At 71.5% G+C, this 55,871-nt stretch carries 55 protein-coding genes and 3 tRNA genes (1 of these 58 running past the window's edge); 37 read left to right on the top strand and 21 right to left on the bottom strand.

The genetic code is table 11. The annotated features are described in order from the left end of the window. The 12 genes from ACXJKB_RS16600 to ACXJKB_RS16545 form a co-directional block, all read left to right on the top strand. Nucleotides 1-205, top strand: the end of a protein-coding gene (locus ACXJKB_RS16600; RefSeq protein WP_457190265.1) for a DinB family protein. 335 nt of this gene lie to the left of the window's left edge; 205 of the gene's 540 nt are visible here — the last part of the coding sequence; the start codon falls outside the window, past its left edge; the stop codon is at nucleotides 203-205. Next, complete coding sequence (locus ACXJKB_RS16595) at nucleotides 202-822, top strand: class I SAM-dependent methyltransferase (RefSeq protein ID WP_457190263.1); 621 nt, start codon at nucleotides 202-204, stop codon at nucleotides 820-822. Before ACXJKB_RS16600 ends, ACXJKB_RS16595 begins: the two co-directional genes overlap by 4 nt. After that, nucleotides 819-1,013 (top strand): DUF3046 domain-containing protein, encoded by a 195-nt coding sequence (locus ACXJKB_RS16590; protein ID WP_300052749.1) that lies wholly within the window; start codon nucleotides 819-821, stop codon nucleotides 1,011-1,013. Before ACXJKB_RS16595 ends, ACXJKB_RS16590 begins: the two co-directional genes overlap by 4 nt. A gap of 2 nt (nucleotides 1,014-1,015) precedes the next feature. Next, nucleotides 1,016-2,266 carry an MFS transporter gene (locus ACXJKB_RS16585; protein WP_457190260.1) on the top strand — a complete coding sequence of 417 codons (1,251 nt, stop codon included), beginning with the start codon at nucleotides 1,016-1,018 and terminating at the stop codon, nucleotides 2,264-2,266. A 210-nt stretch (nucleotides 2,267-2,476) separates the two neighbouring features. Then, nucleotides 2,477-3,529, top strand: a complete 1,053-nt coding sequence (recA, locus tag ACXJKB_RS16580; protein ID WP_457190258.1) for a recombinase RecA — start codon at nucleotides 2,477-2,479, stop codon at nucleotides 3,527-3,529. 105 nt (nucleotides 3,530-3,634) lie between these two features. Continuing rightward, nucleotides 3,635-4,387 (top strand): regulatory protein RecX, encoded by a 753-nt coding sequence (locus ACXJKB_RS16575; protein WP_457190256.1) that lies wholly within the window; start codon nucleotides 3,635-3,637, stop codon nucleotides 4,385-4,387. A 147-nt stretch (nucleotides 4,388-4,534) separates the two neighbouring features. Continuing rightward, nucleotides 4,535-5,026: a phosphoribosyltransferase gene (locus tag ACXJKB_RS16570; RefSeq protein WP_457190254.1), complete on the top strand. Its 492-nt coding sequence runs from the start codon at nucleotides 4,535-4,537 to the stop codon at nucleotides 5,024-5,026. Between the two features lies 1 nt (nucleotide 5,027). Further along, a complete protein-coding gene (locus ACXJKB_RS16565) occupies nucleotides 5,028-5,777 on the top strand; it encodes a GNAT family N-acetyltransferase (protein ID WP_457190252.1) in 750 nt (249 codons plus the stop codon). Nucleotides 5,778-5,784: 7 nt separating this feature from the next. Then, on the top strand, nucleotides 5,785-6,636 hold the full coding sequence (locus ACXJKB_RS16560) for a PPK2 family polyphosphate kinase (protein ID WP_457190250.1): 852 nt from the start codon (nucleotides 5,785-5,787) through the stop codon (nucleotides 6,634-6,636). Further along, entirely contained in the window at nucleotides 6,633-7,409 is a 777-nt protein-coding gene (locus tag ACXJKB_RS16555; RefSeq protein WP_457190248.1) for a HipA family kinase, read from the top strand. The genes ACXJKB_RS16560 and ACXJKB_RS16555 overlap by 4 nt, the downstream gene beginning before the upstream one ends. After that, a complete protein-coding gene (locus ACXJKB_RS16550; RefSeq protein ID WP_457190246.1) occupies nucleotides 7,406-7,792 on the top strand; it encodes a DUF3037 domain-containing protein in 387 nt (128 codons plus the stop codon). Before ACXJKB_RS16555 ends, ACXJKB_RS16550 begins: the two co-directional genes overlap by 4 nt. Before the next feature lie 4 nt (nucleotides 7,793-7,796). Next, nucleotides 7,797-8,339, top strand: a complete 543-nt coding sequence (locus ACXJKB_RS16545; RefSeq protein ID WP_457190244.1) for a DNA alkylation repair protein — start codon at nucleotides 7,797-7,799, stop codon at nucleotides 8,337-8,339. A 12-nt stretch (nucleotides 8,340-8,351) separates the two neighbouring features. On the opposite strand, the gene ACXJKB_RS16540 is transcribed toward ACXJKB_RS16545, so the two are convergent. The 5 genes from ACXJKB_RS16540 to ACXJKB_RS16520 all read right to left on the bottom strand — a co-directional run bounded on the left by ACXJKB_RS16540 (nucleotide 8,352) and on the right by ACXJKB_RS16520 (nucleotide 12,744). Next, on the bottom strand, nucleotides 8,352-9,095 hold the full coding sequence (locus tag ACXJKB_RS16540) for a sirohydrochlorin chelatase (protein ID WP_191195829.1): 744 nt from the start codon (nucleotides 9,093-9,095) through the stop codon (nucleotides 8,352-8,354). Nucleotides 9,096-9,194: 99 nt separating this feature from the next. Further along, complete coding sequence (locus tag ACXJKB_RS16535) at nucleotides 9,195-9,938, bottom strand: phosphoadenylyl-sulfate reductase (RefSeq protein WP_457190242.1); 744 nt, start codon at nucleotides 9,936-9,938, stop codon at nucleotides 9,195-9,197. Continuing rightward, nucleotides 9,935-10,111, bottom strand: a complete 177-nt coding sequence (locus ACXJKB_RS16530; protein WP_457190240.1) for a hypothetical protein — start codon at nucleotides 10,109-10,111, stop codon at nucleotides 9,935-9,937. Before ACXJKB_RS16530 ends, ACXJKB_RS16535 begins: the two co-directional genes overlap by 4 nt. Nucleotides 10,112-10,126: 15 nt before the next feature. Then, entirely contained in the window at nucleotides 10,127-11,839 is a 1,713-nt protein-coding gene (locus ACXJKB_RS16525) for a nitrite/sulfite reductase (RefSeq protein ID WP_457190238.1), read from the bottom strand. Between the two features lie 299 nt (nucleotides 11,840-12,138). Next, nucleotides 12,139-12,744, bottom strand: a complete 606-nt coding sequence (locus ACXJKB_RS16520) for a DUF5701 family protein (RefSeq protein WP_457190236.1) — start codon at nucleotides 12,742-12,744, stop codon at nucleotides 12,139-12,141. A 102-nt stretch (nucleotides 12,745-12,846) separates the two neighbouring features. On the opposite strand from ACXJKB_RS16520, the gene ACXJKB_RS16515 reads away from it, so the two are divergent. After that, a complete protein-coding gene (locus ACXJKB_RS16515) occupies nucleotides 12,847-14,283 on the top strand; it encodes a glycine hydroxymethyltransferase (protein ID WP_457190234.1) in 1,437 nt (478 codons plus the stop codon). Here ACXJKB_RS16515 and ACXJKB_RS16510 read toward each other — a convergent pair. The 3 genes from ACXJKB_RS16510 to glgA form a co-directional block, all read right to left on the bottom strand. Next, nucleotides 14,276-14,497, bottom strand: coding sequence for a hypothetical protein (locus ACXJKB_RS16510; protein ID WP_457190232.1), 222 nt, complete (start codon nucleotides 14,495-14,497; stop codon nucleotides 14,276-14,278). The two genes, ACXJKB_RS16515 and ACXJKB_RS16510, sit on opposite strands and share 8 nt — an antisense overlap. Beyond that, nucleotides 14,494-15,381, bottom strand: a complete 888-nt coding sequence (locus ACXJKB_RS16505; RefSeq protein ID WP_457190230.1) for a DUF559 domain-containing protein — start codon at nucleotides 15,379-15,381, stop codon at nucleotides 14,494-14,496. Before ACXJKB_RS16505 ends, ACXJKB_RS16510 begins: the two co-directional genes overlap by 4 nt. A 132-nt stretch (nucleotides 15,382-15,513) precedes the next feature. Beyond that, the gene (gene glgA / locus ACXJKB_RS16500) at nucleotides 15,514-16,710 is read right to left on the bottom strand and encodes a glycogen synthase (RefSeq protein ID WP_457190228.1); all 1,197 of its coding nucleotides are present in this window, start codon (nucleotides 16,708-16,710) and stop codon (nucleotides 15,514-15,516) included. Between the two features lie 79 nt (nucleotides 16,711-16,789). Here glgA and glgC point away from each other — a divergent pair, with 79 nt between their 5' ends. Continuing rightward, entirely contained in the window at nucleotides 16,790-18,037 is a 1,248-nt protein-coding gene (gene glgC / locus ACXJKB_RS16495) for a glucose-1-phosphate adenylyltransferase (protein ID WP_457190371.1), read from the top strand. A 5-nt stretch (nucleotides 18,038-18,042) separates the two neighbouring features. Here glgC and ACXJKB_RS16490 read toward each other — a convergent pair whose 3' ends face one another. From ACXJKB_RS16490 to ACXJKB_RS16480, 3 genes are read right to left on the bottom strand one after another with little or no spacing between them, the layout of a single operon-like run. Then, nucleotides 18,043-19,290 carry an RNA polymerase sigma factor gene (locus ACXJKB_RS16490; RefSeq protein WP_457190226.1) on the bottom strand — a complete coding sequence of 416 codons (1,248 nt, stop codon included), beginning with the start codon at nucleotides 19,288-19,290 and terminating at the stop codon, nucleotides 18,043-18,045. Between the two features lie 8 nt (nucleotides 19,291-19,298). After that, nucleotides 19,299-19,655, bottom strand: coding sequence for a YciI family protein (locus tag ACXJKB_RS16485; RefSeq protein ID WP_457190224.1), 357 nt, complete (start codon nucleotides 19,653-19,655; stop codon nucleotides 19,299-19,301). Between the two features lie 42 nt (nucleotides 19,656-19,697). Continuing rightward, nucleotides 19,698-20,048, bottom strand: a complete 351-nt coding sequence (locus ACXJKB_RS16480) for a YciI family protein (RefSeq protein ID WP_457190222.1) — start codon at nucleotides 20,046-20,048, stop codon at nucleotides 19,698-19,700. Nucleotides 20,049-20,226: 178 nt separating this feature from the next. Here ACXJKB_RS16480 and pgm point away from each other — a divergent pair, with 178 nt between their 5' ends. Beyond that, a complete protein-coding gene (pgm, locus tag ACXJKB_RS16475; protein ID WP_457190220.1) occupies nucleotides 20,227-21,870 on the top strand; it encodes a phosphoglucomutase (alpha-D-glucose-1,6-bisphosphate-dependent) in 1,644 nt (547 codons plus the stop codon). On the opposite strand, the gene ACXJKB_RS16470 is transcribed toward pgm, so the two are convergent. From ACXJKB_RS16470 to ACXJKB_RS16460, 3 genes are all read right to left on the bottom strand, one after another. Next, nucleotides 21,851-22,210 (bottom strand): hypothetical protein, encoded by a 360-nt coding sequence (locus ACXJKB_RS16470; protein ID WP_457190218.1) that lies wholly within the window; start codon nucleotides 22,208-22,210, stop codon nucleotides 21,851-21,853. The two genes, pgm and ACXJKB_RS16470, sit on opposite strands and share 20 nt — an antisense overlap. 166 nt (nucleotides 22,211-22,376) lie before the next feature. Then, nucleotides 22,377-22,688 (bottom strand): hypothetical protein, encoded by a 312-nt coding sequence (locus tag ACXJKB_RS16465; protein ID WP_300052814.1) that lies wholly within the window; start codon nucleotides 22,686-22,688, stop codon nucleotides 22,377-22,379. A gap of 94 nt (nucleotides 22,689-22,782) precedes the next feature. Next, nucleotides 22,783-24,435, bottom strand: a complete 1,653-nt coding sequence (locus ACXJKB_RS16460) for an acyl-CoA dehydrogenase family protein (protein ID WP_457190216.1) — start codon at nucleotides 24,433-24,435, stop codon at nucleotides 22,783-22,785. 109 nt (nucleotides 24,436-24,544) lie between these two features. Between ACXJKB_RS16460 and ACXJKB_RS16455 the strand changes: the two genes are divergently transcribed. From ACXJKB_RS16455 to ACXJKB_RS16445, 3 genes are read left to right on the top strand one after another with little or no spacing between them, the layout of a single operon-like run. Next, nucleotides 24,545-25,510 (top strand): YihY/virulence factor BrkB family protein, encoded by a 966-nt coding sequence (locus ACXJKB_RS16455; protein ID WP_457190214.1) that lies wholly within the window; start codon nucleotides 24,545-24,547, stop codon nucleotides 25,508-25,510. A 2-nt stretch (nucleotides 25,511-25,512) separates the two neighbouring features. After that, nucleotides 25,513-26,610 (top strand): potassium channel family protein, encoded by a 1,098-nt coding sequence (locus tag ACXJKB_RS16450; protein WP_457190212.1) that lies wholly within the window; start codon nucleotides 25,513-25,515, stop codon nucleotides 26,608-26,610. A gap of 4 nt (nucleotides 26,611-26,614) precedes the next feature. Further along, on the top strand, nucleotides 26,615-27,238 hold the full coding sequence (locus ACXJKB_RS16445) for a hypothetical protein (protein ID WP_457190210.1): 624 nt from the start codon (nucleotides 26,615-26,617) through the stop codon (nucleotides 27,236-27,238). A 17-nt stretch (nucleotides 27,239-27,255) separates the two neighbouring features. Here the strand turns inward: ACXJKB_RS16445 and ACXJKB_RS16440 are convergent, their stop codons facing one another. Further along, nucleotides 27,256-28,047, bottom strand: a complete 792-nt coding sequence (locus tag ACXJKB_RS16440; RefSeq protein ID WP_457190208.1) for an IclR family transcriptional regulator — start codon at nucleotides 28,045-28,047, stop codon at nucleotides 27,256-27,258. 136 nt (nucleotides 28,048-28,183) lie between these two features. Here ACXJKB_RS16440 and ACXJKB_RS16435 point away from each other — a divergent pair, with 136 nt between their 5' ends. From ACXJKB_RS16435 to ACXJKB_RS16425, 3 genes are all read left to right on the top strand, one after another. Next, complete coding sequence (locus tag ACXJKB_RS16435; protein WP_457190206.1) at nucleotides 28,184-29,563, top strand: MFS transporter; 1,380 nt, start codon at nucleotides 28,184-28,186, stop codon at nucleotides 29,561-29,563. Then, complete coding sequence (locus tag ACXJKB_RS16430; RefSeq protein ID WP_457190204.1) at nucleotides 29,560-31,179, top strand: arylsulfatase; 1,620 nt, start codon at nucleotides 29,560-29,562, stop codon at nucleotides 31,177-31,179. The genes ACXJKB_RS16435 and ACXJKB_RS16430 overlap by 4 nt, the downstream gene beginning before the upstream one ends. Before the next feature lie 316 nt (nucleotides 31,180-31,495). Next, on the top strand, nucleotides 31,496-33,175 hold the full coding sequence (locus tag ACXJKB_RS16425) for a CHAP domain-containing protein (RefSeq protein ID WP_457190202.1): 1,680 nt from the start codon (nucleotides 31,496-31,498) through the stop codon (nucleotides 33,173-33,175). Nucleotides 33,176-33,195: 20 nt separating this feature from the next. Here the strand turns inward: ACXJKB_RS16425 and ACXJKB_RS16420 are convergent, their stop codons facing one another. The 3 genes from ACXJKB_RS16420 to ACXJKB_RS16410 form a co-directional block, all read right to left on the bottom strand. Continuing rightward, nucleotides 33,196-34,317, bottom strand: a complete 1,122-nt coding sequence (locus ACXJKB_RS16420; RefSeq protein ID WP_457190200.1) for an AI-2E family transporter — start codon at nucleotides 34,315-34,317, stop codon at nucleotides 33,196-33,198. Nucleotides 34,318-34,394: 77 nt separating this feature from the next. Then, nucleotides 34,395-36,539, bottom strand: a complete 2,145-nt coding sequence (locus ACXJKB_RS16415) for a phage holin family protein (RefSeq protein ID WP_457190198.1) — start codon at nucleotides 36,537-36,539, stop codon at nucleotides 34,395-34,397. 90 nt (nucleotides 36,540-36,629) lie between these two features. Then, a complete protein-coding gene (locus ACXJKB_RS16410) occupies nucleotides 36,630-37,310 on the bottom strand; it encodes a GAP family protein (RefSeq protein ID WP_457190196.1) in 681 nt (226 codons plus the stop codon). A 372-nt stretch (nucleotides 37,311-37,682) separates the two neighbouring features. Between ACXJKB_RS16410 and ACXJKB_RS16405 the strand changes: the two genes are divergently transcribed. The 4 genes from ACXJKB_RS16405 to ACXJKB_RS16390 all read left to right on the top strand — a co-directional run bounded on the left by ACXJKB_RS16405 (nucleotide 37,683) and on the right by ACXJKB_RS16390 (nucleotide 40,479). Continuing rightward, nucleotides 37,683-37,901, top strand: coding sequence for a hypothetical protein (locus ACXJKB_RS16405; RefSeq protein ID WP_457190194.1), 219 nt, complete (start codon nucleotides 37,683-37,685; stop codon nucleotides 37,899-37,901). 57 nt (nucleotides 37,902-37,958) lie between these two features. Then, nucleotides 37,959-38,621, top strand: coding sequence for a PAS and ANTAR domain-containing protein (locus tag ACXJKB_RS16400; protein ID WP_457190192.1), 663 nt, complete (start codon nucleotides 37,959-37,961; stop codon nucleotides 38,619-38,621). Nucleotides 38,622-38,707: 86 nt separating this feature from the next. Then, nucleotides 38,708-39,106, top strand: a complete 399-nt coding sequence (locus tag ACXJKB_RS16395) for a hypothetical protein (protein ID WP_457190190.1) — start codon at nucleotides 38,708-38,710, stop codon at nucleotides 39,104-39,106. A 377-nt stretch (nucleotides 39,107-39,483) separates the two neighbouring features. Further along, complete coding sequence (locus tag ACXJKB_RS16390; protein WP_457190188.1) at nucleotides 39,484-40,479, top strand: hypothetical protein; 996 nt, start codon at nucleotides 39,484-39,486, stop codon at nucleotides 40,477-40,479. A gap of 134 nt (nucleotides 40,480-40,613) precedes the next feature. On the opposite strand, the gene ACXJKB_RS16385 is transcribed toward ACXJKB_RS16390, so the two are convergent. The 3 genes from ACXJKB_RS16385 to ACXJKB_RS16375 all read right to left on the bottom strand — a co-directional run bounded on the left by ACXJKB_RS16385 (nucleotide 40,614) and on the right by ACXJKB_RS16375 (nucleotide 40,889). Then, nucleotides 40,614-40,688, bottom strand: a tRNA-Val gene (locus tag ACXJKB_RS16385). Between the two features lie 21 nt (nucleotides 40,689-40,709). Beyond that, nucleotides 40,710-40,780: transfer RNA gene (locus ACXJKB_RS16380), tRNA-Cys, on the bottom strand. A 36-nt stretch (nucleotides 40,781-40,816) separates the two neighbouring features. Continuing rightward, nucleotides 40,817-40,889, bottom strand: a tRNA-Gly gene (locus tag ACXJKB_RS16375). Between the two features lie 138 nt (nucleotides 40,890-41,027). On the opposite strand from ACXJKB_RS16375, the gene ACXJKB_RS16370 reads away from it, so the two are divergent. The 12 genes from ACXJKB_RS16370 to pyk all read left to right on the top strand — a co-directional run bounded on the left by ACXJKB_RS16370 (nucleotide 41,028) and on the right by pyk (nucleotide 55,537). Further along, nucleotides 41,028-41,855 carry an aminotransferase class IV gene (locus ACXJKB_RS16370; protein WP_457190186.1) on the top strand — a complete coding sequence of 276 codons (828 nt, stop codon included), beginning with the start codon at nucleotides 41,028-41,030 and terminating at the stop codon, nucleotides 41,853-41,855. Continuing rightward, nucleotides 41,852-42,214 carry a phosphoribosyl-AMP cyclohydrolase gene (gene hisI / locus ACXJKB_RS16365; RefSeq protein ID WP_457190184.1) on the top strand — a complete coding sequence of 121 codons (363 nt, stop codon included), beginning with the start codon at nucleotides 41,852-41,854 and terminating at the stop codon, nucleotides 42,212-42,214. The genes ACXJKB_RS16370 and hisI overlap by 4 nt, the downstream gene beginning before the upstream one ends. Further along, nucleotides 42,207-42,851, top strand: coding sequence for a Trp biosynthesis-associated membrane protein (locus ACXJKB_RS16360; protein ID WP_457190182.1), 645 nt, complete (start codon nucleotides 42,207-42,209; stop codon nucleotides 42,849-42,851). Before hisI ends, ACXJKB_RS16360 begins: the two co-directional genes overlap by 8 nt. 42 nt (nucleotides 42,852-42,893) lie before the next feature. Beyond that, the gene (locus tag ACXJKB_RS16355; RefSeq protein WP_191195797.1) at nucleotides 42,894-43,094 is read left to right on the top strand and encodes an HGxxPAAW family protein; all 201 of its coding nucleotides are present in this window, start codon (nucleotides 42,894-42,896) and stop codon (nucleotides 43,092-43,094) included. A 79-nt stretch (nucleotides 43,095-43,173) separates the two neighbouring features. Further along, the gene (gene trpC / locus ACXJKB_RS16350) at nucleotides 43,174-43,971 is read left to right on the top strand and encodes an indole-3-glycerol phosphate synthase TrpC (protein WP_457190180.1); all 798 of its coding nucleotides are present in this window, start codon (nucleotides 43,174-43,176) and stop codon (nucleotides 43,969-43,971) included. Nucleotides 43,972-43,997: 26 nt separating this feature from the next. After that, nucleotides 43,998-45,299 (top strand): tryptophan synthase subunit beta, encoded by a 1,302-nt coding sequence (gene trpB, locus ACXJKB_RS16345; protein ID WP_457190369.1) that lies wholly within the window; start codon nucleotides 43,998-44,000, stop codon nucleotides 45,297-45,299. Beyond that, nucleotides 45,296-46,099 (top strand): tryptophan synthase subunit alpha, encoded by an 804-nt coding sequence (gene trpA, locus ACXJKB_RS16340; protein ID WP_457190178.1) that lies wholly within the window; start codon nucleotides 45,296-45,298, stop codon nucleotides 46,097-46,099. The genes trpB and trpA overlap by 4 nt, the downstream gene beginning before the upstream one ends. Next, on the top strand, nucleotides 46,089-46,685 hold the full coding sequence (locus ACXJKB_RS16335) for an SCO family protein (RefSeq protein ID WP_457190176.1): 597 nt from the start codon (nucleotides 46,089-46,091) through the stop codon (nucleotides 46,683-46,685). Before trpA ends, ACXJKB_RS16335 begins: the two co-directional genes overlap by 11 nt. 44 nt (nucleotides 46,686-46,729) lie before the next feature. Next, complete coding sequence (lgt, locus tag ACXJKB_RS16330; protein WP_457190367.1) at nucleotides 46,730-47,737, top strand: prolipoprotein diacylglyceryl transferase; 1,008 nt, start codon at nucleotides 46,730-46,732, stop codon at nucleotides 47,735-47,737. 152 nt (nucleotides 47,738-47,889) lie between these two features. Continuing rightward, a complete protein-coding gene (gene gltB / locus ACXJKB_RS16325; protein ID WP_457190174.1) occupies nucleotides 47,890-52,431 on the top strand; it encodes a glutamate synthase large subunit in 4,542 nt (1,513 codons plus the stop codon). Between the two features lie 59 nt (nucleotides 52,432-52,490). Beyond that, complete coding sequence (locus ACXJKB_RS16320) at nucleotides 52,491-53,975, top strand: glutamate synthase subunit beta (RefSeq protein WP_457190172.1); 1,485 nt, start codon at nucleotides 52,491-52,493, stop codon at nucleotides 53,973-53,975. Nucleotides 53,976-54,088: 113 nt separating this feature from the next. Then, complete coding sequence (pyk, locus tag ACXJKB_RS16315; RefSeq protein WP_457190170.1) at nucleotides 54,089-55,537, top strand: pyruvate kinase; 1,449 nt, start codon at nucleotides 54,089-54,091, stop codon at nucleotides 55,535-55,537. The last annotated feature ends 334 nt before the right edge of the window (nucleotides 55,538-55,871 follow it).

The raw sequence follows: 55,871 nt of genomic DNA, 5'->3' as shown, positions 1-55,871 counted from the left end.
CGGCAACCAGGACCCCGCGGCTGTCGCGGCCGAGCTGGTCGAGGCCGCTCGCAGCGTGGCGATGCTCTACGCCTCCGTCACCGATGCCACGCGCGGTCGCCGGGGGCTGCGGTCCAACGGTGACGAGTTCACCGTCGAGACCCTGGGCCGCTACCACCTGCACGACGTCGTCCACCACCTCCACGACGTGGCGGCGCCGGCGTGACCAGCGAGACCGTCCGGTCCTACGACCGCGACGCAGCGGCGTACGTCGCCCGCACCGCGACCGTGCCGGACTCGGTCCGCGCCGCCCTGGAGCACCTCGCCGAACGCGTCGGCCCGGGCGCGCGCGTGCTCGAGATCGGCTCGGGCGGCGGTCGTGACGCGCTGCTGATGGAGGAGCTCGGCCTCGCCGTGCGGCGCACCGACGTCACGCCCGCCTTCGTCGAGCTGCTGCGCGAGCAGGGCCACGCGTGCGACCACCTCGACCCCCTCGTGGACGACCTGACCTCACCCGACGGGCCGTACGACGCCGTGTGGGCCAACGCGTCGCTGCTGCACGTGGCGCGGGACGACCTGCCCACCGTGCTGGGGCGCCTGGCCGCGGTCACCCGTCCCGGAGGCCTGCTGTCCATGTCGCTCAAGGAGGGCGCCGGCGAGGGCTGGTCCATCCACGGGACGATCAGCGGCCCGCGGCACTTCACCTACTGGCGGGCCGCGGACGTCGAGGCCGTCGTCCGCGGCGCTGGCTGGGGCGACGTCGTCGTCCGGCACGGACTCGGGGGCGACCGGGGGGAGACCTGGCTCGAGCTGTCGGCGGTCCGTGATGGGGTGTCGCCATGAGGCACACGGAGTTCTGGGCGCGGCTCGACGAGACCCTCGGGCGGGCCTACTCCCGCACCTGGGCCGAGCTCACCGTCGTGCGCGACCTCGACGGCCGCACGACCCAGGAGGCGCTCGACGCCGGTGTCCCGCCCAAGCAGGTGTGGGCCGCCGTGCACCGTCAGCTCGAGCTCCCGGACACCGAGCGGTGACCATGCGGCTGGCCGGAGGCCTCACCGTCGCCGACGTCCAGCGTCGTACGGTCCGCACCCTCGTCGTCTCCCAGGCGGTCGGCGCGGTCGGTGTCACCATCGGCGTCGCGACCGCCTCGCTCCTGGCCCGCGACATCTCCGGCAGCGAGACGATGGCCGGCCTCGCACAGACCTTCCAGGTCCTCGGCACGGCCGCGGCCGCCTACGGGCTCGCGCGCGTGATGCGCCGCCGCGGGCGACGTGTCGGGCTGGTCGCGGGCTACCTCATCGGGGCGACCGGAGCGGTCCTGGCCGTCGTCGCCGGCGTCGTCGACTCCATGGTCGTGCTGCTCCTCGGCGCGCTCATGCTGGGAGCCACCACGGCGGTCAACAACGGGTCGCGCTACGCCGCCACCGACCTGGCCACCGAGGAGCACCGCGCCCGCGCCCTGTCGGTCGTCGTGTGGGCGACCACGGTCGGGGCCGTCGCCGGCCCCAACCTCACCGGCGTCGGAGCGGCCGTCGCCCGCTCCATGGGCGTGCCCGAGCTGACCGGGGGCTTCGCCATCGGCGCGGTCGTCCTGGTCGTCGCAGCCGGGTGGGTGTGGTGGCGGCTGCGACCCGACCCGCTGCTCCTCGCCCAGGAGACCGCCGGGGTCGTGCCCAGCGCGGGTCCCGAGCCGCGCGGCCGGTCGTGGGGCCGCTTCGTCGCGGTCGTGCGTGACGTGCCGGCGGTCGGGGCGGCTGTGGTCGCGATGGCCTGCGCCCATGCGGCGATGGTGACCGTGATGATCATGACGCCGCTGCACATGGAGCACGGCGGCGCTCACCTCGAGGTCATCGGGTTCGTCATCTCGATCCACGTGCTCGGCATGTTCGCCTTCTCGCCGCTCGTCGGCTGGGCCGCCGACCGCTTCGGCAGGTCGGCCGTCCTGGTCACCGGGGGAGTGGTCCTGCTGGTGTCGCTCGTGCTGTGCGGCCTGTCCCCGCAGGGCACGTCGTGGCAGATCTTCGCGGGGTTGTTCCTCCTCGGCCTCGGCTGGTCCTGCGCGACGGTCGCCGCGTCCACGGTCATCGCCGACCGCACGCCCATCGACGCGCGCACCGACGTGCAGGGCACCTCCGACATGGCGATGGCGCTCACCGCCGCGGGGGGAGGTGCCCTCGCCGGGGTCATCGTCGGCGAGCTGGGCTACCCCGCGCTGGCGACGTTCGCTGCCCTGCTGGCGGGGGCGGTCGTGGTCGCCGGAGCGGTCACCCGCCGGCACTCCTGAGCTGCTCCTCGCACCCGGGGAGGTTCGGGCCTCGACACGCCGGTGCCGGAGCGCGCGTCGAACACCTGTTCGGGCTACTGTGCATCCACAGGTACGACGAGGGGCGAGGTTGTCCACAGCGTTCGACCGTCCTGATCAGGGACTGTCGGTGGCTCGCCCTAGCGTCGCAGACGTACCCCTCACGACACGACGACAAGACAGGACACTGCAATGGCTGGTGCAGACCGCGAGAAGGCCCTGGACGCCGCGCTCGCACAGGTGGAGAAGCAGTTCGGCAAGGGCTCGGTCATGCGACTGGGCGACGAGACGCGTGCGCCGCTCGAGGTGATCCCCACGGGGTCGATCGCCCTTGACGTGGCCCTCGGGCTGGGCGGCCTGCCGCGTGGTCGTGTCGTCGAGATCTATGGTCCGGAGTCCTCCGGCAAGACGACGGTCGCCCTCCACGCGGTGGCCAGCGCCCAGGCGGCCGGCGGCATCGTCGCCTTCATCGACGCCGAGCACGCGCTCGACCCCGACTACGCGAAGAACCTCGGCGTCGACACCGACGCCCTCCTGGTCTCCCAGCCCGACTCCGGTGAGCAGGCGCTCGAGATCGCCGACATGCTGATCCGCTCCGGCGCCCTGTCGCTGATCGTCATCGACTCCGTGGCGGCCCTGGTGCCCCGCGCCGAGATCGAGGGCGAGATGGGCGACAGCCACGTCGGCCTCCAGGCCCGACTGATGAGCCAGGCGCTGCGCAAGATGACCGGTGCCCTCAACAACTCCGGCACGACCGCGATCTTCATCAACCAGCTGCGCGAGAAGATCGGCGTGATGTTCGGCTCGCCCGAGACCACGACCGGTGGTCGCGCGCTGAAGTTCTACTCCTCGGTGCGCCTCGACGTGCGTCGCATCGAGACGCTCAAGGACGGCACCGACATGGTCGGCAACCGCACCCGCGTCAAGGTCGTGAAGAACAAGGTGGCCCCGCCGTTCAAGCAGGCCGAGTTCGACATCATGTACGGCAAGGGCATCAGCCGCGAGGGTGGCCTGATCGACGTCGGCGTCGAGGCGGGCATCATCCGCAAGGCCGGCGCCTGGTACACCTACGAGGGCGACCAGCTCGGCCAGGGCAAGGAGAACTCGCGCAACTTCCTCAAGGACAACCCCGACCTCGCCAACGAGATCGAGAAGCTGATCCTGGAGAAGCTGGGCGTCATTCCCGCCGTCGACAAGCCCGCCGACGACCTGACCGACGAGCCCATCGGGGTCAATGACTTCTGACCGCACAGCCACCCTCGAGGAACGAGAGGGCGGCGTGGGTGCGGGCAGGTCGAGCAAGCGATCGAGTGAGCCTGCGAGGTCGATGATGCGTGTCGAGACCCGCCGATGAGCGACGAGAACCGTCCCGCGCCCGACTGGGTCGGCGACGTCGGGCTCGGAGTCAAGGCGTGGATGCCGACCCCATCCACGCCGGTCGAACCTCGTCCGGCCCGCCCCCGCGACGGGCGCGGCGGCGACGGTCGCCGCGAGGGCGGCAAGGGGGGCCGCAAGGGTGGCCGCAAGGGTGGCCGCAAGGCGACCCGCACCTGGGAGGAGCGCGAGGCAGCCAGGCTCGCCCGGGAGGAGGCTGCGGCCGCTGAGCTCGAGGCCGATCCCGAGGCCGTCGCCCGCAAGATCCTGCTCGACACCCTCACCGGGCAGGCACGCTCGCGCAAGGAGCTGGCCGACAAGCTGGCCAAGCGCGGCGTGCCCGACGAGCTCGCCGGCGAGCTGCTCGACCGCTTCACCGAGGTCGGCCTGATCGACGACGCCGCCTACGCCCGGCAGTGGGTCGAGAGCCGGCACCGCAGCCGGGGGCTGGCCCCCCGGGCGCTGGCGCAGGAGCTGCGTCGCAAGGGCATCGACGACGAGGACTCCAAGACCGCGCTGGAGCAGATCGACGAGTCCGACCAGCGCGCCGCAGCCCGCGCGCTCGTCGACAAGAAGCTGCGCTCCATGCGCGGCCTCGACCACCAGGTCGCCACCCGCCGCCTCGCTGGGCTGCTGGCCCGCAAGGGCTACGCCGCCGGCCTCGCGTTCTCGGTCGTCCGCGAGGCGCTCGGCGAGGCGGAGGACGACGAGCCGCACCCCGACTTCTGAGTTCCGTCTCGTGAGGGGCCGATCGTTCGCCGCCCGCTGCGTCATACGGACTCGCACCCATCGGTTCCGGTCCGCATGACGCTCCGGGCGGGATCGTCAGACCGGCCCGGTCTTCCGGCGAGCTCCGGGCTCTGGTGGGATGGTCCCGTGAGCAGCGAGCGCGAGGTCCTCACGTACGACCTCTTCGGCACGGCCACCCGCGAGCTGGCGCAGGAGGTGGCCGACTCCGGTTTCCGCCCCGACATCATCCTGGCGATCGCCCGAGGCGGGCTCGCCCTCGGCATGGGGCTGGGCTACGCCCTCGCGGTGAAGAACATCTCGGTGGTCAACGTCGAGTTCTACACCGGCGTCGACCAGCGCCTCGACGTCCCGATCATGCTTCCGCCGACGCCGGCGGCCATCGACCTGTCCGGCCTCAAGGTGCTCGTCGCCGACGACGTCGCCGACACCGGTCGCACCCTCGAGCTCGTCCACGCGTTCTGCGAGGGCCACGTCGCCGAGGCCCGCACGGTGGTGATCTACGAGAAGCCCCAGTCGGTCATCAAGCCCGACTACTCCTGGCGGAGCACCGAGCAGTGGATCGACTTCCCGTGGTCGGTGCTCCCGCCCGTCGTCGACCCGGACGCCCTCGCGCACTGACGTGCCCGGGAGCGGCGCGACGGTCGCCCGCCCCGTCGTCGTACGCCACAAAGACCGGGAGCTGACCGGCACCCTGCTGCCCGGGGAGCCGTGGGCAGCGGCCGCGGCCCGCATCGCCGCGCCGGTCGACGCCGAACCGGTCGCCCACGACCTCTCGGGCGAGACCCTGCGTTTCGACGTCGGGCCCGACCGGGCTGTCTACCTGCGGGCGATGACCCACAGCGACCTCCCGGCACTGACCCGCTGGTTGCAGGCGCCGCACGTCCAGCGGTGGTGGCACAACGACGGTGACCCCACCACGGACCGCGTGACGGCGACGTACGGCCCCCGCGTCGACGGCAGCACCCCGACGCGCATGTGGGTGGTGGAGGTCAACGGCCGGTCGGTCGGGTTCGTCCAGGACTACCGGATCCGCGACTACCCCGGGTTCGCACTCCTCACGCCCGACCCGGACGCCGTCGGCCTCGACTACGCCATCGGGGAGCCCGGGTGGGCGGGACGCGGTCTGGGTGTCCGCCTGCTGTGGGCGTGGATGCAGGACGCGCACCGCCGCTTCCCCGACGCCACGTCCTACTTCGCCGCGCCCCACCACGCCAACGCGGCGTCGCTGCGGATCCTGGACAAGGCCGGGTTCACCCGGGGGACCTGGTTCGACGAGCCGCAGCGGGACGGCACGACCGCGACGGTCGTCGGCTGCACCCTCGACGTGCGCCGCGTCCTCGGCCCGGCAGCACCACGCCGTGCGCCATGATGTGCCCATGACGGACGACATCGCCGCCCACCTGCGCCTGCCCGCGGGACCGGTCGACCTGACCGCGATCGAGACCGACGCCGCCCCCGGCTTCGACGGCGAGAAGAGCGACGGCAAGGCGGCGCTCGCCGGGATGGGTGCCGAGCTCGCCGACCTGCAGGAGCGGCTCTGGGCCGAGCGCACCGTCGGGTCCGAGCGCCGCGTCCTGCTGGTGCTGCAGGGCATGGACACGAGCGGGAAGGGCGGCGTGCTCCGCCACACGATCGGCCTCGTGGACCCCCAGGGCGTGAGGATCACCAGCTTCAAGGCGCCCACCGAGGAGGAGAAGAAGCACGACTTCCTCTGGCGCATCGAGAAGGGCCTGCCGCAGGCCGGCTACATCGGGGTGTTCGACCGCTCGCACTACGAGGACGTCCTGATCGCCCGGGTCCGGAACTTCGCCGACGCCGACGAGCTCGAGCGGCGCTACGACGCGATCAACGACTTCGAGGCCCGGCTCGCCGACGAGGGGTTCTCGATCATCAAGTGCATGCTCCACATCAGCGCCGACGAGCAGAAGGCCCGGCTCGCCGAGCGGCTGGCCAACCCCGAGAAGCACTGGAAGTACAACCCCGGTGACCTCGACGAGCGCGCGCTGTGGCCCGCTTACCGCGACGCCTACGAGATCGCCCTCGAGCGCACCAGCACGGACGCCGCGCCGTGGCACGTGGTCCCGTCCGACAAGAAGTGGTTCCGCAACCTCGCCGTCGGCCAGCTCCTGCTCGACACCCTCCGGGGCCTCGACCTGCAGTGGCCGGCCGCCGACTTCGACGTGGCCGCCGAGACGGAGCGCCTGGCCGCGGAGACGCCGGTCCAGTGAGCCCCACCGGTCTTCCCAGCGTCACCGTCACCCGCTACGTCACCCCCCTCCGCGAGGGCGGCAGCCTGCCCGGCGTGGTCGAGGGCGACGACCTCGGCACCTACGTCTGCAAGTTCCGCGGCGCCGGTCAGGGCGCCAAGGTCCTCGTCGCCGAGGTGGTCGTGAGCGCCCTCGCCACCCGCCTCGGCCTGCGCACCCCGCGCCTCGTCGTCCTCGACCTCGACCCGGAGCTCGCGCGCTACGAGGCCGACGAGGAGGTGCAGGACCTGCTCAACGCGAGCGTGGGTCCCAACCTCGGCATCGACTTCCTCCCCGGCTCGTTCGGCGTCGACGGGCAGGTGAGCGCGGCCGACGACGAGGGTGCGCGCGTGCTGTGGCTCGACGCGTTCACCGCCAACGTCGACCGGTCCTGGCGCAACCCCAACCTGTTGCTCTGGCACGGCGACCTCTGGGTCATCGACCACGGCGCGTCGCTCTACTTCCACCACGGCTGGCGAACCGGCGTCACGGCCCCGGAGAAGTTCGCTGCACAGGCGTGGGACGTCGGCGGCCACGTCTTCGAGGAGTGCGCGCACCGCGCACGAGAGCTCGACGAGGAGATCGCGGCCAGGTTGAACCGCGACGTCTTCGTGGCGGTGCTCGCCCAGGTCCCCGACGTCTGGCTCGAGCCGGTGCCCGGCGCGGAGACGCCCGACGCGCTGCGCACGGCGTACGTCGACTTCCTCGACGCCCGCCTCGGCACCCGCCAGTGGCTCCCGGAGGGGTCGCGATGACCGCCGCCCGGCTGGCCTACCAGTACGTCGTGCTCCGCTGCGTGCCGCGGCCCGAGCGCGAGGAGTTCGTCAACGTCGGCGTGGTGCTGCACTGCCAGGCCGCCGACTTCCTCGACGCGACGTGGTCGGTCGACGCCGAGCGCCTCCGCGCGCTCCATCCCGACGTCGACGTCGACCAGGTGTGCGACGCCCTCACCTTCACCGACTGGGTGTGCCGCGGCGACGAGCGCGGGGGCGAGGCGGCACGGCAGTCGCTCGGACAGCGGTTCGGCTTCCTCAAGGCCCCGCGCAGCACCGTGCTCCAGCCCGGCCCTGTGCACGGCGGGCTGACCGGCGACCCGGCGCGGCAGCTGGAGCACCTCCGCGAGCGGCTCGTGGGCTGAGCCGATGACGTACGTCGGCGCCGTGCGGGCCGCCCTCGCCGGGACCGGCGACCCCGAGCGCGCGGCGCAGCAGCAGGCCTACATGAAGTCCGACCTGCCCTACGTCGGCCTCGGCTCCCCGGCGCTCAAGGCGCTGCTGCGGCCCCTGCTGGTCGAGCACCGCTTCGTCGACCAGGCCCAGTGGGAGGCGGCCGTGCTCGAGCTGTGGGAGGACGCCGAGCATCGCGAGGAGTGGTACGCCGCGATCGCCCTGCTGCGGCACCGGTCCTACCGGGCATGGCTCGACCCCGACCTGCTGCCGTTGCTCGAGCAGCTCGTGCGCACCGGCGCCTGGTGGGACGTCGTGGACGAGGTCGCGGCCCACCCCGTGGGGCAGGTCCTCCTCGACCACCGGTCGCCCGCCACGCCGGTCATCGACCGGTGGTCGGTGGACCCCGACAGCCTGTGGGTCCGGCGTACGGCCATGCTGGCGCAGCTGCGTCACCGCGAGCAGACCGACACCGACCAGGACCCACGCCGATCGACTCAGTGGGCTCTCACGTCGTGAGGCCCTCAAGCATCAGACCGGGACGAGCTCGACCGCGCCCACGGCGTAGCGGGCCAGGATCGCGCGGGCGACCGCGGGGTGCGCCCCGAGCGGGTCGGAGACCGCCACCGCACCAGCCTCGACGGCCAGCTCGGTGGCCCGGTCGGGCAGCCGGCCGGGCGCGAGGAAGAACGACGCCACGGCGATGTGGCGCTTGCCCTCCGCGCGGAAGGCGCGCACGGCCTCGCCGGCGGCCGGGGGAGCGGCCGACGCGAAGGCCGCCGTGACGGGCAGCCGGTGCCGTGCGCCCCACGTGCGGGCGATGCGGGCGACCGCCTGGTTGGCGAGCGGGTCGGACGACCCGGCGGCAGCGAGCACCAGCGCGTCGAGCTCACGCACCCTGGCCGCCTTGAGCGCCTCGCGCAGGCGGACGTCGAGCACCTCGAGGAAGGCGGCCTCCATGCCGAGGATCCGGCTGGCCTGGATGCGGACGCCCTCGTGGCGGGCCATGGCGGCGGCGATCGCCTCCGGCACGTCGACCTTCGCGTGGTAGGCCTCCGTGAGCAGCAGCGGGACGACGACGATCTCCTCGTGACCTGCCTTCACCAGGCGGTCGACGACCGTGTCGAAGCTCGGCTTGGAGAGGTCGAGGAAGGCCGTCTCGATCTTGAGGTCGGGGCGCATCGCCTTGACCTCGGCGACGAGCGCCTTGATCGTCGCGGCCGAACGCGGGTCCCGGCTTCCGTGGGCCAGGGCAACCAGAGCAGGAGCAGCCATCAGGGGTGCCTCCGATCGTGTGTGGTGCGGTGGTGGTTCAGGTGGGGGTGCTGCGGGGCGACGGCGCTGTCGCTCCGGTGAAACGAAGTCGTGGGGGGCTTAGGCATGGATGCCGCACTCGGTCTTCGAGGTGCCGGCCCAGCGCCCGCTGCGCGGGTCGTCACCGGGGGCGACGCGGCGCGTGCAGGGCCAGCAGCCGATGCTGGGGTAGCCGTCGTGGACGAGGGGGTTCACCAGCACGCCGTTGTCGAGGATGTACTGGTCGACCTGCTCGTCGCTCCACCGGGCGAGCGGCGAGACCTTGACCTTGCCCTTGCGGGCGTCCCAGCCGACGACCGGCGCGATGACCCGGTTGTGGGTCTCGGCGCGGCGCAGGCCGGTGGCCCAGGCGTCGTACTCCGCCAGCGTGTCGGCGAGCGGCTTGACCTTGCGCAGGGCGCAGCAGAGGTCGGGGTCGGTCTTGTAGAGGTCCTTGCCGTACTGCTCGTCCTGCTCGGCGACGGTGAGCGGCGTGCTCACCGTGCGCAGGTTGACCGGCAGGGTCGCCTCGACGGCGTCGCGGGTCCCGATGGTCTCGATGAAGTGGTAGCCGGTGTCGAGGAACACGACGTCGATGCCGGGGGCGACCTTCGAGGCGAGGTGGGCGAGCACGGCGTCGCCCATCGAGGACGTGATCGCGAACCGGTCGCCGAACGTCGCGACGGCCCACTCGATGATCACCTCGGCGGGGGCCAGCTCGAGCTCGGCGCCCACGTGGGAGACGAGCTCGCGGAGCTCCTCGGGTGTACGTCCCTCGGTGTGGGTGCCCTTGAAGTCGCGGGCGGCGCGGGTGGAGAGGCTCATGGTGCGCCTCCCTGGACGGCGGGGTCCGTGCCGGGGTGGGGGATCATCCCGGTCATCTGCACGGTGAAGCTGCGCAGGCACGAGCGGCACTCCCAGGCACCCGCACCCTCGCGGGGGAACAGGTTCTCGTCCCCGCAGTAGGGGCAGTGGAAGGGCTGTGCTCTCTCAGACATGGGCTCGCTCGGACATCAGACCGCCACCGGCTCCCCGCGCAGCAGGACCTCGTCGGCACGGGCCACCCAGGCGGCGAACCGCTCGCCCTCGGTCCGGTCCTGGAGGTACGCGCTCACGACGGCCGAGACGTAGTCGTCGAGGCCGGCACTGGTGACCTTGTGGGCGCGGAGCTTGCGGCCCATGGCGGGGTTCAGGCCGAGTGCGCCGCCGAGGTGCACCTGGAAGCCCTCGACCTGGCGGCCGTCGGCGTCCATGACGAGCTGGCCCTTGAGGCCGATGTCGGCGACCTGGGTGCGCGCGCAGGCGTTGGGGCAGCCGTTGACGTTGACCGAGATGTCGGTGTCGAGGTCGGGGAAGCGCTTCTCGAGCTCGGTGACGAGCCGGCGGGAGCGCTCCTTGGTGTCGACGATCGCGAGCTTGCAGAACTCGATGCCGGTGCAGGCCATCGTGGAGCGGCGCCAGTTGCTCGGGCGGGCGGTGAGGCCGATCTTCTCGAGGTCGTCGGCGAACGCCTCGGTGTCCTCGGGCGCGACGCCGATCACCACGAGCTTCTGGTACGCCGTCAGCCGGGCGCCGCGGGCGTCGTAGCGCTCGACGAGGTCGCCCAGTGCACTCAGCGTGGTGCCGTCGATGCGGCCCACGACGGGGGCGGCGCCGACGTAGAATCGGCCGTCCTTCTGCTCGTGGATGCCGATGTGGTCGCCGGGGGTGACGGGCGACTCCGGGGACGGGTTGTCGACGAGCGCCTTGTGGAGGTACTCGTTCTCCAGGACCTCGCGGAACTTCTCCTTGCCCCAGTCGGCGAGCAGGAACTTCAGGCGGGCCTTCGAGCGCAGGCGGYGGTAGCCGTAGTCGCGGAAGATCCCGGCGACGCCCTCCCAGGCGTCGGCCACCTCGTCGAGGGGGATCCAGACGCCGAGCTTGTGGGCGAGCATCGGGTTGGTGGACAGGCCACCGCCGACCCAGAGGTCGAAGCCGGGGCCGTGCTCCGGGTGGACGGTGCCGACGAACGCGACGTCGTTGACCTCGGGCGCGACGTCGTGGCTCGGGTGGCCGGTCAGCGCGGTCTTGAACTTGCGCGGCAGGTTGGAGAACTCCGGGTTGCCGAGGATGCGGCGCTTGATCTCGGCGAGCGCCTCGGAGCCGTCGATGATCTCGTCCTTGGCGATGCCGGCGACGGGGGAGCCGAGGAAGGGGCGCGGGCTGTCGCCGCACGCCTCGAGGGTCGTGAGGCCGACCGACTCGAGGCGCTCCCAGATCGCCGGGACGCTCTCGATCTCGATCCAGTGGTACTGGATGTTGTTGCGGTCGGTGATGTCGGCGGTGTTGCGGCCGTAGGCCGTGGAGACCTCGCCCAGCGCTCGGAGGGCGGCCGCGTCGAGGATCGCGCCGTCGGTGCGCACGCGCATCATGAAGTAGCGGTCGTCGAGCTCCTCCTCCTCGAGCTGGGCGGTCTTGCCGCCGTCGAAGCCCGGTGCGCGCTGCGTGTAGAGGCCCATCCAGCGGAAGCGACCACGCAGGTCGGCCGGGTCGATCGAGTCGAAGCCCCGGCGGGAGTAGGTGTGGAGGATGCGGTCCCGCACGTTGAGCGGGTCGTCGTCCTTCTTGGACTGCTCGTTCTTGTTGAGCGGCTCGGTGTAGCCGAGCGCCCACTGACCCTCGGCGCGCTTGGGGCGCGGGATCTCGGTGTGCTGGGCGGCCTGGGGCGTGAACCGGAGGTCAGGCATGGTCAGGAGAGTCCTGTTCGCTGAGGTGTGCCGCGCGCGACGTTGAGCGCGGAAGGGATGCAGGGGCGGCGTCAGCGATGCCAACAGGTCGCGCTGCCCACGCGCATGAGGTCGACGTGACGTCGGACCACAAGGTGTGCGTGGGTGGAAGCGGTGACCATGTCAAGAAGTCTCAGGGATTGGACACGCGTTCCACAAGACGAAATCTTGCTATTCGAGATGACACGCCACGATGTGAGACGGCGGTTGCCGCGCCCCGCCCGGTCGCAGCCCCGGGTGCGGCCCAGGTCACACCGTGGTTACGCGCGGGTACGTCGCTCGCACGATGCGATGCCCAGCCAGGTGTGCCGGTTGCCCCACCAGCACCAGCCCAGCTTCGGGGCGTGGCGACGCTCCCGGCCGTCGCGTCCGGTCCCGTTGCTGATCCACAGCGCCGGCGTGCGGGCGTCGTACGACCCGTTCGCCCGGCGCAGCCGCGAGCCGGGTGTCATGAAGCAGGCGTTGCGCTCGAGGATGTCCGGGTCCTGCAGCACCCAGTGCAGCCCCTCGACCAGCGTCAGGGGCGAACGGCCGGCGGCCAGGACCTCCGGCACCGACTCCGCGGGCGTCCGGTTCAGGAACGAGTCGCCGCGGTCGAGCCCCACGATGACGTACGGCGCGGGCGGCAACTCGACGGTGGGGGCGAAGTCGTCGACGTCGGTCAGGTCCTCGACGACGAAGCCCGGCTTGTCGCCGAGGCGGAGCAGCGGGGCGAGCTCCGAGGCGGGCGCGGAGGTCACGAGGAGGGAGCCCGAGGGGCCGGACGCGGCGATCTCGTGCAGCAGGTCGGCCGGGATCCCGGAAAGGTCGTGGACGCCGAGACGGACGAGCCGCTCGGCCTGGTCGGGAAGGGAAGGGAGGGCCACGAGGGCTCAACGGACCGGGCTCCGACGACGTTCYCTCCGGGCGGTGTCCAGCGCCTGCGGGCCGCGGCGCGACGAGGGCCAGGGGCCTCTAGGCTGTGGGCCATGACGGACTCCCTGATCAGCAGTGCGTACTCCCAGGCCCTCGAGGTCATCGCCTCGGTCGAACCTCGCATCGCGGAAGCCACCCGCCAGGAGCTTGCCGACCAGCGGGCCTCGCTCAAGCTGATCGCGTCCGAGAACTACGCCTCACCGGCCGTCCTGATGACGATGGGCACCTGGTTCAGCGACAAGTACGCCGAGGGCACCGTCGGCCACCGCTTCTACGCAGGCTGCCAGAACGTCGACACCGTCGAGTCGCTCGCCGCCGAGCACGCCCGCGAGCTCTTCGGCGCGCCCTACGCCTACGTCCAGCCGCACTCCGGAATCGACGCCAACCTCGTCGCCTTCTGGTCGATCCTGGCCAACAAGGTCGAGTCGCCCTACCTGCAGAAGATGCAGGCGAAGAACGTCAACGAGCTCTCCGAGGCCGACTGGGAGACGCTGCGCCACGAGTTCGGCAACCAGCGCCTGCTGGGCATGTCCCTCGACGCCGGCGGCCACCTCACGCACGGCTTCCGGCCCAACATCAGCGGCAAGATGTTCCACCAGCAGCAGTACGGCACCGACCCGGAGACCGGGCTGCTCGACTACGACGCCGTCGCCGCCAAGGCCCGCGAGTTCAAGCCGCTCGTGCTCGTCGCCGGCTACTCCGCCTACCCGCGCCGGGTGAACTTCGCGAAGATGCGCGAGATCGCCGACGAGGTCGGCGCCGTGCTGATGGTGGACATGGCCCACTTCGCCGGGCTCGTCGCGGGCAAGGTGTTCACCGGCGAGGAGAACCCGGTCCCCTACGCCCACATCACCACGACCACCACCCACAAGTCGCTGCGCGGCCCGCGCGGCGGCATGGTGCTGGCGCAGGAGGAGTTCGCCGCCGACGTCGACCGCGGCTGCCCGATGGTGCTGGGTGGCCCGCTGTCGCACGTGATGGCCGCCAAGGCCGTCGCCATGGCCGAGGCCCGGACCACCGAGTTCCAGGACTACGCCCAGCGCATCGCCGACAACGCCAAGTCGCTCGCCGACGGCTTCCTGACCCGCGGCGCCAACCTCGTCACCGGCGGCACCGACAACCACCTCGTCCTGCTCGACGTGTCGTCCTTCGGCCTCACCGGTCGCCAGGCGGAGTCGGCGCTGCTCGACGCCGGCGTCGTCACCAACCGCAACTCGGTCCCGTCCGACCCCAACGGCGCCTGGTACACCTCCGGCGTCCGGCTCGGCACCCCGGCGCTCACCACCCGCGGCTTCGGCCACGACGAGTTCGACACCGTGGCGGAGCTGATCGTCGACGTGCTGTCCCACACCGAGGCCGGCACGACCAAGGCCGGCGGGCCCAGCAAGGCGTCGTACGTCCTGGGCGACGGAGTCGCCGACCGGGTCACGAAGCGCTCGGCCGAGATGCTCGACAAGCACCCGCTCTACCCCGGTCTCGTCCTCAGCTGACCGGCTCGCTCCCGGGTGCCTGCGCCGGGAAACGGACGTGGGCAGGGTCGATGTTGACCTGCCAGGCGCGCCACCCCAGCCAGATCGAGACGGCGAAGTGCGCCGCGCCCACGACCACCGCGCCGACGGCGGCGACCCAGCCACCCGCGCCCGCCCGGCATCCCCGATCAGCCGTAGGCGCGCGGACAGAAGTCGCGCTCGCCGGGCGGCTCACGCGGCCACAGGCCACCCAGCGACAGCTTCCGTCCGCGCGTCTACGGCGACTGCTCGGGACAGCACGTCGCGCACCCATGCAGGCCGGAGCATGACGTCGTCCCACGTGAACCGCAGCACCGTCCAGCCGTCGGCCGAGAGCAGCGTGTAGCGACGGACGTCCTTGAGGAAGCCCTTCCGGTCGCCGTGCCACTGCCACGAGTCGCACTCGATGACGATCCGGTGCTTGCGGTCGACCAGGTCGGGACAGGCCCAGAAGTGCTCCCCGGACAGGACCAGCTGTGGGGTGACGGACAGGCCGGGCACCTGGAGGCAGATGGCGCGCATGACGGACTCGAAGGTGTTCGCGGCGCGCGCATCGGCCTGTACCCCGATGCGCCGTACCTTGGCGCTCCCTGCCCCGCGAACGGACGCCATGACCCGGCGGAGCGTCGAGATCTCCCCGTGCCGAAGGGCCGAGTCAGCGATCGCCAGCGCCTCGTCGTCCGGCAGCGAGCGCAGGCATTGGAGCAGGGTGAGCTCGCGGCTGGTGGCGATGCCTGCGACGTCGTCGGGTCCGAGGTCGGCCCGGTGCACCACCACCTCGCGCCGGCCGAGACGGGGCACGTTGCGCTTGCGCGGGAAGACGACGTGGGGGAGCGGTGGGACGGTCTTGACCTCCCACCCGTGGTGGACGGCGGCGCTGGTCAGGCCCAGGTGTCCATTGAGCCGGTGGGCCGTGGCGGCAGCCTGCTCGACGCCGGGGAGGGCGTAGCGGCCGTGTCCGACCCGTCGGAGGGACCCCTGTGCCACCGCCCGATCGACGTCGGCGCGCGAGGTCGCCCGGATCAGGTCGGCCCGGGTGGCCAGGCCTCCTGACCGTTCGATCACGGTGATGACGTCCACCGGTCCAGCATGGACGGACTGCGGATGAGCGCGCTGAGCTCATCCACAGCCGTAGACGCGCAGACACAACCCGCCCCGGCAGCAGTGGCTCAGGCGGAGCAACAACCGTGGGACGGACTTCTGTCCGCGCGCCTACGAGGAGTGCAGGAGGGAGGAGTAGAGGTCGAGGGTGCGGGTCGCGATCGAGCCCCAGCTGAAGGACTCCTCGGCCCGCCGGCGCCCGGCCTCGCCGTAGGCACGGGCGCGGTCGGGGTCGCTGACGGCGTCGGTCAGGGTGGCGGCGAGGTCGGCGACGTAGCGCTCGGGGTCGAGCGGGGTGCCGGTGCCGTCGGTGGCCTGCTCGATGGGGACCAGCCAGCCCGTCTCGCCGTCGACGACGACCTCGGGGATGCCGCCGGTGGCGGTGGCGACGACGGCGGTCTCGCAGGCCATCGCCTCGAGGTTGACGATGCCGAGCGGCTCGTAGATCGAGGGGCAGGCGAACACGGTGGCGGCGGTCAGCAGGGCGACGACGTCGGGGCGGGGCAGCATCTCGGCGATCCACACGACCCCGGACCGCGTCGCGGCGAGGTCCTCGACGAGGCCGCGCACCTCGGCCTCGATCTCGGGGGTGTCGGGTGCGCCGGCGCACAGCACGAGCTGGACCTCGGGCGGCAGCGCGGCGGCGGCACGCAGGAAGAGCGGCAGGCCCTTCTGGCGGGTGATCCGGCCGACGAAGATCACGCTGGGCCGGTCGGGGTCCACGCCGAGCTCGCGGACGCGGTCAGGGTTGGGCACGGGCGCCCACTCGGTGGTGTCGATGCCGTTGTGCACGACGTGCACCCGCGCGGGGTCGACCGACGGATAGCTCCGCAGCACGTCGTCGCGCATCGCTGCGCTGACCGCGACGATGCCGGCGGCGCCCTCGTACGCCGTGCGCTCCGCCCAGCTCGACAGGGCGTAGCCGCCACCGAGCTGCTCGGCCTTCCACGGCCGCATCGGCTCGAGCGAGTGGGCGCTGACGACGTGGGGGATGCCGTGCATCAGCCCGGCGWGGTGGCCGGCCATGTTGGCGTACCAGGTGTGCGAGTGGACGAGGTCGGCGCCGGCGCAGTCGTCGACCATCGCGAGGTCGACGCCCAGCGTGCGGATGGCCGGGTTGGCTCCGGCCAGGGACTCCGGCTCGGCGTACGCCGTCGTGCCGGGCTCCGAGCGGGTCGCCCCGAAGCAGCGCACCCGCGCGTCGATGTCGGGCTGGACCCGGAGCGCGCGGACCAGCTCGGCGACATGGACGCCGGCGCCGCCGTAGACCTCCGGTGGGTACTCCTTGCTGAGGACGTCGATGCGCATGCGCCGAACCTAGCCGCAAAACATGGACCCGAGGGAGGTCGACCGCGCCCCTGCGGACGGCTAGTTTCATCGCATGGCCATCACGCCCCCGCGCAAGAAGGTCCTCGCCGTCGTCCTCGCCGGAGGCGAGGGCAAGAGGCTGATGCCGTTGACGGCCGACCGGGCCAAGCCCGCGGTGCCGTTCGGCGGGATCTACCGGCTCATCGACTTCGCGCTGTCCAACGTCGTCAACTCCGGCTACCTCAAGGTCGTCGTGCTGACGCAGTACAAGTCGCACAGCCTGGACCGCCACGTCACGACGACCTGGCGCATGTCCAACCTGCTGGGCAACTACGTCACGCCGGTGCCGGCGCAGCAGCGCGTTGGCAAGCGGTGGTACCTCGGCAGCGCCGACGCGATCTACCAGTCGCTCAACCTGCTCACCGACGAGCAGCCCGACATCGTCGTCGTGGTGGGTGCCGACCACGTCTACCGGATGGACTTCTCGCAGATGGTGGCCGACCACGTCGAGTCGGGAGCCGGCTGCACGGTCGCCGCCATCCGCCAGCCGATCAGCCTGGCCGACCAGTTCGGCGTGATCGACGTGGACCCCGGCAACCCGCAGACGATCCGCGCGTTCCTCGAGAAGCCGACCGACCCGGTCGGGCTGCCGGACTCTCCGGACGAGGTGCTGGCCAGCATGGGCAACTACGTCTTCACCGCCGACGCGCTGCGCGACGCCGTCACCCGCGATGCCGATCGCGAGCAGTCCAAGCACGACATGGGCGGCGACATCGTGCCGTGGTTCGTCGACAAGTCGGAGTCGGCCGTCTACGACTACAAGGACAACGAGGTACCCGGCTCGACCGACCGCGACCGCGGCTACTGGCGCGACGTCGGCACGATGAGGTCGTACTACGACGCCCACCTCGACCTGGTCTCGCCGCTGCCGGTCTTCAACCTCTACAACAAGGCCTGGCCGATCTACACCAGCTACGGACCGCACCCGCCCGCCAAGCTCGTCGAGGGCGCGAGCGGCGCGGGGGTCTCGACGTTCAACTCCATCCTCTCGCCCGGCGTCGTCGTCAGCGGTGGCACCGTCAACCAGTCGGTGCTCTCGCCGGCGGTCTGGGTCAAGGACGGTGCGGAGGTCTCCGACTCGGTGCTGATGGACGGCGTGCACATCGGTGAGGGCGCGATCGTGCGCAACGCCATCATCGACAAGGGCGTCGTCGTCCCGCCCGGCGTGCAGATCGGAGTCGACCAGGAGGCCGACCGCGCGCGCGGCTTCGTCGTCGACGAGGGACTCACCGTCCTCGCCAAGCAGCAGCCGGTCCCCGAGGGGTAGCCGGACTAGCTGGCTGGCAGAGCGTCGCGCTGCGCGACGAGGAAGGCCGTCTCGACCTCGTTGCGGCAGGCCGCGATCGCCTGGTCGTACGCCGCCCGCGCGGCGTCGACGTCACCCGCGCGGGACAGCAGCTCGGCCCGCACCGCGGCGGGCCGGTGGCTCTGCGGGACCTCCAGCCCCTCGAGCGCGTCGAGGCCGGCGACCGGTCCGTGCTGCTCGGCGACCGCGACGGCTCGGGCCAGCCGGGCCGACGGGGTGGGTGCCACCCGCAGCAGGACGTCGTACAGCCCCACGACGCGGTCCCAGCGAGTCTCCTGGGCCGATGGCGCGGTGGCGTGCTCGGCGGCGATCCGCGCCTGCAGGACGTAGGACGCCGCCAGCGGGGTCAGCGGCCCGGCGAGGTGCGGCCGGGCGAGCAGCCGGGTCGCCTCCGCGATCTCGTCGTGGTGCCACCGGGTGCGGTCCTGGTCGACGAGGAGCACCAGTCGCCCCTCACCCACGCGGGCGTCGCGTCGGGAGTGTTGCAGCAGCATCAGCGCGAGCAGCGCGACGAGCGCCGGCTCGTCCGGACGCAGGCCGAGCACCACGCGCACGAGCCGGATCGCTTCCCCGGACTGGTCGGCGCGCAGCAGGTCGGGGCCGGTGCCGGGGGAGTAGCCGGCGGTGAAGGTGAGGTAGGCGGTCTGCGCCACGACCTCGAGGCGTTCGGGCAGCACGCCGGCGTCGGGCACGGCGAACGGGATGCCGGCCCCGACGATGCGCTTCTTGGCGCGCGTGATCCGCGCGGCCATCGTCGGCTCGGGCACGAGGAACAGCCGGGCGATGTCGGCCGTCGGCACGCCGAGGACCAGCCGCAGGCTCAGCGCGCTGGCTGCCTCCGGTGCCAGCGCCGGGTGGGCGCACATGAGCACCAGGCGCAGCACGTCGTCCTCGACCAGGCTGCCGGCGTCGGCCATGGTGCGGACTCCTTCCTGGTGCTGCTCGGCGTCGAGGAGCAGCAGCGGCTCCTTGCGTCGGGCCACCTCCTCGGTCCGGAGTCGGTCGAGCACCCGTCGTCGCGCCGCGGTCATCAGCCACGCCGGTGGGTTGGCGGGCACGCCGTCGGCTGGCCAGGTGCGGCTCGCCGCCTCGACGGCGTCCCCCAGCGCGTCCTCGACGAGGTCGAGGCGCCGGAACTGCGCGAGGAGCAGGGCCACGAGGCGGCCCCACTCCTCACGCACGACCTGCTCCAGGTCTCCCGAGGCGTCGCCCACGGGCTCGCTCAGAGCTCCACGTCCACCGTCGGGTGGATCTGGATGTCGTACGGCGGCAGCACCCGCAGCAGCTCCACGACGACGTCCAGGTCGGGGGCCTCGAGCAGGTAGAACCCGCCCATCCCCTCGATGACCTCGGCGTAGGGCCCGTCGGTCAGGTAGACCCTGCCGTCGGTCGTGCGCATCACCGTGGCATCGGAAGGGCCGCTCAACGCCTCGCCGGCGAGGATCCGGACACCGTCGCGCGTGTCGCAGGCCTCGCCGAATGCACCGAACTTCGCCATCGCCGCCCCCTGCTCCTCCTCCGTCTGCTCGGACCACGGCTTCTCCGCCCCGTCCCCGATCAGCAGCACCAAGTACTTCATGACGTGCCCTCCTCGCTCGTGCAGTCGGTCATGACCCTCTCCTCATTCCGCCAGCCGGCGCAGCTCGATGTGCTCGCCGCGCGCGGCGAACCGCTCGCACGCCGCTCGCAGCGCGTCCCCGTCCTCCGAGTCGACGAGGTAGAACCCGACCACCTGCTCCGCGGTCTCGCTGAACGGCCCGTCGGTCACCAGTGCGCCACCCGCGCCGTCGGGGCGCATCGACGTCGCCTGCGCCGAGGGCTCGAGCGGGCTGACGGTCACGAGGGTGTGCCCCTCGGCCTCCRGGTCACGCTGGAACTCCTGGTGGGAGCGGTGTCCCTTCTCGTGCTCCTCGGGCGGCAGGTCGGCCCAGTCGGCCTCGGGGGCGGGCAGCAGGATCAGGTAGCGGCTCATCGCCGGTGGCTCCTTCGTGTCGCGGACCACAGGGTTGCGGCCTCACCACTCTGACGGACCGGCCCGGCCCGGATCGACAGCCGACACGGCACTTTCTCGGGCGATCTCCGGACATCTCGGGCCACGGACGCGTCGGGGGTCTTGCCCAACCCACGGCATGACCCGCCAAGATGGGCCCATGGCCACCCACGAGAGAGCCGGACAGCCCGCCCGCACCGAGGACCTGGTGGACGTCTCCCACCTCGTGACGGCCTACTTCGACCTCGAGCCCGATCCCGATGACGTCTCCCAGCAGGTCGCCTTCGGCACGAGCGGCCACCGTGGCACCTCGCTCACCACCTCCTTCAACGAGGTGCACATCGCCGCGACCACCCAGGCGATCTGTGACTACCGCAGGGAGCAGGGCTACGACGGCCCGCTGTTCGTCGGTCGCGACACCCACGCCCTGTCCGAGCCCGCGTGGGCCACGGCGCTGGAGGTGCTGGTCGCCAACGACGTCACGGTGCTGGTCGACGACCGCGACGGCTTCACCCCGACCCCTGCGGTCAGCCACGCGATCCTGCGGGCCAACCAAGGACGTACGACCGGTGCCGGGCTCGCCGACGGCATCGTCGTCACGCCCTCTCACAACCCGCCCCAGGACGGCGGGTTCAAGTACAACCCGCCCCACGGCGGCCCGGCCGACTCCGACGCCACCAGCGTGATCGCGGCCCGCGCCAACGAGCTGATCCGCGGCAACATCGCGGGTGTCCGCCGGGTGTCGTTCGCCAAGGCGCGCGCCGAGGTCGGGTCCTACGACTTCCTCGGCACCTACGTCGACGACCTGCCGTCGGTGCTCGACCTCGACGCGATCCGCGACGCCGGGGTGCGGATCGGCGCCGACCCGCTGGGCGGTGCGAGCGTCGCCTACTGGGGCGAGATCGCCGAGCGGCACCGACTCGACCTGACGGTCGTCAACCCGCTGGTCGACCCGACGTGGCGGTTCATGACGCTCGACTGGGACGGCAAGATCCGCATGGACTGCTCCTCGCCCTACGCCATGGCGTCGCTGGTGAGCCGCAAGGACGAGTACGCCATCGCGACCGGCAACGACGCCGACGCCGACCGGCACGGCATCGTCACCCCTGACGCCGGCCTGATGAACCCCAACCACTTCCTCGCCGTCGCCATCGCCCACCTGTTCGGCGGGGCGCGCCCGGAGTGGTCCGCGGACACCCGCATCGGCAAGACCCTGGTGTCGAGCTCGATGATCGACCGCGTCGCCGAGTCGATCGGCAAGCCGCTGGTCGAGGTGCCGGTCGGCTTCAAGTGGTTCGTGCCCGGATTGATGGACGGTTCCTTCGGCTTCGGCGGCGAGGAGTCGGCGGGCGCCTCCTTCCTGCGGCGTGACGGCTCCACCTGGACCACGGACAAGGACGGCCTGCTGCTCGCCCTGCTGGCCAGCGAGATCCTCGGTTCGACCGGGCGGACGCCCAGCGAGCACTACGCCGAGCTGGTCGCCCGGCACGGCGACCCGGCGTACGCCCGCATCGACGCCCCGGCCGACCGCGAGCAGAAGGCCAAGCTCGGCGCGCTGTCGCCCGACGACGTGTCGGCGACGACGCTGGCGGGGGAGGAGATCACCGGCAAGCTCACCGAGGCGCCCGGCAACGGAGCCAAGATCGGCGGGCTCAAGGTGACGACCGAGTCGGCATGGTTCGCCGCCCGCCCGAGCGGCACCGAGGACGTCTACAAGATCTACGCGGAGTCGTTCCGCGGTCCCGACCACCTCGCCCAGGTGCAGGACGAGGCGCGGGAGGTCGTCAGCGCGGCCTTGCGCTGAGGCCCTGCAGCCTCTCGAGGGACTGCTCGCCCCGCGAGGGGTGCGGCACCGTCACCGGGCCGGCCTCGATCGGCCCGCGCCCGGCCTCACCGTGCGAGCGGGCGTCGGTGGTGTCGGCGTGCTCCATCTGGCCACGGCGGAATCTCACCGCCGTGACCGCGTCGAGCCGGACCAGCGCCTGCCCGTCGCCGTCGTCGAGCACCGCGCCGTGCCCGTCGCAGCCGATCACCCGTCCCTCGAGCCAGCTACCGGCGACCAGGACGCTCACCTCGGCACCGGTGTCCTCGGCGCGCCGCAGCAGCGTCCCCACGCTGAGCATCGTGCTGGAGATCTTCGTCATCCCCCACCTCCCCACAAGGCATCACCCACACCGTGTGGGTGCGGTGAACGTAGGGCGGGCGCGGCCGTCGTACGACGGCTCGGACGAGGGTGGGCCGAGCGTGGGGCAGGACTTCGACGAACCTGCGACGAGCCTGCGGGACAGGACGCCGACTGGTGTGGACCAGTCAGCCGCCGACAGGGCCGGCCTCGATCGGGTCCCGTCGCCGGCGTCCGTGGGGCCGGGCGGACTCGTCGCCCGCCTCGCCACCGGGGTCGTCGATGTCGGCCCGCGAGAAGCTCACGGCGACGATCGAGTCGAGGCGGACGAGCACCTGCTGGGTGTTGCCGTCGTCGAGCACCACCCCGAGGCCGTCGGCGCCGACGATCCGGCCGTCGAGCCAGGTGCCCTGCACCAGCAGGCGCACGGGGGCGCCGGCGTCCTGCGCGTGGCGCAGCAGGGTGCCGACGGTGAACAACGTGCTGCCCTTGGCTGACATCACGACTCCTCTCGATCGGGGGCCAACGCTACGTGGTCGCGGCCGTCGCGAGGCGCCGTCGGTCAGGTGTGTCCTGACAGCCTCGCGCACCCGGTCAGATCCGGGGTGTCGCCCGGTCCACGACCTCGCGCAGCGACCCGCTGTCCAGCATCCCGAACGTGCCGCCGTACGACGTCCCGAACCGGCTGCCACAGAACGCGTCGGCGACCTCGGCGGGCGCGAACCGCACGAGCAGCGATCCCTGCAGGCAGGCGGCCATCCGGCCGGCCAACCGGCGCGCGCCTGCCTCGAGCCCGGCGCCCTCGCCGAGGAGGGCGAGCGTGTCGTCGACCGCCCGGTCCAGCCGACTGTCCGCCCCGCGGGCGGCGCCGACCTCGGTGATCCAGGCCTGCAGCACCTCCGGTTCGCGGCCCAGCGCGCGCAGCACGTCGAGGGCGTTGACGTTGCCCGACCCCTCCCAGATCGAGTTGAGGGGCGACTCGCGGAACATCAGCGGGAGCCCGGAGTCCTCGACGTAGCCGTTTCCGCCGAGGCACTCCAGCGCCTCGGCGACCATCGCCGGGGTGCGCTTGCACACCCAGAACTTCGCGAGCGGCAGCGCGATACGGCGCAGCGCCGCCTCGTGCGGGTCACCGGGCCGGTCCACGGCGGCGGCGAGGCGCATCGCCAGGGCCGTCGCGGCCTCCGACTCCACCGCCAGGTCGGCGACGACGTTCTGCATGAGCGGCTTGTCGACCAGCAGGCCGCCGAACGCCGAGCGGTGGGCGACGTGCCACGACGCCTCGGCCAGCGCGTGGCGCATCAGCGCCGCCGAGCCGAGGACGCAGTCGAGGCGGGTGGCGGCGACCATCTCGATGATCGTCCGGACGCCGCGCCCCTCGTCACCTAGGCGCTGGGCGAGCGTGCCGGTGAGCTCGAGCTCGCTCGACGCGTTGGACCGGTTGCCGAGCTTGTCCTTGAGCCGCACCACGTCGATCCGGTTGCGGGTGCCGTCCTCGAGCACCCGCGGGACGACGAAGCACGTCATCCCGCCGTCGGCCTGCGCCAGCACGAGGAAGACGTCGTTCATCGGGGCCGAGGTGAACCACTTGTGCCCGTCGAGGCGGTACCACCCGTCGTCCGTCGTCGGGGTCGCGCGGGTCTGGTTGGAGCGGACGTCGGAGCCGCCCTGCTTCTCCGTCATGCCCATCCCGGCCAGCGCCCCGGTCTTGGTGGAGCGGCTGCGCACGCCGGGGTCGTAGGACCGGGCAGCCAGCAGGGGCGCCCACTCCTCGGCGACCGCCTCGTCGGCCCGCAGCGCCGGCACGGCGGCGTACGTCATCGAGATCGGACACCCGTGACCCGGCTCGGTCTGCGACCACGCGAAGAAGCCGGCCGCGCGGCGCAGGTGGGCATGCGGGTCGCCGGCCTCCTGCTGCTCCCAGGGCGCGGCCTGCAGCCCGTGGCCGACCGCTCGCTCCATGAGCCAGTGCCACGACGGGTGGAACTCCACCTCGTCGACGCGGTTGCCCCAGCGGTCGTACGGCACCAGCTCGGGGTGGTGGCGGTTGGCCAGCATGCCGTGCTCACGGGCCTCCTCGGTGCCCGCCTCGGCTCCGAGCGGGGTGAGCTCCTCGACGAGCGACGCCGACCCGTGACGGGCCAGCGCCTCGGTGAGGGCGAGGTCCGAGGTGACGACGTTGTGCCCGACGAGGGCGGGTGCCTGGTTGGTCGCGGTGCGGGCATCGACGGAGGGGCGGTCACTCATGGGGCCCACGGTAGAGCCCGCCCGGACGGGGGTGACGAGGACCACGTCGCCGGTCGAACCGCCGCGCAGGTCCGGTCCATCGGTGCGCCCTGTGGATAGCGTGGCCGACATGGTCGAGGCGCGCGAGGACACCCCCGCCCCGCGCCGGGCAGAGGTGCTGCTGCGGCGCTGGCGTGAGCACCTCTGGCGCATCATCGTCACGACCGTCGGGTCGTGCCTGCGGCACCGGGTGACCGGGCTCGCCGCCGAGGCCGCGTTCTTCGCCGTGCTGTCCGTCCCGCCGCTCATCTTCGCCCTCGCCGGCGCGGTGGGCTTCGTGAGCGAGCGGTTCACCGCGACACAGGTCGAGGACGTGAGCAACGCCGTCCTCGAGATCTCCCGCCAGGCGCTGACCGACCGGGCGGTCGACCGGATCATCGCGCCGACCCTGCAGGAGGTGCTCGACGGGGGACGCTACGACGTCATCTCGATCGGGTTCATCCTCGCCCTCTGGTCGGGCTCCCGCGCGCTCAACGTCTTCGTCGACACCATCACGATCATGCACGGCCTGGGCGGCCACCGGGGGATCGTCGCCACCCGTGCCCTCTCGTTCGTGCTCTACGCGCTGGCGATGGTGACCGGCGCCGTGAGCATCCCGCTGGTCGTCGCGGGGCCGTCGCTGGTGGACCGGGTCCTGCCGGAACGGCTCGACTTCGTCAACAGCCTGTACTGGCCGGTCGTGCTCGTGCTGTGCATCTGCTTCCTGGCTACGCTCTACCACGTGTCCGTCCCGGTGCGGACCAACTGGAGCTTCAACCTGCCCGGTGCGGTGTTCGCCCTCTTCTGCTGGATCGCCGGGTCCTACACCCTCCGCTGGGTGCTCACCGTGACCGCGGCCGAGTCGCGCTCGATCTACGGACCGCTGGCAGCACCGATCGCCGTGCTGCTGTGGCTCTACCTGCTCGCGCTCGCCGTGCTGATCGGGGCCGCCGTCAACGCCGCCTTCGACACCGTCTACCCGCAGAAGAGCACGACGCGGGCCCGGCTGGAGCTGGTGCAGCGGCTGCGCGAGCGCATCAGCGTGCGAGACTCCTGACCGTGCGTGCCGACAGCGTCCACCCCAGCGTGGGGCGGGTCTCTCTCCCGGAGACCGAGCGGTCGCCGTGGTGGGAGCTCGGGCGGCGGCTCCTCCTGGCCGCCGCGATCCTCTTCGGCACCGTCCTGCTCGTCTACCTCGACCGCGAGGGCTACAACGACAACGCCCACCCCGGTCGCGACCTGACGCTGCTCGACTCGTTCTACTACACGACCGTCACGCTCAGCACGACCGGCTACGGCGACATCGCCCCGGAGTCGGAGCAGGCCCGGCTGGTCAACGCCCTGGTGATCACGCCCCTTCGCATCGCCTTCCTGGTGCTGCTGATCGGCACCACCCTCGAGGTCCTCGCCTCGCAGGGACGCGAGATGTTCCGGGTCGCCCGGTGGAGGAAGAAGAAGATGGAGAAGCACGTCGTCGTGGTCGGCTACGGCACCAAGGGCCGCAGCGCGATCGATACCCTCGTCAGCAACGGCTACGCCCGCGAGTCGATCGTCGTCGTCGACCCTGGCCTCGTCGCGATGGAGGAGGCCAACCGCGACCAGCTCGTGGGCATCGCCGGCGACGCCACGCGGCGCGGGGTGCTGCGCCAGGCCGGTGTCGAGAAGGCGACCCACGTCATCATCACCACCGACCGCGACGACTCCAACGTGCTCGTCACCCTCACGGTGCGCCAGCTCAACCCGGACGCCTGGATCGTCGCGTCGGTGCGCGAGCACGAGAACGTGCCGCTGATGCGCCAGTCGGGCGCCAACTCGGTCATCACCTCCTCCGACGCCGTCGGCCGCCTGCTCGGCCTGTCGTCGATGTCGCCGATGCTCGGCTCGGTGATGGAGGACCTGATGACCTACGGCGAGGGACTCGAGGTCGCCGAGCGCGAGCTCCTGGTCACCGAGGTGGGCAAGCAGCCGCAGCGGCTGCCCGACCAGGTCATCGCGGTCGTGCGCGACGAGAAGGTCTACCGCTACTTCGACCCCGTGGTCTCGCTGCTGGCCCGCGGCGACAAGCTGATCGTCATCCGACCGGCCAAGGAGCTGCCGTGGGCGCCGCGACCCGGCACGCACGGCGAGGAGCTGGCCGACGAGGACGACCAGGCGTGATCCCGTGATCGCCTCGCACCACCACCGCTTCGTCTTCGTCAAGACCCGCAAGACCGCCGGAACCAGCCTCGAGATCGCGCTGTCGCGCCACTGCGGGCCGACCGACGTCGTCACCCGGATCAGTCCCGAGGACGAGGAGCTGCGCGCCGCCGCCGGGGGAGTCGGACCCCAGAACGACGACACCGAGCCCAGCTCGTACGCCCACATGGGAGCCCGGCGCGTCATCGAGGTGATCGGGCGGGACACCTGGGACGCCTACTTCACCTTCGCGGTCGAGCGGAACCCCTTCGACGTGGTCGCCTCGTCCTACCGCTACAGCGCCCGCAAGCCCACCTTCACCAAGACGTTCGCGGAGTTCGTCCGGACCCCGAAGCGGATGGAGCGGCTCGCGCTCAACGAGCGCCTCTACCGGCTCGACGGCCGCGTCGTCGTCGACCGGGTCTACCGCTACGAGGAGCTGCCGGACGCGGTCGCGGACGTCTCCGCCCGCCTCGGCATCGAGCTCGACCTGCCGCACGCGAAGCAGGGGAGCGGCCCGCACTACCGCGAGCTCTACGGCCCCGGTGACGCCGAGATCGTGGCGGCCCGCTTCGAGCGGACCATCCGTGAGTTCGGCTACGAGTTCTAGCCCTCGCCCAGCCCTCGTCAGGACGCCCGGTGGCCGAGGCGCCCGGAGATCCGGGCCGCTGCGTCCTGGAGCTGGGGCAGCAGCTCGTCCATCCTGCTGGCGGGCAGCCGCTCCGCGGGAGCGGTGACGGACAGCACCGCGGCCAGCGCGCCGTCGGCGCCACGCACGACCACCGACATGGTGTGCACCCCCTCGATGGTCTCCTCGAACGCGCGCGCGTGGCCGGTCCGACGTACCTCCTCGACCTCGCGGCGCAGCTCGTCCGCCGCGGGTGGGTTCACCGGGTCGATGTCGGTGTGCTCGCGGTCGTCGAGGACGCGCAGGATCTCCTCTGCGGGGCGTGCGGCGAGGAGCAGGCGGGCCGGCGCGCCGAACCACAGCGGCAGCGGGCGCCCGACGCTGAACCGCGCACTGAGCCGGCGCTCGGGCTCCACCTGCTCGACGTGGATCAGCCGGTCGCCGTGCCCCACGGACAGGCCCACCGTCTCGCCCACCTCGGCGGCGAGGTCGGTCATCGGCCCGATCGCGGCGGCGTGGAGGCTGAGCCCGCGCTGGTACGCCGATCCGAGCGCGAGGGTGCGCGGACCGAGGCGGTAGCGCCTGGTCGCCGGGTCCCGCACCGCGAGGTCCACGGACTCGAGCTCGACCAGGATCCGCTGGACGGCCGACTTGGACAGCCCGGTCCGCTCGGCGATGGCGCGCACGCTCGGCGGGGCGGTGTCGGCGGCGAGGAGGTCGAGGACGGCGACCGCGCGACGCAGCGTCCCGCGCTCCTCCACACGACTCGCCGGGACGGGTGACAGGTCCACGCAGGCACTCCTCGGTCAGTGGCAGGGGATGGCAGGCACTCCTTGACACGTGCCGTGAGGCACCCGAACACTGTCCGCGGTGTCCCATTACGGGGAGCACTGTCCCATTCATCGGGACATAGCGCAAGGAGATGACATGTCGCAGCCGGGCACGACGGCAACCGCCGGACCGGACTCCGTCCGGGACGAGGCCGAGATCCGACGGGTGGCGGGCGCGAGCCTGCTGGGCTCGGTCGTCGAGTGGTACGACTTCTTCCTCTACGGGACGATGGCCGCGCTGGTCTTCAACAGCCAGTTCTTCCCGACCTTCGACCCGCTGGTCGGCACCATGATCGCCTTCGCGACCTTCGCCGCCGGCTTCGTCACGCGGCCGCTCGGCGGTTTCATCTTCGGCCACTTCGGCGACCGCGTCGGGCGCAAGAAGATGCTCGTGCTGACCATGCTGATCATGGGCCTGTCGACCTTCGCCATGGGCCTGCTGCCCACCTACGCCAGCATCGGCGTCTGGGCGCCCATGCTGCTGCTCCTCCTGCGGATGCTGCAGGGCATCGGCCTGGGCGGCGAGTGGGGCGGTGCCGTCCTGCTGTGCGTCGAGCACGCACCCGACGACCGCCGCGGCTGGTTCTCGTCGTGGCCCCAGCTCGGCGTGCCGATCGGCCTGCTGACCTCCACCCTCGCGGTGACCGTGGTGACCCAGCTGCCCGAGGAGGCGTTCCAGTCGTGGGGCTGGCGCGTGCCCTTCCTCGTCTCGATCGTCCTGGTCGCGGTCGGCCTGGTGATCCGGCTCAGGATCGACGAGCCGCCGGCGTTCAAGGAGATCGAGGAGGCCGACGCCACCGCCGCGCTCCCGCTGGTCGAGGTGTTCCGCAAGTACCCCAAGGTCACCCTGCTGGCGATGGGCGCCCGGGTGAGCGAGAGCGTCACGTTCAACATCTACAACGCCTTCCTCGTCACCTACACCGTCACCGTGCTCGGTCTCGCCGCGTCGGTGGTGCTCGACGCCCTGCTGGTCGCCTCCGTCGTCGGCTTCGTCGCGATCCTGGTCGCCGGCCGCCTCTCGGACCGCTTCGGCCGGCGCCCGGTCTTCGCGACCGGCGCCGGGCTCGCCCTGGTCAGCGCCGTGCCGATCTTCGCGCTGGTCAACACCGAGAACGCCGTGCTGATCACCCTCGGCGTCGTCGTCGGCTGGGGCCTGGCCGCCTGCATCATGTTCGGCCCCGAGGGCGCGATGTTCGCCGAGGTGTTCCCCACCCGCGTGCGCTACTCCGGCATGAGCGCGGTCTACCAGATCGGCGTCATCCCGACCGGCGCCGTCGCACCGCTCATCGGCACCTCGCTGGTGAGCGCGTGGAGCGGCTCGGTGTGGCCGGTGGCGGTCTACGTGATGGCGATGGCCGCGATCTCGCTCGTCTCGGTGCTCTTCCTGCCCGAGACCCACCGCCGCGACCTGCGTGACGCGAGCGCGTACGACGCCACGCCCGACCCGGCGCTCACCGGTGCGGGGTCGCCGCGATGACGGCAACCGACGCCCGCCCCGACGTCCTGCTGGTCCTGGCCGACGACATGGGCTTCTCCGACATCGCCTCCTACGGCGGTGAGATCAGCACGCCGTCACTGGACCGCCTGGCCGCGGGCGGGGTCCGGATGACGCAGTTCTACAACACCGCCCGCTGCAGCCCGTCGCGTGCGTCGCTGATGACCGGGCTGCACCCGCACCAGGTGGGGATCGGCATCCTCAACTTCGACGACGCCCCCGACGGTTACCCGGGCAACCTCAGCGAGGAGTGCGCCACCGTGGCCGAGGTGTGCCGCGACGCCGGCTACGCCACCTACCTGTCGGGCAAGTGGCACCTCGCCGTCGACATGGACAACCCCAACCCGGCGTGGCCCACCCGGCGCGGCTTCGACCGGTTCTTCGGGACGCTCGAGGGGGCCGGATCGTTCTACCGCCCGCGCACCCTCGTGCGGCAGGAGACCAACATCGAGCACGAGGCGGAGGAGAGCGGCTGGTTCTACACCGACGCGATCTCCGACACCGCGGTGCAGTTCCTCGCCGAGCACGAGGAGGAGCGGGGTGACGACCCGTTCTTCCTCTTCCTGTCCTACACCGCGCCGCACTGGCCGCTGCACGCCCACGAGGAGGACATCGCCTCCTATGCCGGTCGCTTCGACGCGGGCTGGGACCAGCTGCGCGAGGAGCGTCTGGAGCGGCTCGTCAAGGAGGGGATCATCGACGCGACGTGGCCGCTCACGCCGCGCGACGAGCGCGTCCCGGCGTGGGAGGAGGTCGTCGACCGCGAGTGGGAGGCCTCCCGCATGGCGACGTACGCCGCCCAGGTCGACCGGATGGACCAGGGGATCGGGCGGGTCCTCGACCAGCTCGAGGCCACCGGCCGACTCGACAACACGCTCGTGGTGTTCCTCTCCGACAACGGCGGGTGCGCCGAGGAGATGCCGCCGGGGGAGGGGGCCCGCGAGTTCGTGACCGCCTTCGTGCCGCTGCAGGAGACGACGCGCGAGGGCGACCCGGTGGTGCCGGGCAACGACCCGTCGCTCCGTCCCGGGCCCGAGTCGACGTACATGTCCTACGGCCGGTCGTGGGCCAACCTCTCCAACACGCCGTTCCGCGAGTACAAGCACTGGGTGCACGAGGGCGGGATCTCCACCCCCTTCATCGCGCACTGGCCGGCGGGGCTGCCGACCGACGGCTCGCTGTGCCGGGTCCCGAGCCAGCTCGTCGACGTGCTGCCCACCATCGCCGACGCGGCCCGTGCCTGCTACCCGACGCAGCGCGACGGGCACGACGTGCCGGCCGTGGAGGGCGTGAGCCTGCTGTCCGCGCTCCGCGGCGAGCCCGACGCCGGCGAGCGCGACCTCTTCTGGGAGCACGAGGGCAACTGCGCCGTACGCCGTGGCCGCTGGAAGCTGGTCCGGAAGCACCGCGGCCCGTGGGAGCTCTACGACATCGAGGCCGACCGCACCGAGCTGGACGACCTGTCGTCGGCGCACCCGGACCTGGTGGCGACCCTCATCGACGCGTGGCAGTCCTGGGCGGACCGCTGCGGCGTCATCCCGCGCGAGAAGGTGCTCGAGCTCTACGCCGCGCGTGGCCACGGTCTCCCGGAGGAATGACTCCGGAGGGGTGAGCGCAGCGGGCGACCGGCACGGGGGTGTGGTCGCCCGCTCCTGCTCGCCCGGGAGGGAGCGGCCCTGCCGGCGTCGCCTCACAGCACGAGCCGGCAGGGCCTCGACCGAGGCCCCACGCACTCGGTCTGCTCGGGAGGTGCTCGTCAGGACCGCCTTGATACATCGGCTCACCCCTGGGGCGGGGTCGAGCGGTCGCAGGGTGACGCTACTCACGCGTTTCACGGGGCGAAGCAGAATTACATGATTGATGTTCGTCCATCGGCGTGGCGGGCTTGACTTTTCCCCCATACGATCGCTTCTCGTGCACCAGCAGTCACACGAACCCCATGCGTCACAGCGCCGATCGGCCCCCCTCCGAGGTGCCGTACGACGTGCCGTCGGCACGGCGAAGCTGCTCACCGGGGTGCTCGTCCTCCTGGTGCTCGTCATGCCGACCACCGCGGGTCGGATGAGCCTCGCGTCCTCGACCTACCTGTGCACCGGCTACCAGGGCTGTGAGGCCGCCGGCTACGGCAACGGCGGCTACCGGCAGGCGTCCGCGACGATGTACTGGCGCATGTTCGCCGGGCACAACTGCACCAACTACGTCGCGTACCGCCTGATCCAGTCGGGCATGCCGGACGTCCGGCCGTGGCAGGGGAGCGGCAACGCCTCGAACTGGGGCGTGGCGATGGCATCGATCACCGACCAGGTCCCCACGGTGGGGTCCATCGCCTGGTACAGGCCGAACGTGACGCCGGCGGGCTCTGCCGGCCACGTCGCCTACGTCGAGCAGGTCGTGTCCGACACGGAGATCATCGTGTCGGAGGACTACTGGGGCGGCGACTTCTACTGGCGCCGCATCACCAAGACCGGCGGTGGCTGGCCGAGCGGGTTCATCCACTTCAACGACCGCGTGGTCCAGCCCACGTCACCCCCCACCATCGCCGGGTCGCCCATGGTCGGCGCGCCGTTGGAGGTGGCAGCGGGTGCGTGGACCCCGGCGCCCACCAGCATCACGTACCGCTGGCTCGCCGACGGTGCCGAGATCCCCGGGGCCACCGGCGCCAACTACGTGCCCACGCCCGACGTCAAGGGCAAGGCCCTGACCGCCGAGGTGACCGCCCAGCTGAGCGGCTACACCCCGGGCGAGGCGGCGCTCGCCACGGCGCCCGTCGCCCCCGGAACCTTCCAGAAGGCCCAGCTGCCGGCGATCCAGGGTGCCCCGGAGGTGGGCACGACCCTCACGCTCACCCCGACGGCCTGGGCGCCGCAGCCCACGAAGGCCAAGACCCAGTGGTACGCCGACGGCGCCCCCCTGTCCGGGGCGACCGGGTCGACGCTGACCCTCAGCCGCGACCAGATCGGCAAGAAGATCAGCGCCCGCGTCATCGCCAGCGCCAAGGGCTACAAGAAGTCGAGGTCGACCGCGCCGGAGACCGCGCCCGTCCTCGCCAAGCCGGTCACGCTCGTCCTCCCGTCCCGGATCAAGGGCGCGGCCCAGGTGGCGAGCCGCCTCGTCGTGAAGCCCGGCCGCGTCCGGCAGAGCGGCGCGACGGCCAGCTACCAGTGGATCCGCGACGGCCGCCGCATCGCCAAGGCCACGCACCCCACCTACACGGTCCGTCGGGGGGACATGGGCCACGGCCTGTCCGTCGAGGTCACGTGGAACCGGCGCAACTTCCGGAACACGACCGAGACCCTCACCGTCGCATCCCCCGTCACGACCGTCCCTGAGATGCGGGTCCGGTCCGAGGCCAAGCGCGGACGCGTGGCCGTCGACATCCGCGTCAAGGCCGTGGGAGCGCCGAAGCCGACGGGTGCGATCACCGTCAGCGTCGGTGGACGGACGGTCGAGGGCCAGCTCGTCGACGGCAGGACGCGCCTCGTCGTACGTGACGTCCGGCCGGGCACGAAGCCCGTGGTCGTGCGCTACGCCGGCACCGACCTCGTGCAGGCCGCGGTCTCGCGCTCGAGCGTGACGGTGCCGAAGCGCACGTAGGTCGTGACGCCGGGGAGGTGTCAGCCGTCAGGTTGTGGTTCGGCCTCGGGTTTCTCGTCCGCGACCTGCGCATCGATCAGCGGGGCCACCCAGGACGCGCGGTCGTCGGCGTCGAGGAAGATCGCCCGCAGGAGCAGCGTCATGGGCACGGCGAGAAGCGCACCGAGCGCGCCGAGCAGGAACGTCCAGACGACGAGCGAGATGAAGGTGATCTCGGCGCTCAGGCCGACCGAGTTCCCGACGATGCGCGGCTGGATGAACGTCTGGATCGTGACGTTGAGCAGCGAGTAGGCCACGATCACCCACAGCATGGCCTCCCAGCCGCCGTCGAGCAGCGCTAGGAAGGCCGGCGGGATCACGCCGATCACGAAGCCGATGTTGGGGATGAAGTTCGTGAGGAACGAGAAGAAGCCCCAGACCAGCGGCAGCGGGACGCCCAGGAACCACAACGCTCCCGCGTCGAGCACGCCGACGATGGCGCCGAACAGGGCGGTCATGACCAAGTAGGTCTGCGAGCCCCGGACGAACTTCCCCAGCGCGGCGGTCAGCCGGGGCTTGGTGCCTCGCAGGGCCGCGACGCGCGGCGCGAAGCCGGGAACGGCGACCACGAAGAAGAACATCAGCGTGACCAGGAAGAACAGGTCGCCGACCGCTCCGAGGATGCGCGAGATCAGGTCGCCCAGGAATCCCGCGAGCTTCGACAGGTCCACCTTCGACAGGGCATCGCTCGTCGCGCTCGTGCTCAGGCCGACCTGCGCCAGGCCGTCCTCGACGTCCCCGGTGAGGTTCTTGGTCTCCGCGGCGTAGGTGGGGAGCAGGTCCGCGAACTTGATGAGGCAGACGACGAGGCCCGCGACCATGACGAGAAGGATCAGGTAGGCAGCAACGAGGGCGGCGAGCGTCGCCAGCCAGCCCGGCCAGCGGTGACGGCGCGCCCACCGGCCGACGGGCAGGACCGCGATCGTGAGCACGAGGGCCAGCACCGCCGGCGCGACGATCCCGGAAGCCGCCTTGATGCCGACGCCCATCGCGACGACGCCGGCGATCCCGAGCAGGATGACGATCGAGCGCGGCAACGCACCCGCGGTGGCACCGCCGACGTCGTCGGCGGTGCGAGGGCTGTCCGCGGGAACCAACGGCATGTGGTCACGATAGGAACGGGCGCTCCCGCGGGGGTCACCCACGGGGGGTGACGCACGTCCGACGGGGCGGCAGCCGGTCAGGGCTCGGTGGTGCGGACGGGTGCAGCGCCGTCGTACGCGATGCCCTCGCGGTGCCCGCAGTGGCGCAGCATCTCGCACAGCGCCACGTGCATGGCGTCAGCGCCGATGATCCGGTCGGTCGGGAACGGCAGGTCGGCTGGCACGACGACCATGGCCCGGTCCTGYCATCCCCCCAGCCCGCCGTGGCAACCCACGAGGCCCTCGAAGGCAGCGACCTCCTCGGTGCCCGGGTCGACGAGGCTGTTGACGTAGATGTCGGGGGCCTCGGGGCGGTGGGCGACGCGCGCGACGAACTCCGGGGCGTGGATCCCGAACGGTGCAAGAGGGTCCTCGCCCTCGATGTGGCCGTCGTCGAGCCGGTGCGAGCCGCGGTTGCCGAGTGCGATCGGTCCGTCCCGGTCCATGACGACCACGAAGCCCACGCCGGGGTGCAGGGCCAGCCCGTCGACGAGTTGGGGGAAGCGCCGGTGGAGCTCGGCGCGGTCCAGGCGGGCCTTCTCGCCCTTCACGTAGATGAGCCCCAGGTTGCCGGAGCCGAAGACGTGGAAGGTCTCAGCGCCGGTGGCACCCCGATCTGCGGACCGGGTGGAGCCGTCTCCGGGGGTCACCTGCTCGGGCTGGTTGCGGCTGCTCTTGTCCATCGCCCGGGAGGCGCTGGTCATCCCGCGTCCGCTCACGTTGCCCGCGGAGGCCAGCTCGTCGACGAGGGCCTGCGTCCGGCCCCAGCCCTCGACGCTGTCGTCGGACGCGGCCACCTCGCTGTCCGCGAGGCGCGCCACCAGCGCAGCGAGGTCCTCGCCGTAGCGGTCGGCGAAGATGGCGCCCTGGGCCTGGCCGTGGTCGGAGAGGATCACGAAGCGGTAGCGCCGGGGCGCCGCCGTCGCCACGAGCTCGAGCTGGTGGAGCACGGCGTCGACCGCCTCGAGTGCCTCCAGGCTCTCGGGGCGCAGCACGCCGGCGTGGTGGGCGATCTCGTCGTAGTCGACGTAGTCGACGTAGATCGACCGGGTGCCGCGCAGCATGTGCTGCGCCACCAGGATGGTGTTGAGGTCGCGCAGGGCGCCGTTGGTGACCGCCCTCAGCAGCGCGGTCTCCCAGGTGCGCTCGCACCGTGGTTGCACGTCGCGCCGGATCGCCCGCTTGGCCTGGAAACGGTCCCGGGTCAGCTCGGACACCGAGCGGGACAGCGCCCTGGTCAGGCCGGACGGACTCACCACGAAGTTGGCGACCGCCCGCTGGGCGAGCTCCCCGCCCCGCGCACGGCGACTCATCGTCAGCACCGCTGTGGGTGCGTCGCCGGTGAAGAGGTTGCTGATGCTGACGCCGTCGTCGACCAGCAGCCCCCGGCCGGTGGTCAGGTCGGCCTCGATGACGGCAGCGTCGGCGGGCTTGTTCGCCACCATCACCTTGTCCCTCGCCCGGTCGTACCAGCGGAAGGCAGGTATCCCGTCGATGACTCCGTGCAGGATGCCCATCTGGCTCGCCGGAGTCGTCGCGGGCAGCTTGGGAGTCCACTCCGCCATCGTGTGGCTGCCGGACCGGATCCACCGGGTCAGCGTCGGCACCGTGCCCGCCGAGACTGCCATCTGGAGCACCGGGAACGGGACCCCGTCCATCTGGACGAACAGCACGCCGTCCACCTCGGGGTCCTCGACCTCGACCCCGCGACGACGATGGGCCGACACGAGCCGTCCCACCAGCACCTGGGAGGTCCCCGCGCTCCCGATCCAGCCCAGGACCGTCCCGACCAGTCCGATGACGATGGCGACGACCAGGGCCGACCAGTAGTCGTCGAGGGTGACCATGGGCAACAGCCGGGCCGTGACCATCACGACGACGGCCTGCCCCAGGAAGGCGAGCAGGAGCACTCCCAGCCAGCCGAGCCGGACCGCCGCACCCACGAGGACCGGTTGCAGGACGATCCCGACGAGCGCCAGGACCGCGGCGAACAGGAGCGGCCCGCCCGGCGGGCCCGCGTGGAAGCCCGGCAGCGCCCAGTCGCAGATCCACACTGCGGGGACCGTGACCAGGACGGTCATCACGTAGGCCCCGAGCTGGGCAGCCCACGGCCGCCGGAAGCTCTCGCGGGTCAGCTCACCCGCCACCTGCGCGTGGCCCGACCCGGTCTCGTGGCTCGCCATGGATCTCCTCCTGCCCGCGCCCGGCTCCGATACCAGCCGACCGCGCGCCGCGGCGCCTCACCCGAGGTGGATGAACAGCAGCTCCCGGGCTCAGAGCAGGAGCCGCAACAGCCCGTCCAGGAAAAGAGCCCCGCCGACCAGGAGGGCGAGCCACGTCCGAAGTCCTGCGGAGTGCGCGCTCAGCCACGACTGACCGCGGGCGWGGATCGCCGTGGCGCGATCGCCCGCGACGACCACGATGCCGATCGGCACCGATACCGACATGGTGGACACGGCGATGTACACCACCACGAGGGTCGCGTCGACGACGTTGCGCAGCCCCGCGTCGGTGACCGAGGCCATGGCGATGAACGTGAGCAGGAGCCGCTTGGGCCCTCCGAAACCGAGGAGTCCGGCCATGGAGGAGGACGCCGCGGGACCGACATTGCTGAGCCCGTCGAGGATCGCCGCCGCGCGACTGCTCCGCGCCTCCGGTCCTGCCGGCCCCGTGCGTCTGGTCCGGAGGCCGACCGCGAGCAGAGCCAGGCCGAGACCCAGCGTGAGCACGGCCTTGAACGTCTCGTGGGAGTCGAACCGGGTGACGGCTGCCTGGCCGACGGCGAGGCCGATGCCGCAGGCGACGACGGTCCCGAACACGAAGCCGCTCAGGAACGCGATCCCGTTCGTGCGCGGGCGCCCGCTGCGAACGACGATCAGGGTCGCGGTCAGCACGAGAAAGCTGGCCGCCGCAGCCAGAGCGTAGAAGACGACCTCCGCAGCGGCGTAGATCATCTGCGGCACCGTCCCCCGAAGTCCCCGGCCATGGCTCTTCCTTCCTCAGCGGTGTCCCACGCACCGGAAGACCGGGTGCGAGGGGTGTCGCTGACGCTGTCCCGGGGCAAGGCGGACGCTAGTGAGAGCGACGTGCGGCGCCATCACCCGAGGAGGGTGAGCAGCTCGACCAGGGTGCTCGGGTGGTGGGCGACCGACCGCGCCGGCCACCCGCGAGCTGCCCGCGGACACGGGCATGCGCGGCGACGACGGTCAAGCTCACCCTCGGAGGGTGAGGGCCGGGCAGCGGTCAGGAGAGCATCGTCGTCGGCGAGGCCACCGTCGACCCGGGCGTGGGCTCCGTGCACCGTGTGCGCGATGGAGAGGCGGACCATGACAGGCATCGGCCGTTCCCGTCGGAGCGGTCTCAGACGGATCGTCGGTGTCGTCAGCGACGGCACCGGACGTTCGCAGGACGAGGTGGTCGTGCTGGCGACGCTGGGGGCGGCCGTGATCGTGATCGTGGCCGCGCGGCGAGGCGTCGCCTGGGCCGTGGAGGCTGCGACGGACCAGGACCCCTGGCCGGCTCCACCGGCGCGGCGCCGCCTGTAGGCACCTGGTGCAAATCTGCCTCTTGAGAAGCGCCGTCGGCAGGTGCAACATTTCCTCGTGAACGGACGGAGGTCGGGCGGCGAGCTCACGGCATCGTGTCCCGCCCTGGTCGGTCGGTACACGTACCGGCCGAAGACCGACGAGTGGTGGTGGTCGGACAACATGTTCCGCATCCACGGGTTCGACCCGGGCTCGGTCGTACCCACCACCGACCTGGCGATGCGGCACATCCATCCCGACGACCTCGACAGGGCATGGGAGTCACGCGAAGCGGTCGTCGAGGAGCAGGAGCCGTTCTCGTTCCTGCATCGCCTGGTGACTGCGACCCGGGCCGAGCGGGTCGTCCTGGCGGCAGGGCACCTGGAGGACGACGACGGGGTGCCCGTGGTCAACGGGCACCTGATCGACATCACCGACGTGCGCGAGGACGCGGTGAACGTCGAGCTCGACTCCGCGGTCTCTGACTTCGTCGGGCAACGGGCGGTCATCGAGCAGGCCAAGGGTGTGCTCATGCAGCTCTACAGCGTCGACGCGGACACGGCATGGGCGCTGCTGCGAGCGTTCTCGGCCGACAGCAACCGGAAGGTGCGCGACATCGCGGGCCTGCTGACCACCGCTGCGAGCGAGGACGTGACGCCGGCGAAGGGTCGGGCCCCGTCGGTGACCCTGATGCTCGAGCGGCTGTACGCCGGCATCCCCGCCGGCGACGGCGCACGCTGAGCCGTACGCCCTCCCGGTGGCCGATGAGCAGCTGACTGTTGTGCTAAGGGGAGCGGCGCGAGACCATCGGACCGGAGGTGCGGCGGATGAAGGTGCGACCAGGGGCTGTGGTCCGGGGAACCGGTGTAGCGCTTGCCTGCCTCGCAGGTGATGCGTCCAAGCGCTCGCCCATCCTCCTCGCAGGTTTCGCCGGCGGCTGGTTCCTGAACAGGCCCGGCCTGCAGATCTTCACCGTCATCCCCGACACCGAAGAGCCGTGGAAACGCACCACCGTGCCCTTCGCGACCTCGGTTGCGTCGTGGTCGGCCGTGATGCTGGCGGCCATGACCGCTCTGCGGAGGACGAGGCTGCCGGTGCCGATCGCTGCGGTCGTGCTCGGAGGCGGCCTCGTCGTGGCGGACTCCCTCCTCGCCGACCTGGGTGAGGCTCGTGCCGCGGCTGGCGTCGAGGAGGCTGACGCGGAGACCGAGACTGCCGCCACCTAGGCGAGGAAGGGCGCCCCGGTTTCGTTACCTGCGGGTCCCCGCGTCCGCGCAGGTCAGCGGCAGAATTGGCCTACTCCGCTTGACGCTCGATTGCCCCCGCTTTCGCGGCAGATGTTCCGCCGGAACACGTCGCCGCCGCACAGGTCACTGCCACCGAAGCGTGGGCGCAGGGAAGGCCAACACACCTTTGTTGTCGGGCGCCACGTGTGCCGGGTCTGGGCCCACATCGCCCCCTCCGGGTGATCTTGTCACCCCTCGGGGTGACTAGCGTCGTGAATTTCCACTCCCGTCTCGGATGACACCCCGCCGGGATGCGCGGGTAGTGCGCACCCGAAGTGCTTGGCATCGACCGGGCGTACCCAACGATGGAGGACCCCGTGAAGCACTTTGACGTTTTCAAGGGACGAGGTGTCGCGTTAGTCGCGAGCGCCGCCGTCCTGGCCTTGGCTGCCGGTGGTAGCGGTGCGGTAGCCGCCTCGCTCATCACCTCAGCAGACATCAAGGACAAGGCCGTCAAGAAGGTCGACCTGGCTGAGAATTCGGTGGTCAGCTCGAAGGTGAAGGACGGCACCCTGAAGCTGAAGGATCTAGGCAAGAAGGCAAACGACAAGATCAACAAGGGCGGACCGGCGGGACCGGCGGGACCGGCGGGTGCGAGGGGCCAAACGGGAGCACAAGGCCCGGCTGGACCGCAAGGACCGCAAGGACCGCAAGGACCGGCTGGCACGCCGGGAGCGGGCGCGTTTCCCCAGACGCTGTGGGGGCCCGTGATCCGCAACCAGCAAGGTGCCGGCCAGAGCACCCTGCAGACCGGCCCCGCGCCGGTGCCCATGGGGACCGGCAGCCTGAAGCTCGTCACGACCGGCACTTCCGACCTGGCCGCCTTCGGGGACTCGGTTGACTTCGCCGGGATCCCGTTGGCGAGCATCACCAACCTGAGCTACTCCTCGTACAACCCGGATGTCACGCCGACGGACCGGCCTTCGCTTCGATTGGAGGTCAACCCGCACCTGGTCGCAGACAGCAGTGTCGGCGGAGTCTTCGAGTTCACCACGGTGATCTACGAACCGGCTGACGGTGTCACGGGATGGGTGACCCATTCGGACATCCATGCTGACCCTGGTTGGTTCGCAACCGGTGCTACTGGGACGCAGATTGGTTGTACGCAGGCGACGAGGTGCACCTTGACCCAGCTGACCGCGAACCTGGTCGGGAGCGCCGACGGTGACCCCGCGCCGCCTGCGATCAGCAGCGGCGTCTACTTCGGCCTCGGTTCAGGCTTGCCGGCAGCCACGACGGCGGTCGACAAGTTCGTGTTCAACACCTACACGTTCGACTTCGAGCCCAACGGCGTGTTCCTTCACACGCCCTGACGCGGCCGACGCACCGCCGCTCAGGTGTYGAACTGCGGCGAACGAAACGGGCGTCATGTTCCGCCGATGCTCCGCCGGACCGGGAAGAGGCCCCTTCCGATTTCCCGGAAGGGGCCTCTGACCTGCATGTTCTTTGGTGGGCGATACTGGGTTTGAACCAGTGACCTCTTCCGTGTCAAGGAAGCGCGCTACCGCTGCGCCAATCGCCCAGGTCTTGAGTTGTGACTGCGAGGTGGGTACGGGATTTGAACCCGTGTAGACGGATTTGCAGTCCGTTGCCTCGCCTCTCGGCCAACCCACCGTGGAGGTTCCGGAAATGTACGGGGGAGACCTTCCGAGCGGACAACGAGACTCGAACTCGCGACCTCAACCTTGGCAAGGTTGCGCTCTACCAACTGAGCTATGTCCGCCTGCATCCCTGTGCCGTTTCACCGGCCCTGAGTGCGAGTGGAACAGTAGTACATGCCCGACGAGGCGCCAAAATCGCCCCCCTCGTCCGAGTGTCACACCCGTCTCAGGAGACACCTCCGGAGCCCTAGAGTGACGCCATGCGCGCGTGGATCGACGGTGACCTGCTGGCCGACCCGACCCAGGGGGCGATCGCGGTCACCGACCACGGCTTCACCGTGGGCGACGGTGTCTTCGAGGCGGTGAAGACGCTGGACGGAGTGCCCTTCGCGCTCACCCGGCACCTCGCCCGGCTCGAGCGGAGCGCGTCCGGACTGGGGCTGCCGGCGCCCGACCTCGACGTCGTACGACGTGGGGTCGGAGCCGTGCTCGACGGCGCGCAGGACGACCCGATGGGTCGGCTGCGGATCACCTGGACCGCCGGACCGCACCCGATGGGCTCGGGACGCGGTGGGGGACCGGCGACGCTGGTGGTGGCCTACAGCGCCATCGACCACGCGGCCCCCGAGACCTCCGTCGTGACCGTCCCGTGGACCCGGAACGAGAACGGCGCGACGGCGGGGCTCAAGACCACGTCGTACGCCGAGAACGTGATCGCGCTGGCGCACGCCCACCGGCACGGCGGGACCGAGGCGCTCTTCGCCAACACGGCCGGCAACCTCTGCGAGGGCACGGGGTCGAACGTGTTCTACGTCGTCGACGGTGAGCTGCGCACGCCGAGCCTGGCGTCGGGCTGCCTCGCCGGCATCAGCCGCGAGCTGGTCCTCGAGTGGTGCGGTGCCACGGAGGTCGACGAGCCGCTGGCGGAGGTCCGGGCACGCGCGAGCGAGGCGTTCCTCGTCTCCACGACGCGCGACGTCCAGGCCATTGCCCGCTGGGACGACCGCGACCTGCCCGCGCCCGGGCCCGTGACGCGGCGTTGTGCCGAGACGTGGGCCGCCCGCGAGGCTGACACCATGGAGCCATGACGAACCCCGACTCCGCCCTCGACCCGGCGATCACCGCGCGCCTGCGGCACACGGCCGAGGGCCTCGTCCCCGTCGTCGTCCAGCAGCACGGGTCGGGCGAGGTGCTGATGCTCGCCTGGGTCGACGACGAGGCGCTCGCCCGCACCATCGACACCGGGCGGGCGACGTACTGGTCGCGCTCGCGCCGCGAGTACTGGGTCAAGGGCGACACCTCCGGCCACGTGCAGTGGGTCAAGGAGGTCCGCCTCGACTGCGACGGCGACACGCTCCTCTTCGTGGTGGACCAGGTGGGTGCCGCCTGCCACACCGGCGACCACACCTGCTTCGACGCCGACCTGATCCACCGGGTCGATGGCTGACCTCGGGAGCAAGGACGAGGTGCGACCCGCGTCGAGGCGGCGCACGTTCGGCCCCGTCGTCGCTTTGGGCCTCGTCTCCGGCGCGCTGGGGGCGTGGGCCGGCAGCAAGCCCTGGGTCGACGGCTCGGGAGCCGAGTCGGCTCCCGGCACGGGTTCCCCGGACTGGGGCATGACGTGGGGCGACGTGGCCACGTCGCCGCTCGCCACGGCCCTGGCCTTCGTCGTGCTGGCCTGCTGGGGCGTCCTGCTGGTGACGCGCGGGAGGTTCCGCCGGGCCGTCGCGGCACTGTCCGTATTGGCTGGAGTGGGCTACGCCGCAACCGTCGTGTGGGCGCCCTTCACCCTCCCCGACCACCTCGTCGCGCAGGTGCGTCGCCGGACCGGGCTCACGCTCGACGACACCTCGCTGACCGGGTGGTACTGGCTCGCGGTCGTCGCGGCGCTCCTCGTCCTCGCCTCGACGGTCCTGGCCCTGCGCCTGGTCCGCACGTGGCCCGAGATGGGGTCGAGGTACGACGCGCCGACCGGCGCCCGCGGCGGCGACAGCACCGGCCCGGCCGGGGCTCCTGCCGACCACCCGACCGAGAACATCGACATCTGGAAGGCCCTCGACGAGGGCAGGGACCCGACCGCCTAGACTCGTCGCGCACCCCGCTCGACTGACGAAGGAGCACCAACGATGGCTGCTGGCCACGGCAACACCCCCGCTGCTTGGACCGCTGTGGCGATCGCGATGCTCGGCTTCGTCGTCGGCAGCGTCGCCCTGCTGCAGGTCCCGACCCAGATGACCCTGCTCTGGATCGGCATCATCATCGCCGTCGTCGCGTTCCCGCTGTTCCTCGTGCTGTCCAGGCTCGGCTTCAACTCCTCCGAGCACTGAGCCCGGATCGACCACGGGGCAGGTCCGTCCACTGGGCACCGGCCCCGGACAGAGTGGGCCCGGGTGAGAGGCTGAGGGCATGCCAGCGACCGGTTCCGTCCTCGACGACATCGTCGCGGGAGCACGCGAGGACCTCGCCCGCCGCGAGGCCTCGCTCCCGCTGCGAGAGCTGCGAGCCCGCCTCGCCGACGCCTCGCCGCCGCGCGACCCGATGCCGCACTTCCGCGCGGCTGGCTCGAGCGTGATCTCGGAGGTCAAGCGGCGCAGCCCGAGCAAGGGCGCCCTCGCCGACATCCCCGACCCGGCGTCCCTCGCGCAGGCCTACGCCCGCGGTGGTGCCGCAGCGATCTCCGTGCTGACCGAGGAGCGCCGCTTCGGCGGCAGCCTCGACGACCTGCGCACCGTGCGGGCCGCCGTCGAGACGCCGATCCTGCGCAAGGACTTCATCGTCGAGAGCTACCAGCTCGTGGAGGCCCGCGCCGCCGGCGCCGACCTCGCGCTGCTGATCGTCGCCGCGCTCGACGACGACACCCTCCGCCGCCTGCACGACGAGGCGACCGAGCTCGGGCTCACCGTCCTGGTCGAGGTGCACGACGAGGCGGAGGCCGAGCGTGCGCTGGCTCTCGAGGCCGAGCTGATCGGCGTCAACAGCCGCAACCTCAAGACCCTCGAGGTGGATCCCGACGTCTTCGGGCGCCTCACCCCCCAGATGCAGGGCCACGCGGTCCTCGTCGCCGAGAGCGGCATCACCGGCGTGGCCGACGTCCAGCGCTTCGTCTCCGAGGGAGCAGGCGTGGTGCTGGTCGGCGAGGCACTGGTCAAGGACGGCGACCCCGAGGCCGCCGTACGAGCAATGACAGGAGTGACGGCGCCGTGAGCGTGCAGTCGAACATCCAGGCGAGCGTGCAGAAGAGCGGGACCGGCAGGTACGACGCCGACGAGCGGGGCTACTTCGGCGAGACGTGGGGCGGGCGCTTCATGCCCGAGGCCCTCGTCGCCGCGCTGGACGAGCTGACCGACGCCTGGCGCGAGGCGATGGCCGACGAGTCGTTCGTCGGCACCTTCGAGCGGGTGCTGCGCGACTACGCCGGCACCCCGAGCCGGCTCTACCACGCCGAGCGGCTCTCCGACCTCGTCGGTGCGCGCGTGCTGCTCAAGCGCGAGGACCTCAACCACACCGGGGCCCACAAGATCCGCAACGTCCTCGGTCAGGCGCTGCTGACCAAGCGGATGGGCAAGACGCGGGTGATCGCGGAGACCGGTGCCGGCCAGCACGGCGTGGCCAGCGCCACCGCGGCCGCGTGGTTCGACCTCGACTGCACCGTCTACATGGGAGCCGTCGACACCCGGCGCCAGGCGCTCAACGTCGCCCGCATGCAGCTCCTCGGCGCCAAGGTCGTCCCGGTCGAGTCCGGCAGCGCCACGCTCAAGGACGCGATCAACGAGGCGCTGCGCGACTGGGTCGCCAGCGTCGACCGCACCGCCTACCTCTTCGGCACCGCAGCCGGGCCGCACCCGTTCCCGAGCATGGTGCGCGACTTCTGCCGCGGCATCGGCGACGAGGCGCGAGCCCAGTGCCTCGAGCAGTACGGCGTCCTCCCGGACGCCGTCGCGGCGTGCGTCGGCGGCGGCTCCAACGCCATCGGCCTGTTCACCGCGTTCCTCGAGGACGAGGGCGTGGAGATCCACGGCTTCGAGCCCGGGGGAGACGGCGTCGAGACGGGCCGTCACGCGGCGACCATCCACGCCGGCGAGGCGGGCGTGCTGCACGGTGCCCGCACCTACGTGCTCCAGGACGACGACGGCCAGACGGTCGAGTCCCACTCGATCTCCGCCGGCCTCGACTACCCGGGCGTCGGACCGCAGCACTCGTGGCTGGCCGCGGCCGGGCGGGCGACGTACACCCCCGTCACGGACGCCCAGGCGATGGAGGCGATGGCGCTGCTCAGCCGCACCGAGGGGATCATCCCGGCCATCGAGTCCGCCCACGCCATCGCCGGTGCGCTCGACGTCGCCAAGCGGCTCGGCGAGGAGAAGGGCCCCGACGCGACGGTGATCATCAACCTCAGCGGCCGCGGCGACAAGGACATGGGCACGGCCATCGAGTGGTTCGGCCTCGGTGACGCCGACCTCGGGTCCGACGCCGACCTCGAGCAGGTCGAGGCCGACGTCGCGTCCGACCTCGACACGGAGGCGCAGCAGTGACCTCGACCAGCACCGCCTTCGAGCGCGCGAGGGCCGAGGACCGGGCCGCCCTGATCGGCTACCTCCCCGCCGGCTACCCGAGCGTCGACGGCTCGATCCGGGCGATGCGGACGATGGTGGAGGCCGGCTGCGACGCCATCGAGATCGGCCTGCCCTACAGCGACCCCGTGATGGACGGGCCCACGATCCAGGCCGCCGCCCAGGCCGCCCTCGACGGCGGGGTCCGCACCGCCGACGTGATCCGCGTGGTCGAGGAGGTCGCTGCGACGGGCGTGCCCACCCTCGTGATGACCTACTGGAACCCCGTCGAGCGCTACGGCGTCGAGCGGTTCGCCGCCGACCTGGCCCGGGCCGGCGGTGCCGGCCTGATCACGCCCGACATCACCCCTGACTACGGCGCGGAGTGGATCGCCGCCGCTGACGAGCACGACCTGGACAAGGTCTTCCTCGTCGCGCCGAGCTCGACCGACGAGCGCATCGCGATGACGGCCGCCGAGAGCCGCGGCTTCGTCTACGCCGCAGCCGTCATGGGCGTCACCGGCGCGCGCGATGCCACGTCCGACCTGGCCGGCCCCCTGGTGCGACGGGTCCGCGCCGCGGGCGATGTCCCGGTGGCAGTCGGCATCGGGGTCAGCAACGGCGACCAGGCGGCCGAGGTCGCCGGCTTCGCAGACGGCGTGATCGTGGGCTCGGCGTTCGTCCGCTGCCTGCTCGACCACGAGGGCGACGAGGCCGCCGGCCTCGAGGCACTGCGCAGCCTGACCGCCGACCTCGCGGAGGGCGTACGACGTGCGCGCTAGGGCACTCGCCGTGGTCCCGCTGCTGGCGCTGCTGGCGGCCTGCGGCGGGGGAGCGGAGTCGAGCGAGCTGACCGGCACCGTCCTCGACCCGCCGTTCGAGGTGTCGGCGACGCCGCTGGTGGACACCGACGGCGCGTCCTTCAGCCTGGCCGACGACACCGACAAGGACCTCACGCTCGTCTTCTTCGGCTACACCAACTGCCCCGACATCTGTGGCCAGGTGATGGCGACGCTCGCCGGCACCCTCACCCGGTTCGACGAGGAGCAGAAGGAGCGGGTCGACGTGGTCTTCGTGACCACCGACCCGGCGCGCGACGACGAGGCGGTGACGCAGGACTACGTCAGCGCGTTCGACCCGACCATCATCGGCCTCACCGGCGACCTCGACGACATCGTCGAGGTGGGCAAGAGCCTCGCCGTCGGGGTCGAGAAGGGCGACAAGCTGCCCAGCGGCGGCTACGACGTCACCCACGGCACCCGGGTCTACGCCATCGACGCCGACGACCAGGCGCCGATCATGTGGGACCACGACGTCTCGCAGGCCCAGCTGGCCCGCGACGTCACGATGTTGCTCGACGAAGGATGATGCTCCCCATGCTGACCGTGCCGTCCGTCATCGGATCGCCCCTCGTGACCCTGATGTCCATCCCGAGCCCCGCCGACGGCGTGTGGAACCTCGGGCCCGTCCCGATCCGCGGCTACGCGCTGAGCATCATCCTCGGCATCGTGCTCGCGATCTGGATCGGCGAGCGGCGCTGGGTCGCCCGCGGCGGGATCGCGGGGGAGGTCAGCGACCTGGCGATCTGGGCGGTGCCCTTCGGCCTGGTCGGCGGCCGGCTCTACCACGTGATGACCGACTGGCAGCTCTACTTCGGTGAGGGCCGCAACCCGATCACCGCGCTGTACGTCTGGCGCGGCGGCCTGGGGGTGTGGGGGGCGATCGCCCTCGGCGCCTTCGGGCTGTGGCTCGGCGCGCGGACCAAGGGCATCAAGATGCTGCCGCTGATCGACGCGCTGGCTCCCGGTGTGCTCGTGGCGCAGGCGGTCGGGCGCTGGGGCAACTGGTTCAACCAGGAGCTCTACGGCCGGCCCACCGACCTGCCGTGGGGGCTGGAGATCGACGTCGCCCACCGGCCGTCGCAGTACCTCGACCAGGCGACCTTCCACCCGGCGTTCCTCTACGAGTGCCTGTGGAACCTGGCGGCCTTCGCCCTCATCATCTGGCTCGACCGCCGCTTCCGCCTCGGCCACGGCCGGGTGGCCGCGCTCTACATCATGCTCTACACGCTCGGCCGCGGCTGGATCGAGAACCTCCGCATCGACGACGTGCAGATGGACGACGTCATGGGCCTGAGGCTCAACGTGTGGACCTCCATCGTGCTGTTCGTCCTCGCGGCGATCTGGTTCATCTGGTCGGCCGTGCGCCACCCCGGCCGCGAGGAGGTCGTCCGCACCCGCGAGCCCGACGTCGAGCACGCCGAGGCATCTGACGAGAGCTCGGGCAAGGCCTCCGACGAGGACTCGGACGAGGTCGATGGGACGGACGAGACCGATGAGGCCGACGAGGCGAGGTCAGCGGACGGCGCCGACCGCGTCGAGCCCACCCAGGACGGACGTCCCGCCGGTCCCACGGCCTGACACACGGGGCGCCGGCGGCTCCCGCCGGTGATAGGTTCCGTCTTGCTCGGGCCAACGTCGTCCCCAGCGGTAACTTCCACCCCCTCGCCTGTCGTGGACCCAGCAAGATCCAGGTCTGCGGCGTGCGGAGACGACGACGGGAGAATGCCTCCATGCACGCATTCCCGCCGAGCCAGGGTCTCTACGACCCTCGCCACGAGAAGGACGCCTGTGGAGTCGCCATGGTGGCGACACTGACCGGTGAGGCCAGCCACGACATCGTGGCCAAGGCGCTCACCGCGTTGCGCAACCTCGACCACCGAGGTGCCGCCGGCGCCGAGGTGAACTCCGGCGACGGCGCCGGGATCCTGATGCAGGTCCCCGACGCCTTCCTCCGCGAGGTGGTCGACTTCGAGCTCCCGCCCGCGAGGGCGTACGCCGTCGGCACCGCGTTCCTGCCCGGTGACGCCGAGGTCGTGGCCAAGACCCGCCAGCGGATCGAGGAGATCGCCGACGAGGAGGGCCTCACGGTCCTCGGGTGGCGCGAGCTGCCGGTCGACGACAGCACGCTCGGCGCCACCGCGCGCAGCGTGATGCCGAGCTTCGCTCAGGTCTTCGTCGCGGGCCGTGGCTCCCGGGTCAGCGGGATGGCACTGGAGCGGCGCGCCTTCTGCCTGCGCAAGCGCGCCGAGTCCGAGACCGAGGTCTACTTCCCCTCGCTCTCCTCGCGCACCCTCGCCTACAAGGGCATGCTCACGACCGACCAGCTCGACCGGGTCTTCCCCGACCTGACCGACGAGCGGGTCGCCTCCGCGATGGCGGTCGTGCACTCGCGCTTCTCCACGAACACCTTCCCGAGCTGGCCGCTGGCGCACCCGTTCCGGTTCATCGCCCACAACGGCGAGATCAACACCGTGATGGGCAACCGCAACTGGATGCGCGCCCGCGAGGCGCTCCTCGAGAGCGACCTGATCCCCGGCGACCTCGAGCGGATCTTCCCGATCTGCACGCCCGGCGCCTCGGACTCCGCCTCGTTCGACGAGGTCCTCGAGCTGCTGCACCTCGCCGGCCGCTCGCTGCCCCACGCGGTGCTGATGATGATCCCGGAGGCTTGGGAGAACCACCGCGAGATGGACGCCAAGCGACGTGCGTTCTACGAGTTCCACTCGATGCTGATGGAGCCGTGGGACGGTCCGGCGTGCGTGGTGTTCACCGACGGCACCCAGATCGGCGCGGTCCTGGACCGCAACGGCCTGCGGCCCTCGCGCTACTGGGTCACCGACGACGGCCTCGTCGTGCTCGCCTCCGAGGTCGGCGTGCTCGACCTCGACCCCGCCACGGTGGTCCGCAAGGGCCGCCTGCAGCCGGGCCGGATGTTCCTCGTCGACACCGAGGAGCATCGCATCATCGAGGACGAGGAGATCAAGAGCCAGCTCGCCGCCGAGCAGCCCTACGACGAGTGGCTGCACGCCGGGCAGATCCACCTCGACGACATCGACGACCTCGAGCACATCGTGCACACGCACGCCTCGGTCACCCGTCGCCAGCAGATCTTCGGCTACACCGAGGAGGAGCTGCGCGTCCTGCTGAGCCCGATGGCCAACACCGGGGGAGAGGCGCTCGGCTCGATGGGCACCGACACGCCGATCGCCGCGCTGAGCGAGAAGCCGCGGATGCTGTTCGACTACTTCTCGCAGCTGTTCGCCCAGGTCACCAACCCGCCCCTCGACGCGATCCGCGAGGAGCTCGTGACCTCGCTCAGCGGGTCCATCGGCCCGGAGGCCAACCTGCTCGAGCCGACCCCGGCCTCGTGCCGCCAGATCGTGCTGCCGTTCCCGGTGTTCTCCAACGACGACCTGGCCAAGATCCGCCACATCAACCGCAACGGCGACATGCCTGGCTTCCAGGTGCACGTCGTGCGCGGCCTGTACGCCGTCGAGGGCGGGGGAGCGGCGCTCGAGGCCCGCCTCGACGAGCTGTGCGCCGAGGTGTCGGCGGCCATCGCCGAGGGCGCGCGCATCATCGTGCTCTCCGACCGGCACTCGACCGCCGAGCTCGCACCGATCCCGTCGCTCCTGCTCACCGGCGCGGTCCACCACCACCTGGTCCGGGAGAAGACCCGCACCCAGGTCGGCCTGCTGGTCGAGGCCGGCGACGTCCGCGAGGTCCACCACGTCGCCCTGCTGGTCGGCTACGGCGCGGCTGCGGTCAACCCCTACCTCGCCATGGAGTCGGTGGAGGACCTCGCCCGCGAGGCCTACTACGTCAAGGTAGACGCCGAGAAGGCGGTCGCCAACCTGATCAAGGCGCTCGGCAAGGGCGTGCTCAAGGTGATGTCCAAGATGGGCGTCTCGACGGTCGCGTCCTACACCGGCGCGAAGATCTTCGAGTCGGTCGGGCTGTCCCAGGCCGTCATCGACCGCTACTTCACCGGCACGACCTCCAAGCTCGGCGGCATCGAGCTCGACACGATCGCCGAGGAGGTGTCCCGCCGTCACGCGACGGCGTACCCCCGTGGCGGCATCGCGCCGGCGCACCGCGAGCTCGCCGTCGGTGGGGAGTACCAGTGGCGCCGCGAGGGCGAGCCGCACCTGTTCGACCCGGAGACGGTCTTCCGGCTCCAGCACGCGACCCGGTCCGGCAGCTACGACATCTTCAAGATGTACACCGACCGGGTGAACCAGCAGTCGGAGCGCCTGATGACGCTGCGCGGCATGTTCACGTTCAAGGACGGGGTCCGCGACCCGATCGACATCGATGAGGTCGAGCCCGTCTCGGAGATCGTCAGGCGCTTCTCCACCGGCGCGATGTCCTACGGCTCGATCAGCCAGGAGGCGCACGAGACCCTCGCGATCGCGATGAACCGGCTGGGCGGCAAGTCCAACACGGGTGAGGGCGGCGAGGACCCCGACCGGCTCTACGACCCCGAGCGCCGCTCGTCGATCAAGCAGGTCGCCTCCGGTCGCTTCGGTGTCACGTCGGAGTACCTCACCAACGCAGACGACATCCAGATCAAGATGGCGCAGGGCGCGAAGCCCGGCGAGGGCGGCCAGCTGCCCGGTCACAAGGTCTACCCCTGGGTGGCCAAGACCCGGCACTCCACGCCCGGTGTGGGCCTGATCAGCCCGCCGCCGCACCACGACATCTACTCGATCGAGGACCTGGCGCAGCTGATCCACGACCTCAAGAACGCCAACCCGTCGGCGCGGGTGCACGTGAAGCTCGTCTCCGAGGTCGGCATCGGCACCGTCGCGGCGGGCGTGTCCAAGGCGCACGCCGACGTCGTGCTGGTGTCCGGCCACGACGGCGGCACCGGTGCCTCCCCGCTCACCTCGCTCAAGCACGCGGGCGGTCCCTGGGAGCTCGGCCTGGCCGAGACCCAGCAGACGCTGCTGCTCAACGGTCTGCGCGACCGGATCGTGGTGCAGGCCGACGGCCAGCTCAAGACCGGCCGCGACGTGATGATCGCCGCCCTGCTCGGGGCGGAGGAGTACGGCTTCGCGACCGCGCCGCTCGTGGTCAGCGGCTGCATCATGATGCGGGTCTGCCACCTCGACACCTGCCCGGTCGGCGTCGCGACCCAGAACCCGGTCCTGCGCGAGCGCTACAACGGCAAGGCCGACTACGTCGTGAACTTCTTCGAGTTCATCGCCCAGGAGGTCCGCGAGCTGCTGGCCGAGCTCGGCTTCCGCAGCCTCGACGAGGCGATCGGGCAGGTCGGCACGCTCGACGTGGTCGGTGCCGTCGACCACTGGAAGGCCTCGGGGCTCGACCTCACGCCGATCCTCCACCAGGCCTCGGCCCACGGGGAGTTCGGCCAGTTCGAGCACCAGGACCTCCGCAACACGAAGACGCAGGACCACGGCCTCGCCAAGGCGCTCGACAACGAGCTCATCGCCATCGCCGCCCCGGCGCTCGAGAGCGGCGAGCCCGTCCGCGCCCAGGTCGCGATCCGCAACGTCAACCGCACCGTCGGGACGATGCTGGGCCACGAGGTCACCAAGCGCTACCGGGGTGACGGCCTTCCCGACGGCACGATCGACATCACGCTGACCGGCTCGGCCGGGCAGTCGTTCGGTGCGTTCGTGCCGCGCGGGGTGACCCTGCGGCTCGAGGGCGACGCCAACGACTACGTCGGCAAGGGCCTCTCCGGCGGCCGGCTCGTGGTCCGGCCCGACCGGGCCGCGACGTTCGAGGCGGCCGAGCAGATCATCGGCGGCAACACGATCGGCTACGGCGCGACGTCCGGCCAGATCTTCCTGAGCGGCCGCGTCGGCGAGCGGTTCTGCGTCCGCAACTCGGGCGCCACGGCCGTCGTCGAGGGTGTCGGCGATCACGGGTGCGAGTACATGACGGGCGGCATCGTCGTCGTCCTCGGTCCCACGGGCCGCAACTTCGCCGCCGGCATGTCGGGTGGCTACGCGTTCGTGCTCGACCTCGACGAGCAGCGGGTCAACCCCGAGCTGGTCGAGCTCGCGCCGGTGACCGGCAAGGGCGCCGACGAGCTGAAGGCCCTGGTCGAGCAGCACGCCGAGGAGACCGGCTCCGCCGTGGCCACCTCGCTGCTGGCCGACTGGGACGCCTCCCTCGCCCGCTTCACCGAGGTGATGCCGAGCGACTTCAAGCGGGTGCTGGAGGCCCGCGAGGAGGCGCTGGAGGACGGCCTCAGCGAGGACGAGGCCGCCGCCCGGATCATGGAGGTGCTCCATGGCTGACCGCAGGGCACCCCGCACCCACCCGACGACCCACTCTCCTGCGAAGAAGGTGAACCAGCATGGCTGACCCGAAGGGCTTCCTGAAGCACGGCCGCGAGGTCGCCTCCCGTCGCGACGTCGCCGAGCGCGTCCAGGACTGGGACGAGGTCTACCCCGACGGCATCGGCCGCGCGCTGCTGCCGATCATCAACACCCAGGCCGGGCGCTGCATGGACTGCGGCATCCCGTTCTGCCACCAGGGGTGCCCGCTGGGCAACATCATCCCGGAGTGGAACGACCTGGTCTGGCGCGACGACTGGGACGGCGCGATGGACCGGCTCCACGCGACCAACAACTTCCCGGAGTTCACCGGCCGCCTCTGCCCGGCCCCCTGCGAGACCGCCTGCGTGCTGGGCATCAACCAGGACCCGGTGACCATCAAGAACGTCGAGGTCTCGATCATCGACCGCGCCTGGGGCTCGGGCTACGTCCGCCCCCAGCCGCCGGAGTGGCTCTCGGGCAAGACCGTGGCCGTGATCGGCTCCGGCCCCGCCGGTCTCGCTGCTGCCCAGCAGCTCACCCGCGCCGGTCACACCGTCGCGGTCTACGAGCGGGCCGACAAGATCGGCGGGCTGCTGCGTTACGGCATCCCCGAGTTCAAGATGGAGAAGAAGCACCTCGACCGGCGCCTCGACCAGATGCGTCGTGAGGGCACGGTCTTCCGCGCCGGGGTGGACGTCGGCGGCGACCTGACCGGCGACAAGCTGCTCGACCGCTACGACGCCGTGGTGCTCGCCATGGGGGCGACCGCCGCGCGCGACCTTCCCGTCCCGGGCCGCGAGCTCGGCGGGATCCACCAGGCCATGGAGTTCCTGCCGCAGGCCAACCGCGTCGCGCTCGGGGAGGCCCCGACCGCCGACGGCACGGAGCAGATCGTGGCGACCGGCAAGGACGTCGTCATCATCGGCGGCGGCGACACCGGCGCCGACTGCCTCGGCACGTCGATCCGCCAGGGCGCCCGCTCGATCACGCAGCTGGAGATCATGCCGCAGCCCGGCGAGGACCGGCCCGAGGGCCAGCCGTGGCCGACGTACCCCATGACCTTCCGGGTGTCCTCGGCCCACGAGGAGGGCGGCGACCGGGTCTACGCCGTGTCGACGCAGGAGTTCGTCGGGGACGCCGACGGCCACGTCGCCTCGCTCCGGCTGGTCGAGGTCGACGCGAAGTTCCAGCCCGTCGAGGGCACCGAGCGCGACATCCCGGCACAGCTGGTGCTGCTCGCGATGGGCTTCACCGGTCCGGAGCGCGCCCGCCCCGAGGGCCCCGGCCTGATCGACCAGCTCGGGGTCGACCTCGACGAGCGCGGCAACGTCAAGCGCGACGCGTCGTACGCCGCCTCCGTGCCGGGCGTCTACGTCGCCGGCGACGTGGGTCGCGGGCAGTCGCTGATCGTCTGGGCGATCGCCGAGGGTCGCAGCGCGGCCGCGGCCGTCGACTCCTACCTCACCGGCTCGACCACGCTGCCGGCACCGATCAAGCCGCACGAGCGTCCGCTCGTCGTCTGAACCGTCGCGTGCGGTGAGTGAGACAGGTTTCTCCTCGCGAAAACCTGCCTCACCCACCGCGCGGCGCGGGTCAGGGGCTTTGGAACGATCCAATCTCCGATAGGGTGAAGCACGTGCGTAGAGCAAAGATCGTCTGCACCCTCGGTCCCGCGGTGAACACCCCCGAGGGGATCCGGTCCCTCGTCGAGGCCGGCATGGACGTCGCGAGGCTCAACATGAGCCACGGGGCGTACGCCGACCACGAGGCTGTCTACCGGCTGGTCCGGCAGGCCTCCGACGACACCGGCCACGCGATCGGCATCTTCGCCGACCTGCAGGGGCCGAAGATCCGCCTCGAGCGGTTCGCCGACGGGCCGGTGAAGCTGAAGCGTGGCGCCACCTTCACCATCACCACCCGCGACGTCGAGGGCACCGTCGACATCTGCGGGACGACCTACAAGGGTCTGCCCGGCGACGTGAAGCCCGGTGACCCGCTCCTGATCGACGACGGCAAGGTCCGGCTGAAGGTCGTCTCGGTCGACGACACCGACGTCGTCACCGAGGTCGTCGTGCCCGGCAAGGTCTCCAACAACAAGGGCATCAACCTGCCCGGCGTCGCCGTGTCCGTCCCGGCGCTGTCGGAGAAGGACACCGAGGACCTGCGCTGGGCGCTTAACCTCGGTGTCGACTTCATCGCGCTGAGCTTCGTGCGCCACGCCGGCGACGCCGAGGACGTACGTGCCGTGATGCGCGACGAGGGCATCTTCGTCCCGATCATCGCCAAGATCGAGAAGCCCCAGGCGATCGACAACATCGACGAGATCGTCGACGCCTTCGACGGCATCATGGTCGCGCGCGGCGACCTCGGCGTGGAGTGCCCGCTCGAGGACGTGCCGATCCACCAGAAGCTCATCATCGACAAGGCCCGCCGCAACGCGAAGCCCGTCATCGTCGCCACCCAGATGCTCGAGTCGATGATCACCTCCCCGGCGCCGACGCGCGCCGAGGCGAGCGACGTCGCCAACGCCGTGCTCGACGGTGCCGACGCCGTGATGCTGTCGGGCGAGACGAGCGTGGGGGAGCACCCCATCGTCGCCGTCGAGACGATGGCCCGCATCGTGCAGTCCACCGAGGAGCACGGGCTCAGCCACATGGCGGCCGTGGCGTGGCAGCCGCACACCCGCGGCGGCATCATCGCCAAGGCGGCCGCCGAGGTCGCCGAGCGCGTCGAGGCGAAGTACGTCGTCGCCTTCACCGTCAGCGGCGACTCCGCGAAGCGGCTCTCCCGCTACCGCGGCCCCGTCCCCGTCCTCGCCTTCACCCCCGCGGCACGCACCCGCTCCCAGCTCGCGCTGACGTGGGGCGTCGAGACGTTCCTCGGCGCTGACGTGGAGCACACCGACGAGATGGTCCGCCAGGTCGACGAGGCGCTGCTCCACATCGGCCGGGTGAAGAAGGGCGACCTCGTCGTGATCATCGCCGGCAGCCCGCCCGGCATCCCGGGCTCGACCAACGCGCTGCGGATCCACCGGATGGGCGACGCCATCGACGGGGCCGCGCCGGCCTACCGCCGCAGCCGCTGACCCCACCGGGCGGTGCGTGAGCCACCTTCGGCGCGCCGCGAACGTGGCTGGGCCACCGCTCCCGCGGTCGCCGCGCTGGCGTACGTCCTCGGGCGGTGCGTGAGCCACGTTCGGCGCGCTTGGGTTCAAGGTCTGGATGCAACACCTTGTGATGAAGGGGTGTTTTGTGATGGCGGCTCGGCGGGTGTTTCCGCAGCAGGTTCGTCGTGAGTTCTGGTGTCTTGTACGCGGGGGGCTGACGGTCGCGGAGGCGGCGCAGAGGGTTGGCGCGTCGCGGTTCGCGGGGATGGATTGGTACCGCGAGCGTGGTGGGGTGATGCCCCCGTGTGATCCG

Source organism: Nocardioides sp. P5_E3 (genome assembly GCF_054049275.1).
The sequence above is the reverse complement of the archived record's forward strand: the minus strand, read 5'-3'. Positions and strand labels throughout refer to the sequence as shown.

What these genes read in the sequence shown, in the direction of transcription:
- ACXJKB_RS16535 (WP_457190242.1), bottom strand. Translation starts at nt 9,938, where the DNA reads ATGAGCCTCTCCACCCGCGCCGCCCGCGACTTCAAGGGCACCCACACC.
- ACXJKB_RS16435 (WP_457190206.1), top strand. Translation starts at nt 28,184, where the DNA reads ATGTCGCAGCCGGGCACGACGGCAACCGCCGGACCGGACTCCGTCCGG.
- ACXJKB_RS16590 (WP_300052749.1), top strand. Translation starts at nt 819, where the DNA reads ATGAGGCACACGGAGTTCTGGGCGCGGCTCGACGAGACCCTCGGGCGG.
- ACXJKB_RS16575 (WP_457190256.1), top strand. Translation starts at nt 3,635, where the DNA reads ATGAGCGACGAGAACCGTCCCGCGCCCGACTGGGTCGGCGACGTCGGG.
- ACXJKB_RS16355 (WP_191195797.1), top strand. Translation starts at nt 42,894, where the DNA reads ATGGCTGCTGGCCACGGCAACACCCCCGCTGCTTGGACCGCTGTGGCG.
- ACXJKB_RS16360 (WP_457190182.1), top strand. Translation starts at nt 42,207, where the DNA reads ATGGCTGACCTCGGGAGCAAGGACGAGGTGCGACCCGCGTCGAGGCGG.
- hisI (WP_457190184.1), top strand. Translation starts at nt 41,852, where the DNA reads ATGACGAACCCCGACTCCGCCCTCGACCCGGCGATCACCGCGCGCCTG.
- ACXJKB_RS16545 (WP_457190244.1), top strand. Translation starts at nt 7,797, where the DNA reads ATGACGTACGTCGGCGCCGTGCGGGCCGCCCTCGCCGGGACCGGCGAC.
- ACXJKB_RS16455 (WP_457190214.1), top strand. Translation starts at nt 24,545, where the DNA reads ATGGTCGAGGCGCGCGAGGACACCCCCGCCCCGCGCCGGGCAGAGGTG.
- ACXJKB_RS16550 (WP_457190246.1), top strand. Translation starts at nt 7,406, where the DNA reads ATGACCGCCGCCCGGCTGGCCTACCAGTACGTCGTGCTCCGCTGCGTG.
- ACXJKB_RS16320 (WP_457190172.1), top strand. Translation starts at nt 52,491, where the DNA reads ATGGCTGACCCGAAGGGCTTCCTGAAGCACGGCCGCGAGGTCGCCTCC.
- ACXJKB_RS16370 (WP_457190186.1), top strand. Translation starts at nt 41,028, where the DNA reads ATGCGCGCGTGGATCGACGGTGACCTGCTGGCCGACCCGACCCAGGGG.
- ACXJKB_RS16430 (WP_457190204.1), top strand. Translation starts at nt 29,560, where the DNA reads ATGACGGCAACCGACGCCCGCCCCGACGTCCTGCTGGTCCTGGCCGAC.
- gltB (WP_457190174.1), top strand. Translation starts at nt 47,890, where the DNA reads ATGCACGCATTCCCGCCGAGCCAGGGTCTCTACGACCCTCGCCACGAG.
- ACXJKB_RS16460 (WP_457190216.1), bottom strand. Translation starts at nt 24,435, where the DNA reads ATGAGTGACCGCCCCTCCGTCGATGCCCGCACCGCGACCAACCAGGCA.
- ACXJKB_RS16540 (WP_191195829.1), bottom strand. Translation starts at nt 9,095, where the DNA reads ATGGCTGCTCCTGCTCTGGTTGCCCTGGCCCACGGAAGCCGGGACCCG.
- ACXJKB_RS16515 (WP_457190234.1), top strand. Translation starts at nt 12,847, where the DNA reads ATGACGGACTCCCTGATCAGCAGTGCGTACTCCCAGGCCCTCGAGGTC.
- ACXJKB_RS16560 (WP_457190250.1), top strand. Translation starts at nt 5,785, where the DNA reads ATGACGGACGACATCGCCGCCCACCTGCGCCTGCCCGCGGGACCGGTC.
- ACXJKB_RS16585 (WP_457190260.1), top strand. Translation starts at nt 1,016, where the DNA reads ATGCGGCTGGCCGGAGGCCTCACCGTCGCCGACGTCCAGCGTCGTACG.
- ACXJKB_RS16465 (WP_300052814.1), bottom strand. Translation starts at nt 22,688, where the DNA reads ATGTCAGCCAAGGGCAGCACGTTGTTCACCGTCGGCACCCTGCTGCGC.
- ACXJKB_RS16420 (WP_457190200.1), bottom strand. Translation starts at nt 34,317, where the DNA reads ATGCCGTTGGTTCCCGCGGACAGCCCTCGCACCGCCGACGACGTCGGC.
- ACXJKB_RS16485 (WP_457190224.1), bottom strand. Translation starts at nt 19,655, where the DNA reads ATGAAGTACTTGGTGCTGCTGATCGGGGACGGGGCGGAGAAGCCGTGG.
- pgm (WP_457190220.1), top strand. Translation starts at nt 20,227, where the DNA reads ATGGCCACCCACGAGAGAGCCGGACAGCCCGCCCGCACCGAGGACCTG.
- ACXJKB_RS16530 (WP_457190240.1), bottom strand. Translation starts at nt 10,111, where the DNA reads ATGTCTGAGAGAGCACAGCCCTTCCACTGCCCCTACTGCGGGGACGAG.
- trpC (WP_457190180.1), top strand. Translation starts at nt 43,174, where the DNA reads ATGCCAGCGACCGGTTCCGTCCTCGACGACATCGTCGCGGGAGCACGC.
- ACXJKB_RS16395 (WP_457190190.1), top strand. Translation starts at nt 38,708, where the DNA reads ATGAAGGTGCGACCAGGGGCTGTGGTCCGGGGAACCGGTGTAGCGCTT.
- ACXJKB_RS16405 (WP_457190194.1), top strand. Translation starts at nt 37,683, where the DNA reads ATGACAGGCATCGGCCGTTCCCGTCGGAGCGGTCTCAGACGGATCGTC.
- recA (WP_457190258.1), top strand. Translation starts at nt 2,477, where the DNA reads ATGGCTGGTGCAGACCGCGAGAAGGCCCTGGACGCCGCGCTCGCACAG.
- ACXJKB_RS16470 (WP_457190218.1), bottom strand. Translation starts at nt 22,210, where the DNA reads ATGACGAAGATCTCCAGCACGATGCTCAGCGTGGGGACGCTGCTGCGG.